This is a genomic window from Myxococcaceae bacterium JPH2, assembly GCA_016458225.1.
Lineage (GTDB): Bacteria > Myxococcota > Myxococcia > Myxococcales > Myxococcaceae > Citreicoccus.
This window is the reverse complement of the sequence record JAEMGR010000028.1, coordinates 114529-171375: the sequence shown is the minus strand read 5'-3', so window position 1 is coordinate 171375 and position 56847 is coordinate 114529. Positions and strand designations below refer to the sequence as shown.

Annotated in this window: 50 protein-coding genes and 2 pseudogenes (2 of these 52 cut by a window edge); 22 read left to right on the top strand and 30 right to left on the bottom strand. The window is 69.8% G+C overall.

The window, feature by feature from the left end; genetic code table 11:
- Positions 1–186, bottom strand: partial view of a hypothetical protein gene (locus tag JGU66_30060; GenBank protein MBJ6765029.1) — the beginning only. It extends 1383 nt beyond the left edge of the window; 186 of the gene's 1569 nt are visible here — the first part of the coding sequence; the start codon lies at positions 184–186; the stop codon falls past the left edge of the window.
- Positions 187–317: 131 nt separating this feature from the next.
- On the bottom strand, positions 318–1898 hold the full coding sequence (locus JGU66_30055) for a hypothetical protein (GenBank protein ID MBJ6765028.1): 1581 nt from the start codon (positions 1896–1898) through the stop codon (positions 318–320).
- A gap of 120 nt (positions 1899–2018) precedes the next feature.
- Here JGU66_30055 and JGU66_30050 point away from each other — a divergent pair, with 120 nt between their 5' ends.
- From JGU66_30050 to JGU66_30040, 3 genes are all read left to right on the top strand, one after another.
- Positions 2019–3590 carry an AMP-binding protein gene (locus JGU66_30050; GenBank protein ID MBJ6765027.1) on the top strand — a complete coding sequence of 524 codons (1572 nt, stop codon included), beginning with the start codon at positions 2019–2021 and terminating at the stop codon, positions 3588–3590.
- Between the two features lie 105 nt (positions 3591–3695).
- A complete protein-coding gene (locus JGU66_30045) occupies positions 3696–5174 on the top strand; it encodes a Circadian clock protein KaiC (protein ID MBJ6765026.1) in 1479 nt (492 codons plus the stop codon).
- Positions 5171–5542 (top strand): response regulator, encoded by a 372-nt coding sequence (locus JGU66_30040; protein MBJ6765025.1) that lies wholly within the window; start codon positions 5171–5173, stop codon positions 5540–5542. The genes JGU66_30045 and JGU66_30040 overlap by 4 nt, the downstream gene beginning before the upstream one ends.
- 1 nt (position 5543) lies before the next feature.
- Here the strand turns inward: JGU66_30040 and orn are convergent, their stop codons facing one another.
- Genes orn through JGU66_30020 form a run of 4 tightly spaced genes read right to left on the bottom strand, consistent with a single transcriptional unit; the run spans position 5544 to position 8557 of the window.
- Positions 5544–6095: an oligoribonuclease gene (orn, locus tag JGU66_30035; GenBank protein ID MBJ6765024.1), complete on the bottom strand. Its 552-nt coding sequence runs from the start codon at positions 6093–6095 to the stop codon at positions 5544–5546.
- A gap of 59 nt (positions 6096–6154) precedes the next feature.
- On the bottom strand, positions 6155–7360 hold the full coding sequence (locus tag JGU66_30030; protein MBJ6765023.1) for an OsmC family protein: 1206 nt from the start codon (positions 7358–7360) through the stop codon (positions 6155–6157).
- Between the two features lie 54 nt (positions 7361–7414).
- Positions 7415–7864 (bottom strand): archease, encoded by a 450-nt coding sequence (locus tag JGU66_30025; GenBank protein MBJ6765022.1) that lies wholly within the window; start codon positions 7862–7864, stop codon positions 7415–7417.
- 9 nt (positions 7865–7873) lie between these two features.
- Positions 7874–8557 carry a phosphoribosyl transferase gene (locus JGU66_30020; GenBank protein ID MBJ6765021.1) on the bottom strand — a complete coding sequence of 228 codons (684 nt, stop codon included), beginning with the start codon at positions 8555–8557 and terminating at the stop codon, positions 7874–7876.
- Positions 8558–8707: 150 nt separating this feature from the next.
- On the opposite strand from JGU66_30020, the gene JGU66_30015 reads away from it, so the two are divergent.
- A complete protein-coding gene (locus JGU66_30015; GenBank protein MBJ6765020.1) occupies positions 8708–9607 on the top strand; it encodes a ribose-phosphate pyrophosphokinase in 900 nt (299 codons plus the stop codon).
- A gap of 7 nt (positions 9608–9614) precedes the next feature.
- Here the strand turns inward: JGU66_30015 and JGU66_30010 are convergent, their stop codons facing one another.
- Entirely contained in the window at positions 9615–10646 is a 1032-nt protein-coding gene (locus tag JGU66_30010; GenBank protein ID MBJ6765019.1) for a PD40 domain-containing protein, read from the bottom strand.
- A gap of 296 nt (positions 10647–10942) precedes the next feature.
- Here JGU66_30010 and JGU66_30005 point away from each other — a divergent pair, with 296 nt between their 5' ends.
- Complete coding sequence (locus JGU66_30005; protein MBJ6765018.1) at positions 10943–12229, top strand: AHH domain-containing protein; 1287 nt, start codon at positions 10943–10945, stop codon at positions 12227–12229.
- 15 nt (positions 12230–12244) lie between these two features.
- Positions 12245–12814, top strand: coding sequence for a hypothetical protein (locus tag JGU66_30000; protein ID MBJ6765017.1), 570 nt, complete (start codon positions 12245–12247; stop codon positions 12812–12814).
- 442 nt (positions 12815–13256) lie between these two features.
- Here JGU66_30000 and JGU66_29995 read toward each other — a convergent pair whose 3' ends face one another.
- Positions 13257–13928, bottom strand: coding sequence for a pentapeptide repeat-containing protein (locus tag JGU66_29995; GenBank protein ID MBJ6765016.1), 672 nt, complete (start codon positions 13926–13928; stop codon positions 13257–13259).
- Positions 13929–14048: 120 nt separating this feature from the next.
- Here JGU66_29995 and JGU66_29990 point away from each other — a divergent pair, with 120 nt between their 5' ends.
- Entirely contained in the window at positions 14049–14801 is a 753-nt protein-coding gene (locus JGU66_29990) for an enoyl-CoA hydratase (protein MBJ6765015.1), read from the top strand.
- A 66-nt stretch (positions 14802–14867) separates the two neighbouring features.
- On the opposite strand, the gene JGU66_29985 is transcribed toward JGU66_29990, so the two are convergent.
- Positions 14868–17621 (bottom strand): M1 family metallopeptidase, encoded by a 2754-nt coding sequence (locus JGU66_29985; GenBank protein MBJ6765014.1) that lies wholly within the window; start codon positions 17619–17621, stop codon positions 14868–14870.
- Between the two features lie 54 nt (positions 17622–17675).
- Here JGU66_29985 and JGU66_29980 point away from each other — a divergent pair, with 54 nt between their 5' ends.
- Positions 17676–18731 carry a lysophospholipid acyltransferase family protein gene (locus JGU66_29980; protein ID MBJ6765013.1) on the top strand — a complete coding sequence of 352 codons (1056 nt, stop codon included), beginning with the start codon at positions 17676–17678 and terminating at the stop codon, positions 18729–18731.
- Positions 18732–18738: 7 nt separating this feature from the next.
- On the opposite strand, the gene alr is transcribed toward JGU66_29980, so the two are convergent.
- Complete coding sequence (gene alr / locus JGU66_29975) at positions 18739–19959, bottom strand: alanine racemase (GenBank protein ID MBJ6765012.1); 1221 nt, start codon at positions 19957–19959, stop codon at positions 18739–18741.
- Positions 19960–20125: 166 nt separating this feature from the next.
- On the opposite strand from alr, the gene JGU66_29970 reads away from it, so the two are divergent.
- From JGU66_29970 to JGU66_29955, 4 genes are all read left to right on the top strand, one after another.
- The gene (locus JGU66_29970; protein MBJ6765011.1) at positions 20126–21040 is read left to right on the top strand and encodes a transcriptional regulator; all 915 of its coding nucleotides are present in this window, start codon (positions 20126–20128) and stop codon (positions 21038–21040) included.
- 15 nt (positions 21041–21055) lie between these two features.
- Entirely contained in the window at positions 21056–24046 is a 2991-nt protein-coding gene (locus JGU66_29965) for a tetratricopeptide repeat protein (protein MBJ6765010.1), read from the top strand.
- A gap of 71 nt (positions 24047–24117) precedes the next feature.
- The gene (locus JGU66_29960; GenBank protein MBJ6765009.1) at positions 24118–24780 is read left to right on the top strand and encodes a metallophosphoesterase; all 663 of its coding nucleotides are present in this window, start codon (positions 24118–24120) and stop codon (positions 24778–24780) included.
- Positions 24781–24782: 2 nt separating this feature from the next.
- Positions 24783–25430, top strand: coding sequence for a hypothetical protein (locus JGU66_29955; protein MBJ6765008.1), 648 nt, complete (start codon positions 24783–24785; stop codon positions 25428–25430).
- Between the two features lie 2 nt (positions 25431–25432).
- Here JGU66_29955 and JGU66_29950 read toward each other — a convergent pair whose 3' ends face one another.
- Together JGU66_29950 and JGU66_29945 are read right to left on the bottom strand one after the other, a co-directional pair.
- Entirely contained in the window at positions 25433–26731 is a 1299-nt protein-coding gene (locus JGU66_29950; GenBank protein MBJ6765007.1) for a universal stress protein, read from the bottom strand.
- A 56-nt stretch (positions 26732–26787) separates the two neighbouring features.
- Positions 26788–27816: a 2-hydroxyacid dehydrogenase gene (locus JGU66_29945; protein MBJ6765006.1), complete on the bottom strand. Its 1029-nt coding sequence runs from the start codon at positions 27814–27816 to the stop codon at positions 26788–26790.
- A gap of 245 nt (positions 27817–28061) precedes the next feature.
- On the opposite strand from JGU66_29945, the gene JGU66_29940 reads away from it, so the two are divergent.
- From JGU66_29940 to JGU66_29930, 3 genes are read left to right on the top strand one after another with little or no spacing between them, the layout of a single operon-like run.
- Positions 28062–28511 (top strand): thiol reductase thioredoxin, encoded by a 450-nt coding sequence (locus tag JGU66_29940; protein ID MBJ6765005.1) that lies wholly within the window; start codon positions 28062–28064, stop codon positions 28509–28511.
- Between the two features lie 9 nt (positions 28512–28520).
- Positions 28521–29861: a nicotinate phosphoribosyltransferase gene (locus JGU66_29935; GenBank protein ID MBJ6765004.1), complete on the top strand. Its 1341-nt coding sequence runs from the start codon at positions 28521–28523 to the stop codon at positions 29859–29861.
- 51 nt (positions 29862–29912) lie between these two features.
- Complete coding sequence (locus JGU66_29930; GenBank protein MBJ6765003.1) at positions 29913–30578, top strand: phosphoribosyltransferase; 666 nt, start codon at positions 29913–29915, stop codon at positions 30576–30578.
- A 13-nt stretch (positions 30579–30591) separates the two neighbouring features.
- Here the strand turns inward: JGU66_29930 and JGU66_29925 are convergent, their stop codons facing one another.
- Entirely contained in the window at positions 30592–31038 is a 447-nt protein-coding gene (locus JGU66_29925) for a DoxX family protein (GenBank protein ID MBJ6765002.1), read from the bottom strand.
- A 128-nt stretch (positions 31039–31166) separates the two neighbouring features.
- Entirely contained in the window at positions 31167–32069 is a 903-nt protein-coding gene (locus JGU66_29920) for a LysR family transcriptional regulator (protein MBJ6765001.1), read from the bottom strand.
- Between the two features lie 183 nt (positions 32070–32252).
- Here JGU66_29920 and JGU66_29915 point away from each other — a divergent pair.
- Together JGU66_29915 and JGU66_29910 are read left to right on the top strand one after the other, a co-directional pair.
- Positions 32253–32825, top strand: a pseudogene (locus JGU66_29915) (hypothetical protein).
- 193 nt (positions 32826–33018) lie between these two features.
- A complete protein-coding gene (locus JGU66_29910; protein ID MBJ6765000.1) occupies positions 33019–33249 on the top strand; it encodes a hypothetical protein in 231 nt (76 codons plus the stop codon).
- Between the two features lie 35 nt (positions 33250–33284).
- On the opposite strand, the gene JGU66_29905 is transcribed toward JGU66_29910, so the two are convergent.
- From JGU66_29905 to JGU66_29875, 7 genes and pseudogenes are all read right to left on the bottom strand, one after another.
- Positions 33285–33533 (bottom strand): hypothetical protein, encoded by a 249-nt coding sequence (locus JGU66_29905; protein MBJ6764999.1) that lies wholly within the window; start codon positions 33531–33533, stop codon positions 33285–33287.
- Positions 33534–33564: 31 nt separating this feature from the next.
- Positions 33565–33912, bottom strand: coding sequence for a hypothetical protein (locus JGU66_29900; GenBank protein MBJ6764998.1), 348 nt, complete (start codon positions 33910–33912; stop codon positions 33565–33567).
- A 119-nt stretch (positions 33913–34031) separates the two neighbouring features.
- Positions 34032–34853 (bottom strand): hypothetical protein, encoded by an 822-nt coding sequence (locus JGU66_29895; GenBank protein MBJ6764997.1) that lies wholly within the window; start codon positions 34851–34853, stop codon positions 34032–34034.
- A gap of 114 nt (positions 34854–34967) precedes the next feature.
- A pseudogene (locus JGU66_29890) lies at positions 34968–35399 on the bottom strand (hypothetical protein).
- Positions 35400–35532: 133 nt separating this feature from the next.
- The gene (locus tag JGU66_29885) at positions 35533–36294 is read right to left on the bottom strand and encodes a PH domain-containing protein (GenBank protein MBJ6764996.1); all 762 of its coding nucleotides are present in this window, start codon (positions 36292–36294) and stop codon (positions 35533–35535) included.
- Complete coding sequence (locus JGU66_29880; protein MBJ6764995.1) at positions 36287–36856, bottom strand: PH domain-containing protein; 570 nt, start codon at positions 36854–36856, stop codon at positions 36287–36289. The genes JGU66_29885 and JGU66_29880 overlap by 8 nt, the downstream gene beginning before the upstream one ends.
- 96 nt (positions 36857–36952) lie before the next feature.
- On the bottom strand, positions 36953–37963 hold the full coding sequence (locus tag JGU66_29875; protein ID MBJ6764994.1) for an NAD(P)-dependent alcohol dehydrogenase: 1011 nt from the start codon (positions 37961–37963) through the stop codon (positions 36953–36955).
- A 75-nt stretch (positions 37964–38038) separates the two neighbouring features.
- Between JGU66_29875 and JGU66_29870 the strand changes: the two genes are divergently transcribed.
- The gene (locus JGU66_29870; GenBank protein ID MBJ6764993.1) at positions 38039–38917 is read left to right on the top strand and encodes a LysR family transcriptional regulator; all 879 of its coding nucleotides are present in this window, start codon (positions 38039–38041) and stop codon (positions 38915–38917) included.
- A 12-nt stretch (positions 38918–38929) separates the two neighbouring features.
- Here JGU66_29870 and JGU66_29865 read toward each other — a convergent pair whose 3' ends face one another.
- A complete protein-coding gene (locus JGU66_29865; GenBank protein MBJ6764992.1) occupies positions 38930–39808 on the bottom strand; it encodes a YIP1 family protein in 879 nt (292 codons plus the stop codon).
- A gap of 214 nt (positions 39809–40022) precedes the next feature.
- On the opposite strand from JGU66_29865, the gene JGU66_29860 reads away from it, so the two are divergent.
- Together JGU66_29860 and JGU66_29855 are read left to right on the top strand one after the other, a co-directional pair.
- The gene (locus tag JGU66_29860) at positions 40023–41312 is read left to right on the top strand and encodes a hypothetical protein (protein MBJ6764991.1); all 1290 of its coding nucleotides are present in this window, start codon (positions 40023–40025) and stop codon (positions 41310–41312) included.
- 275 nt (positions 41313–41587) lie between these two features.
- Positions 41588–43825, top strand: coding sequence for a peptidase S41 (locus tag JGU66_29855; protein ID MBJ6764990.1), 2238 nt, complete (start codon positions 41588–41590; stop codon positions 43823–43825).
- A 96-nt stretch (positions 43826–43921) separates the two neighbouring features.
- Here the strand turns inward: JGU66_29855 and JGU66_29850 are convergent, their stop codons facing one another.
- Positions 43922–46099, bottom strand: coding sequence for a beta-lactamase family protein (locus JGU66_29850; protein MBJ6764989.1), 2178 nt, complete (start codon positions 46097–46099; stop codon positions 43922–43924).
- Positions 46096–47808, bottom strand: a complete 1713-nt coding sequence (locus tag JGU66_29845; protein MBJ6764988.1) for a hypothetical protein — start codon at positions 47806–47808, stop codon at positions 46096–46098. The genes JGU66_29850 and JGU66_29845 overlap by 4 nt, the downstream gene beginning before the upstream one ends.
- Positions 47809–48281: 473 nt before the next feature.
- Between JGU66_29845 and JGU66_29840 the strand changes: the two genes are divergently transcribed.
- A complete protein-coding gene (locus JGU66_29840) occupies positions 48282–51362 on the top strand; it encodes a hypothetical protein (GenBank protein MBJ6764987.1) in 3081 nt (1026 codons plus the stop codon).
- Between the two features lie 24 nt (positions 51363–51386).
- On the opposite strand, the gene JGU66_29835 is transcribed toward JGU66_29840, so the two are convergent.
- Together JGU66_29835 and JGU66_29830 are read right to left on the bottom strand one after the other, a co-directional pair.
- On the bottom strand, positions 51387–51980 hold the full coding sequence (locus JGU66_29835) for a hypothetical protein (GenBank protein ID MBJ6764986.1): 594 nt from the start codon (positions 51978–51980) through the stop codon (positions 51387–51389).
- A gap of 103 nt (positions 51981–52083) precedes the next feature.
- Positions 52084–53553 carry a HAMP domain-containing histidine kinase gene (locus JGU66_29830; protein ID MBJ6764985.1) on the bottom strand — a complete coding sequence of 490 codons (1470 nt, stop codon included), beginning with the start codon at positions 53551–53553 and terminating at the stop codon, positions 52084–52086.
- Between the two features lie 260 nt (positions 53554–53813).
- On the opposite strand from JGU66_29830, the gene JGU66_29825 reads away from it, so the two are divergent.
- A complete protein-coding gene (locus JGU66_29825; GenBank protein ID MBJ6764984.1) occupies positions 53814–54197 on the top strand; it encodes a serine/threonine protein kinase in 384 nt (127 codons plus the stop codon).
- Here the strand turns inward: JGU66_29825 and JGU66_29820 are convergent.
- The 4 genes in view from JGU66_29820 to JGU66_29805 are tightly spaced (at most 8 nt apart) and all read right to left on the bottom strand, a layout consistent with a single transcriptional unit that may run on beyond the window.
- Positions 54187–55203 carry a hypothetical protein gene (locus JGU66_29820; protein ID MBJ6764983.1) on the bottom strand — a complete coding sequence of 339 codons (1017 nt, stop codon included), beginning with the start codon at positions 55201–55203 and terminating at the stop codon, positions 54187–54189. The two genes, JGU66_29825 and JGU66_29820, sit on opposite strands and share 11 nt — an antisense overlap.
- Positions 55204–55206: 3 nt before the next feature.
- A complete protein-coding gene (locus JGU66_29815; protein MBJ6764982.1) occupies positions 55207–55572 on the bottom strand; it encodes a hypothetical protein in 366 nt (121 codons plus the stop codon).
- An 8-nt stretch (positions 55573–55580) separates the two neighbouring features.
- Entirely contained in the window at positions 55581–56225 is a 645-nt protein-coding gene (locus JGU66_29810; GenBank protein ID MBJ6764981.1) for a hypothetical protein, read from the bottom strand.
- Positions 56222–56847, bottom strand: the 3' portion of a protein-coding gene (locus JGU66_29805) for a hypothetical protein (GenBank protein ID MBJ6764980.1). It continues 268 nt past the right edge of the window; only the last 626 of its 894 coding nucleotides appear in the window; its start codon lies beyond the right edge, outside the window; it ends in the stop codon at positions 56222–56224. The genes JGU66_29810 and JGU66_29805 overlap by 4 nt, the downstream gene beginning before the upstream one ends.

The window sequence follows — 56847 nt, the reverse complement described above, 5'->3', positions numbered from 1 at the left end:
CGCGTTGCATGCGCTCGGGGTGCCCGCGTCAATCACATCGCCCAGCTCCTCCAGCGGCACCGCGGTGCCATCCCACTCGGGCGTGGGTGTCTCGGGGTCTGGAGGTGTCGTGGGCTTGGAGGAGCACCCCCAGCTCAGAAGGGAAACAGCCAACAGATGAAGCCATGGACGGCGACGCAGATGCATCGGACACCTCTCGCAATGGCCGGCCCCTTCAAGACGAGATTTCGACCACAGCCGCGCGCTTCCCGCAAGCCCTCGTGAGACATCTCAGCGATGTCTCACGGGGCATCGCCCCTCTGGCCTACAGCGTCAGTTCACAACTCATTGAGGATGAGCAGGCCGCGCGAGGTATCCACCAGGTAGACAAAGCCATCACCCGGGATGCGGATGCCGATGGAGCCCTCGAAGATGTCGCCCCACCTGTAGGGGTCCGTATCCCGGTACGTGGCGTAGTGGGCGACTTCCCGTGGACGGGTGGGATTGGAGACATCCAACACCCGCAGGCCCATCTGGTAGTAGGCGATGTAGAGCCGTTTGCCGCGCAGCAGCATGTTGTGGATGGAGTACGTGCCCAGGCCGTACTCGCCAATCTTCACGATGTTCGCCGGGTCCGTGACGTCCAGCACGCGCAGATGCGCGCCGTAGTTCTCGCCGCCCTCGAACGCGATGGTGCGGCCCGCGAAGGTGCCCACCGCGCTGGCGTGCGTGAACGTATCCGGGAATCGATACGCGCCCAGCTTGCGCGGTGCGCTGGGGTCCGTGACATCCACGACGACGTATCCTTCCCCCTGCTGATTGACGTAGAGGCGCCCCTGATAGGCGAACGCGTCATGTGTATAGGTGACGGGCCACGCATCCGGTCCCGTCGGCGTGACATAGCGCTGGAGGAGCACGGGCTCGGACGGCTTGGAGATGTCGAAGATGAGCGTGCTCGCCACGGGCCCCAACGCCATCGCGTAGAGGATGTCCCCATCCACGAACATCGTGTGGACGTTGATGGCCTCTCCATTGGGCAGGGCGCGCAGGAACTGCGGATCACCCGGCTGGTGGATGTCGAAGAGGAGCACGCCGCGGGCCTTGCTCGCGACGTACAGCGTGTCGCCCTTGGACCAGGCCGCGTTCCAGTAGCTGTCCCCCTCCATGTGGAGGACCTTCTTGAGCACGGGGTGGGCGCGGTCGCGCACGTCGAAGACGGTGAGGCCACCGCCTCCCCGGGGCGAATCAATGGACACGACGTAGGCATGGTCGTGGGTGACATAGACATCCACGGGCTCGCCCTGCGTGACGAAGGACTCGGAGGCGAGCTGGAGCCCACCGGAGGACTCGGGCTGCCCCCCGGGCGCGCCCACCTGGTTGAGGTCTCCAAAGTCCCAGCCCGAGAACTTCCCGTTGACGCAGATGGCCTTGCAGCTCTTCACCAGGTCCGGCGTCGGGGCCTCGCAGGCCGCGATGGCCATGCGGATCCGGCGGGTGCTGGTGGGCACGTTGTAATCCGCGGCCGCGTACAGGGTGGTGGCATCGCGCAGCGCCTTGTCCGCGGGGAACCCATCCACGAAGGCGCCCGCGTCGCCTTGAAAGGCCAAGGCGCCGACCGAGCCATAGAAGACGCCCGTCTCCGACACCCGCGAGAGCGTCGCGCGATTGCACCCCGACAAGTCGAAGGTGGCGAAGTCACCGCACGCGACACCCGCGCCCGCATCCTTGAGGACCCGGCACGCGCTCGGGGTGCCCGCATCCACCGGGTCTCCGATTTCCTCCAGAGGGACCGCCGTGCCATCCCACTCCGGCACGACCGTGCCCGAGTCGGGCGGAGACGCGGGACTGGAGGAAGAACACCCCCAGCACCACAACGAGACGACCCACACTCCAAGCCACGGGCGGCGACGCTGTCGCATTCCACACCTCGCGTAATGCCGGCCCCCAAAGGCGAGTTTCGTCTACAAACCAACCCTTCACGCAAGCCCCCTCGCGTGCGATGAGTCAGGCATCCCTCTCTGTCCCCGAGGCGCCGCGACATGTCCTCCTCCCTGCTCGAAGTCTTCCTCGACCTCGCTCGCGCCGAGCCGCAGCGCCCGCTGCTGACCTTCGAGCAGGAATCCTTCACACGCGGCGAGCTGGCGCAGAGCGTCACGCGGTTCGCGCGCGGACTGAAGCATCGCGGCCTCCAGCCCGGCGAGCGCGTGGCCCTCTTCCTGGAGAACAGCGCCGCGTTCGTCATCGCCTACCTGGGCGTGCAGGCCGCGAGCGGAGTCGTGGTGCTCGTCAACACCGCGTACCGTCAGGTGGAGCTGGCCCACATCCTCGCGGACGCGGAGGTGCGCGCGTGCGTCACGGGCACCTCGGGCGCCGCGGAGCTCGTGCCGCTGCGCGAGCAACTCCCCGCCCTGCAATGGCTCATCACCGTGGAGCCGCCCGCCATCGCGCTGCCCGCATCGCTGACAGAGCTGCCCTTCACCCTGCTGCTCCAGGAAGGCGAAGCGTCCCAGGCCGCGCTGTCATTACCGCGCGCGGAGGACCTCGCGGTGCTGGGCTACACGTCTGGCACCACGGGCCGCTCCAAGGGCGCGATGCTGCTGCACCGCAACCTGCTGGCCAACGTGCGCGCCGTCTCCGAGGCCTGGCGCTGGACGGACGCGGACCGGCTGCTGCTCACCCTCCCGCTCTTCCACACCCATGGGCTCATGGTGGGTCTGCACGGCACACTCTTCACCGGCGCCACGGTGGACCTGCGCCGCCGCTTCGTCGCGTCCGAGGCGCTCACCGCGCTGCGTGACGACGCGCGCCTGACGCTCTTCTTCGGCGTGCCCACCATGTACGGACGGCTGCTGGAGGAGACGCGGCGCACGGGTGTGAAGCCTCGGCGGCTGCGCTTGTGGGTGTCCGGCTCCGCTCCGCTGAGCCCGCAGCTCTGCCATGACATCGAAGCGGAGTTCGGTCAGCGCATCCTGGAGCGCTACGGGATGACGGAGACCCTCATGAACACCACGCACCCGTATGACGGCGAGCGCCGCCCCGGCACGGTGGGCTTCGCCTTCCCGGGCCAGGAGGCGCGCGTGGTGGACGTGCGCACCCGCCAGCCCGTGGCCATCGATGCGCCGGGCGAAATCGAAGTGCGAGGGCCCCACGTCTTCGCGGGCTACTGGCGACGTCCGGACGCCACCACCGAGTCCTTCGACCCGGCGGGTTGGTTCCGCACGGGCGACCTGGGCGCGTTCGACGCGGACGGCTACCTGCGCATCACCGGCCGCGCGCGCGAGCTCATCATCAGCGGCGGCTTCAACATCTACCCCCGAGAGGTGGAGGAGGTCCTCGCCTCGCACCCTTCCGTCGCGGAGGTGGCCGTGCTCGGAATGCCGGACGCGGACTTCGGCGAGCAGGTGGTGGCCGTCGTCGTCCCCGCGGCGGGCGCCACGCCGGATGCGGCGGTGCTGGTGGAGTGGTGCCGCGAGCGGCTGGCCAGCTTCAAGAAGCCGCGCCGCGTCGTGTTCGCGCAAGCCCTGCCCCGCAACGCGCTGGGCAAGGTGCAGAAGCACGTGCTGCGCGAGCGCCTGGACGCCGCCGCGCGCGGCGATGTGCTCGCAAGCTGAAAGAGAGGTCCGCGCCAGCGCTGGATTCCGGACACACCGCGACTGAAGACGTGGCCGCTCGCGCGGCATGGCCTACCTTGCGCACAGAAGGCGGAAGGAGCACGCGTGACGGAATCCCCTGACCTTCCGACCGGGCCAGCGCCCCGGGTCCCCACCGGAGTGGACGGGCTGGACACGTTGCTGCGCGGCGGCTGGCTGCGCGGCGGCACGTACATCCTCACGGGCATGCCGGGCACGGGCAAGACGCTGCTCGGCAACCAGTTCTGCTTCGCCACGGTCGCCCTGGGTGGGCGCGCGGTCTACGTCACCGTGCTGACCGAGTCCCACTCGCGCATGGTGCTGCACCTGTCCTCGCTGGGCTTCTTCCAACCGGAGGCCGTGGGGCGCTCGCTGCACTACGTCAGCGGCTCCGCGGCCTTGAAGGGCGAGGGGCTCACGGGCCTCAATCGCCTCATCTTCCGCGCGGTGCGCGAGCACGACGCCACCACGCTGGTGCTCGACGGGCTCTCCGCCGCGGAGGAGTACGCCGAGTCCCGGCTCGCCTTCCGCGAGTTCCTCCATGCGCTGTGCGTGCAGAGCGCGCTCGCCGGCTGCACCACGCTGCTGCTCACCGGGCGGCCTCCGGACGGAGAGGACTCGCAGTTCGCGCTGGTGGATGGCGTGGTGGCCCTGTCGCTGGACGTGCTCGGGCTCAAGGCCGTGCGCGGCGTGGAGGTGCCCAAGTTCCGCGGCGGCGCGCAGCTCCCGGGTCGCCACGCCTTCGACATCAGCGACGCGGGCGTGCGTGTCTTTCCGCGCGCCGAAGCGCTCTACTTCCATCCTCCCGCCGAGGTCGCCGACCCGCGACAGCGCCTTCGCTTCGGCCTGCCCTGGCTGGACACCATGCTGACGGGCGGGCTGGTGCGCGACACGTCCACCCTGCTGTTCGGCGCTCCTGGCACGGGCAAGACGCTGCTGGGGCTGCACTTCCTGGATGAGGGCGCGCGGCGCGAGGAGCCCGGGATGTACCTCGGGTTCCAGGAGATGCCCTCGCGGCTCCTCCAGGCCGCGGGCGGCGTGGGGTTGGACCTGCGCGCGCACGTGGCCGAGGGACGGGTGCACCTGGAGACCCAGGTGGACGTGGAAGCTCCGCCGGACGCGCTGGTGCAGCGGCTGCTCGCGCACGTGGAGCAGCACCGCGTGCGGCGGCTGTTCCTGGACGGGCTGGTGACCTTCGCGCAGGAGTCCATGCCTCCGGAGCGACTGCCGCGCTTCCTCGTGGCGGTGATGAACATGCTGCGCGAGCGCCATGTCACCGTGCTCATCGCCCAGGAGACGCACACGCTCGTCGGCCCGGAGCCGAGCACGCCCCAGGCGGGCCTGGAGGCGGTGGTCGACAACATCATCCTGCTGCGCTTCGTGGAGCTGCGCGCGCGGCGCCACCGCCTGCTCTCCGTGCTGAAGATGCGCGAGAGCGACAATGACTCGTCCTTGCGCCTGTATGCCATTGGGACCGAGGGCATCACCGCCCACGACGACGCGTCACGAAGACGCAAGCGCCCCACCCGCCCACGGGCGACGGGGAAGCGGGGGGGCCGCGCATGAAGCGGCTGCTCATCGTGGATGACGAGGTGGCCATCGTCGAGGCGCTCCAGGACATCCTCTCCGTGGAGGGCTACGACGTGGCCACCGCCTTCAACGGCGCCGAGGGCCTGGAGCGGCTGTCCCAGGTGAAGCCAGACCTGGTGCTCCTGGACCTGATGATGCCGGTGATGGATGGGCGCGAGATGCTGCGCCGCATGCGCGAGGACGCCACCACGCGCGACCTGCCCGTGGTGGTGATGAGCGCCGGCCGCATCTCCGAGGAGGAGCGCAAGGCCAGCGCCCGCTTCCTGGCCAAGCCCTTCGAGCTGGACACGCTGCTGGACACCATCGCCGGACTGCTCGACAGCGCGCCGCGCCCCAGCCCGTGACTCAGCCCGGGGTCGCGCGGAAGAGGATCTCGCGGTAGTAGCGCAGCTCGTTGATGCTCGCGCGCAGGTCCGCCAGGGCGGTGTGGGCGCTGGGCGGCTTCCGCGGCTCGACGAGGTTGGGGTACCACGCGCGCGCCAGCACCTTGAGGCTCGTCACGTCCACCATGCGGTAGTGCAGGTAGCGGTCGAGCATGGGCATGTACTCCGCGAGGAAGCGCCGGTCCGTGTGGATGGAGTTGCCGGCGAGGATGCCCTCGTGGACGCCGCAGTGGCCCGCCACCAGCGCCGTCATCTCCCGCTCGGCCACGCGCAGGGACGTGGTGGAGGAGCGGACCTTCTCCAAGAGGCCGTTGCGCGTGTGCATCTCGCGCACGACGGGCTCCATGCGCGCGAGCATCTCCTCGGGCTGCCAGATGACCCAGCCCTGCTCCTCTCGGATGTCCAGGTCCGGTCCGGTGATGATGACGCCGGCCTCGATGATGCCGCAGGACTCAGGGTCGAGTCCGGTCATCTCCAGGTCCAGCCACACCAGGTTCGTGTCACGGGAATGCATGTGCGGACATCCAATCCAGGAAGGGGGCGGTCCCTATAGCAGTCCCCAGGCCCAAGGGCTCACGATGATTCAGCCATCCGGGTGCGCACGTCGACCTCCATCGAAGCGAGCGAGCGGTGCACCGGGCACAGGTCCGCGATGTGCAGCAGCCGCTCGCGCTGTGCGTCCGTCAACGGCCCCTCCAACCGGATGACGCGCTCCAGGCGGTCCACCTTTCCGTCGCGCTGCTCGCACTCCGCGCAGTCCTTGGCGTGAACCTTGTCGTGGCTCAGCCGCACGCTGACGCGCTCCAGGGGCCAGCCCTTGCGCTCGGCGTACAGCCGCAGCGTCATGGACGTGCACGCGCCCAGCGCCGCCGCGAGCAGGCCGTACGGCGTGGGCCCGGTGTCCAATCCCCCGAGGGACAGAGGCTCATCCGCGCGCAGCCGGTGCAATCCCGCGCGGATGTCCTGCGCGAACCGGCCCTGCCCCGCCTCGCGCACCTCCACCTCGCCCGAGGGCAACGGCGCCTCGCGCTCGGCCACGGGCGCGACCTCGCGCATGGCCCAGGGCCCCAGCACGTCCGCCGCAAAGGAGGCATCCCGCTCGCGCGAGAGGAAGTGGTCCGCGCCGTCCAGCATCACCAGGCTGGCGGGGCGCCGGGCGCTCGCTACCAGCTTGCGCGCGCTCTCCAGGCCCACGTATCGGTCCGCGGGCGCGTGCAGCACGAGCACGGCGCCGGGAAAGCCGCTCAGCGCCTCGGACACGCGCGCCTCCGCGATGGCCTCCAGGAAGCCGTGCCCCAGTCGCAATCGCCCGGGCCCCAGGTGCAGCTCCCCCTCCCCCGCGGCCTGCTCCGAGGGCGTGAGTCGCGCGAGCAAGCCGCTGCCGCCCGCGGGTGCGTTCACCAGGGCCAGCGCCGCCACCTCGGGCAGCCGCGCCACCGCGACCGCCGCCGCCGTGCCTCCCAGGCTGTGGCCCACCAGCAGACGCGGCGGTGGGAATCCCTCCGCGCTCAGCCACGCCGCCGCGTCCACCACCGCGTCCACGCTGGGCACGGTGTCGGGATGGCCCGCTCCATCCCGAGCCGTGAAGTCCAGGCGGAGCACCGCGAAGCCTCGGGACACCAGCGCGTGCGCCAACCGAGCCGGGCCCGGCGACTCACCCAGACACGCGAAGCACGAGACGAGCACCGCGCTGGCCGCGGGCCGCCCGAGCGGCAGCTCCAACGCGCCCTGCGTCCGCGCGCCGCTCCGCGCCGAAAAGGACACCGTCCGCGTCGCCATGTCCGTCGCCTCCTCGCACGTCCGAGCGTGCCGGCCTCGCCTCCGCGCTCCGATTCAAAGCTCGACCAGACACTCGGCCGTCCACAGTCCATCCGCGCCCTGGCGCACCGACACCTCCGCCAGCGTGGCGCCCGTTACCGGCGGCGCTCGAGGCTCGCGCGTCGGTTTCACTCGCTCGCCGTAGCCATGGCCGAACAGCCGAGGCCCGTCGATGCGCACCACGAAGCAGTGGAAGCGCACGTGCCCCGAGGCCATGGCGCCCACCACGTGGCGCAGCCAGTCCGCGAGCAACCGGTCCGTGGCGCGGGCCTCGCACTCCATCTCAATCTCTTCCTGGGCCTGCACCCGGCGCGGATCCTCCACGAGCGAGCTGAGCGCGAGCGCGGCCATCTCGAAGGCCTGCTCCACCGAGCGCCCGATGCCTCGGATCCCCACGTCGGAGCCGCGCGTGAAGCGCTCCCAGCGCGCTGGCGCCTCCGCTCGTCCCTCGGCTTCCACCTGCATGGGTCCTCCTCACATCCACCGACCGCCCAGGTCCGTCGAGTCCAGCACCGCATGCGACGGCGCCGGTAGCCGCGCGACCTCCAGCAGTTGCTCCATCTCCACGTCCGTCACCGGGCGGAAGTCGTCATAGGCCTCGGCCACCGAGCCCAGGCCCGGAGAGACCTCCACGCACAGCACCGCGTCCGCCTCGGCCCGCATGACCTCCAGCGCGTGCGCCGTCCCCACGCCCACGCCCGCGACAATCCGGCGCGGCCCCAGCTGCCGCAGCGCGCGGATGGAGGCAGCGAGGGTGGAGCCCGTCACCATGCCGTCGTCCACGAGCAGCACCGTGCAGCCGCGCACCTCGGGCGGTGGGCGGTCTCGGAGCTGCCGCGCATGGCGCTCGACGTCGGAGAGCTCCTCGGTGGCCAGGGCTCGCAGCTCGACCTCGGGGACGAGCGAGAGCCGCGCGGCCTCCGGGTCCAGGTAGAGCCCACCTCCCTCGGACACCGCGCCCACGTTGGGCGCTCGGGAGGTACTGCCCAGGTGGCGCGCCACCCACATGTCCAGGGGTGCCTCCAGCGCGCGCGCCACCTCGAAGGCCACTCGCACTCCGCCACGCGCCAGCCCCAGCACGCGGACGTCCGCGCCCCGGTACGGCAACAGCAACCCCGCGAGTCGCCTGCCCGCGTCCGCTCGGTCCCGAAAGCGCATCGGTTCCCACCTCCATCGCTTCCCCAAGGAAAAGCACGGTGGCGGCGACTGGCGGCGGAGGCGCGAGCGGGGCCTCTCCCGTCGGGGTGCTCGCGAGGAGGGCGGGACCGGTGGAAGCAACGGGGGAAAGGCGCGCTAGGGTACGGGCCCATGGACCCCGTCCTCGTCATTGGCAGCGCCAGTCCCCACCTCGGTCGAGCGCTCGCCCAAGCGCTCGGCGTCGCGCCAGCCGCGTGCAAGTTGGAGCGATTCCCCGACGGAGAGATGCACGTGGAGGTGCCCGCCGACACGGTGCGCGGGCGCGCGGTGGTGCTGGTGCAGTCCGCCTCTGCGCCGGTGGGAGAGCACCTGCTGGAGCTGCTGCTGCTCGCCGATGCGTGCTGGCGCGCGGGGGCCGCACGCATGGAGGCCGTGGTGCCCTACGTGGGCTATGCGCGACAGGACCGGCGCGGCAGACCCGGCGAGGCCCTGGGAGGACGACTCGTGGCCGACCTGATGGCGCGCGGGCGCTTCGAGCGACTGCTCGCGGTGGACCTGCACAACCCCGCGCTGGAGGGCTGCTTCGGCGCGCCGCTGGAGAACCTCTCCGCGCTGCCCGTGCTCGCCGAGGCGCTGCGCCCGCACGTCACTGGCACGTCCGTGGTGGTGGCACCGGACCTGGGCGCGGTGAAGCGCGCCGAGGCGCTGGCCAAGCTGCTCGGGACGCCTTGGGCGGTGGTGCACAAGGCCCGCTTGAGCGACAGCGAGGTGGAGACGCACGGCCTCCTCGGAGACGTGCGAGGCAAGCGCCCCATCCTCGTGGACGACATGGTGTCCACGGGAGGCACGCTCGCAGCCGCCGCGAGCGAGCTGCGCACGGCGGGCTGCGCGGACGACTTCACCGTGGTGACGACCCACGCGCTCCTGGTGGGCGCCGCGCGCGAGCGCTTGAGTGCAATGCCTATCCAGCGGCTGGTGAGCAGCGACAGCGTGGAGCCGCCGCAGGGGCTGCCCTTTCCGCACCAGGTGGTGACGCTGGCCCCGCTGGTGGCCCGAGCCCTGCGACCGTAGCGCGCGACTACTTGCAGCCGTCCACGCGAAGGGCCTCGGCCGAGTACCCCTCGATGCCGAGCGCCCGCGCGTCCACGACGTACAGGTCACCCAGTCCGTTCTGCGGCGCGTGCAGACGCTTGAGCAGGTCCGAGTACCCGACGCGAAGCGGAGCAGTCGTCGGAGCCGGGCGCTGACGCACGCTGGAGAAGAAGAACAGGCGCCCGTCGGGAGAGAACTTCGCGCCAATGTCCGTGGCGCGCGTGTTGAAGCGAGGCCCCAGGCCCTTGGGCTCGGACCAGTGGCCCTCCTTGTCCTGGTAGCTCAGGTAGAGGTCCAGCGAGCCCATCCCGCCCTCACGCGCTGCCGCGAGCACCATGAAGCGCCCATCCGGAGAGACGAGCGGTTCGTACTCGAAGCCCGGCGTGTTCACCGGACGGCCGAGGTTCTCCGGGGCAAGGAAGGCGCCATTACTGCCGCGAGCAGCGCGATAGATGTCTGAACCGCCCTGCCCACCGGGACGCTCCGAGCCGAAGTACAGCGTGCCGTCGCGCGTGACAGTGGGGAACCACTCATCCTGGTCACTGTTGATGGGCGCGGGAAGGTGACGCGGCTCGCTCCAGCCGGAACCCTGGCGCTCCATCATCCAGATATCCAGGTCCGGGCGAGGAGGACCTTTGCCATCCAGCGCGCGGTTGGAGATGAAGAAGAACCGCTGTCCGTCTGAGGTGATGAAGGGGTCGGCGTCCGCATAGGCGCCAGAGAACGGAGCGACCTCGGGAGTGGACCACTTTCCGTCCCGGTAACTGGATTGCAGGATCGTCCACGAGGTGTACGCGATGTTGCCCTTGAGGAAGTAGAGCGTCTTGCCGTCCGGAGTGAGCTGGGTATGCGACTCCATGTCCCCCGTGGAGATGACGCCCTCGCCGAACAGCACGGGCTCGGAGGGAGGAGTGACACCTCCGCCCGGGAGAGGCACCGCGCACTGGGCACGGGCAGAAGCAGCGGACAGCGATGCGGCGATGACAACGGCACTCAAGGACGCGGCACGCAAGGACATGCCAAGGTCATATCGCCCGAACGGCCGGAACGCATCCGTGGAAGAATCCAAGTCACCTTCACGAGCAGGAGTAGGTGCCATCCCGTCATTGCGAACACTCCAACAAGCTGCGCGAACGATTCGCGGCTCGAAGGATTGAGCATCCATCACGATGAAAATCATCGTCGCGATACGCGTCAACATATTCAAATCCGAGTACTTTTGTTCGAGTGACTCAGGGGGGCATCATGACGTCTCGTTGTCTGCTCATTGCGCTCGTTCTCGTAGTCCTATCCGCAGGATGCAGCACGGTGCGCGTGGTTCGCCTCGACACGGGGCAGGGCCGGTCCACTCTCCACGTCCCCCGCTCGGATGACGTCAATCCGGTGGAACTGGGGGAGGAGGAGTTCACCCAGGCAATCGCGAAGGAAGTCCGGCAGCAGAGGCCATCACTCAACCCCGAGAAAACCGCGCGGGCTCTGTTCGAGAGCACCCCGCGCAGCGGCTGGTACCGGTACACCCAGGCCGAAGGTGTCGTTCCCTTGGAGGAACCGCCCTCGACTTCGCAATGGGCTGAGCTGGCTGCGCGGGTCACGCAGGAATACCTCCAGTTCTGCCGGGCCATCGGGAAACCAGGGGACTGCCGCAAAGCGCTGCTGAACAGCCCCGTCCTTACCGGCGATGGCCGCTACGCCGTCGGAATGTCCTTCGCCATCGAAGAGATCGTTCCCGAGATGATGCAGTCATTCAAAGACATGGCCGACCCTGAGGCAATCAAGGCTTCGCTCTACTGGACGATGGCGATCTATGCCGCGATGTGGCTTGCCCCCGAGCCGGTATTCTCCAAAGGAATTGCGACCATCGTCACGGCCAGCTTCGTCTGTTACATCGGCGTGGACACCTTCTGGACGCTCATTCAAGGTTGGCGGCGATTGGTCGAGGAACTGGATCACGCCACCTCATTCGCTGCGATTCACGAGGCAGGGAAGAAGTACGGCGCAGTCATGGGGAAGAATGCGGCGAGGGCGTTCGCCCTGCTGCTCACGGCCGCCATCAGCCAGACCGCCACCAGTTTCTCAGCCAAGGTGCCGACGCTGCCTGGCTCGGCGCAGGCGGCGTCAATGGGCGCGGCACAGGTGGGAATCCAACTGGCAGCAGTAGCGCAGGTGGAAGCCGTAGCAGTGACGGCCCATGCGGTCACCATCACACTGGCCCCTACTGCAGTAGCCGCAACGGCCCAGAGCGTGAGCGGAGCGGCATCCAGTCCGGTGGATGTTGAGGGACCCGAGCACCATATCGCCTCGGACAAATTCAGCACGTCGTCCAACAACGGCGGACCCTGGACGCCCCGATATCAGGAACTCTTCGACAAGGCGGGCATGTCGCTGGACGATGCAGCCAACAAGGTTCGTGTTCCAGGCCACAAGGGGCCCCACCCACAGGAGTACCACGAAGAAGTCTTCCGACGACTGCGGGATGCCACACTGGAGTGCCGTAGCATTCAGGAATGCCGAGCGGCACTGACGAGCGAACTCCAACGGCTTGCACGACAGATCTCCACCCCAGGGACCCGACTCAACAAGCTGGTAACCCGGAGCCCATGACTCAAGGAGTCGACGATGGCGAAGCGATACTTCGACCTATCCGATGACGTTCATATTGCCGACCGCTGGTATCTGGGCACGCCCACGGATGCAGAGGGGCACGATCAGGGTTCGTGGCTGTTCATGCGAGGGGAACCTGTTGAGGTCAAGAGTCGGCTGAGAGTCCCCTTCTATCGCGCAGGCAAACCGCTCGACTTTTCGCTCGCGGATGCTGGAGCCATCCCTATCGTCCACGTCCAAGTCGCCTCACTGCTGAAAGAAATGGCTCCTGACGGCGTTCAACTGTTCCCTGTCGACATTGACCAACAGCCTGAACAGTTCTGCCTCGTGAACGTCACCCGTCTGGTGAAGTGCATCGACGATCAAGCTTCCGAGGAGGTGGAATACTGGATGCCGGAGGATGGGCGTCCTGAGAAAACGGGCAAGTACCGCGCCGTCGCAGGGATGCGCATTGATCCCTCGAAGGTGGGGGACGCCAAGATCTTCCGCCCTTGGGGATGGACCATCGCACTCATCGTTTCGGAGGAAATCAAGACGGCGCTGGAGCGAATCGGAACCACGGGGATGAAGTTCCGAGAGGTATAGCGCCCACAGGACTTGACTGCTTCCCTTTGGGAAAAGCTCTCATCACAAATCATCACGTCCCTTCAACATCTCAACAAGAAAGTCGGGCCGTGAGTTTCCGGTCAGCATCCAGCGATAGTCTGCACGCATCTGCGCCAGAAGCCGACTGACACTCAATAGGAAGCCAATGCCGAGCTGGAATTGTACATGTGGTCGGCAGATTCCCTACGGCCAGATTCCCTGTCCTGACGAGTGGCTCTTTATCTCGGACTCCGACTTCGACCGGTTCTCGGGGCAGGTGGATGCGGAGGCTGTCTATTCGTCGATGAGCAGCTTCCTCAAATGCCCTCAGTGCCGCCGGCTCTGGGTGTTCTGGAACGGGTTCTCGGCTCCGCCCGAAGAGTTCGTCCCCGAGAAGGCCTCGATGCCCCACGCGGTCTTGGCATAACTCGCGCGCGCCACCTCAGCGCCGCCGCTTGCGCTCCCCGCCTGCTCCCAGCTTCGGTCCCTCTCCGTAGCCCGGTACCACCAGGCCCAGGGACTTCGCCAGTTGCACCGCGGCCTCCACGGGCACTCGGGTCTCTTTCACGCGGTTCCTCGCGGGGTCGATGAACACACCCATCGCGTTCTGGAAGTCCGCGCGCGTCAGGTTGCAGTTGTGGAACGTGCAGCCCGAGAGGTCCGTCCCCTCGAAGTCCGTCTCCGACAGGTCCATGTCCGTGAAGCTCGTCTCCAGCGCGATGCACTGGACGATGCGCGTCTTGCGCAAGATGAGCCCCAGGAACGAGCCGTAGCGCAGGTTGCACCCCTCGAAGGACATCTCGTGGAAGGGCGCCACCACCGACCAATCAATGCCCATCAACTTCGAGTTCTCGAAGCGCACCCCCCGCATCGCCGTCTGAGAGAACTGCGCGCGCGTCAGGTCGCAGCTCGAATAGACACACTCCTCCAGCTTCGCCTTCGACCACACACTCCCCTGGAAGCGCGAGTCCTGGAACGTGCACCGGAAGAACTCCTTGCCCCGCAGGTCCGCCCCCTCCAGGTCCAGGTTCGTGAAGGTCTCCCCCTCGAAGGTCTCTTCCGCGAGGAGGCGCTGAGGGTCCGAAGGAGGCCGAGCCGGAGGAGTCGTCGCCATTCCCCGGTGCATAGCGCCCAGGCGCCGGCCGGCCAACCCCTCTCCCGCCCTGTCGGATAGGTGCGGCCGGTGTCATCCCAGACGCGTGCCCCGCGCCGGACTCGGCTAGGCTGCGCCGCCATGTCCGACACCATCTTGACGCAGCGGGCCGAGGGGATTCTCACCCTCACCCTGAACCGCCCCGAGAAGAAGAACGCCTTCACGCATGACATGTACGAGGCGGCCACCCAGGCGCTCCAGCAGGCCGATGCCGACGGCGACGTGCGCGTGGTGCTGCTCAAGGGCGCGGGCGGCATCTTCACCGCTGGCAATGACATCGGCGACTTCCTGGAGCACCCGCCCACGGGCGAGGACAGCGCCGTGTTCAAGTTCCTGCGCGCCCTCGTGCGCTTCAGCAAGCCCGTCGTCGCCGCCGTCGAGGGCCCCGCGGTGGGCATCGGCACGACGATGCTGCTGCACTGTGACTACGTGCTTGCTGGCGAGAAGACGCGCTTCCACATGCCCTTCGTCAACCTGGGGCTGTGCGCGGAGGGCGCCAGCAGCCTGCTCCTGCCGCGCGTCGCGGGGCTCGCGCTCGCGTCCGAGCTGCTGATGCTGGGCGAGCCGTTCGACGCCGCCACCGCGCTGCGCGCCGGGCTCATCAACAAGGTGCTCCACGAGGCCACCCTCCACGAGACCGCCCTGGAGCGCGCCCGCGCCTTCGCCGCGCGGCCCGCCGAGGCCCTGCGCGTCACCAAGCGCCTGGTGCGCGGCCCCATCCGCGACGAGGTCGAGGAAGCCCTCAAGCGCGAGGGCGCCGAGTTCGTCCAGCGCCTCCAGTCCGACGAGGCCCGCGAGGCCTTCATGTCGTTCATGTCCCGCGCCCGGAAGTAGGCCCGCGCGAAAACCCCACGCCCCCGGGCCCTCGATTGGCCCGGGGACACGCGGCCCTGACCGCGACTAGCGCGCGACCGGGGCCTTGGGCGCCTTCGCGGCGCGACCGGCGAAGAAGGACTCCAGGCTCGCGCCCTGGGCCTGCTTCAGCGCGATGCACTGGTCCACCGACTCCAGCACCTTCGCCAGCTCGCGCGAGCCGCCCGAGACCTTCGCGTTGCGCTCGGTGAAGAACTGGGCGAACTGCGCGCGCTTGCCCGCGTCGCAGTACGACGAGCCGATGTAGACGAGGTGCGGGATGAAGTCCTCGGGCAGCAGCGCCTCTTTCCCATTGGCGCCCGCCAGCTCGTCGTAGTGCGCCTTCACGAAGTCGAACGCCAGGTCCTGCGTGCGCGAGTCGCGCGAGGCGCCCATGAGCAACCACAGCGTCTCGCGCGGGTCCTGACCCTTGTCCACGATGAGCGACAGGTTCGTGCGCACGCGCTCCGGGTCGATGGCGTGCCCCAGCGCCCCCAGCATGACCTGCCGGTCCCGGCGGTCCTTCTCCTGACGAAGCGCCGCCAGGAGCTGGGCGTGGAAGGCCGCGGTCCCGCGCTTCACCGCGATGCCGAGCGCGGGCTCCACCATCTCGGGCGCCATGGCCCGGCGGTCCGTCAGCCACTTCGTGGCCAGGGCGCTCGCCTCGGCCACGAGCTGCGCATCCGCGCCCGAGGAGCCCGCCAGCCGCACCACCATGGGGCGCAGCAGCCGCGTGTCCTCGCTCTCGCCCGCGCGCGGCGTGAAGCCGAGCTTGCGCGCCCGCGCGCTGAAGAGGTCTCGCATGTAGCGCTGCACGTCCTCGCGCCGCCCCTCGGCCAGCAGGTTCGGCTCCACCAGGGACAGCAGCTCCAGGCCCGCTTCGAAAATCTGGCGGTCCGGATCCTTCGCGGCCTGCTCCAACAGCGGCAACGCCTCGGCGGCCGGCAGCGCACCCGCCTCCACCAGCGCGAGCGAGTCACCGAAGAGCGCCACCCGCTCCAGGCGGGACAGCTTCGCGTAGCCGGTCTTCATCAGCTTCGCGCGCAGGTCCTGCGAGAGCTGCATGCGGAAGTAGCCCGCGCCCTCGGAGTTCGGGAACACCCACGCGGGGCAGCCCTTGGACTCGGGCAGCGCCAGCTCGGCGTGCTCCTGCTCCAGCACCGTGCACGCGCGCGCCACCTTGTCCCCCGCCGCGTACTTCACGCACACCGGCACCTTCCACGTCTGCGGCGCCGGTCGCATCGAGCCCAGCGGCAGGTAGCGGCTCTGCGAGAGGACCACCCGAGGCTGGCCACCGTCGCACGCCAGCTCGACGGACACCATGGGCGCGCCGCCCTGGTCCAGGAAGGTGGCCATCACCGCGCCCACGTCCTTGCCCGCCTCGGCGGCCATCGCATCCAGGAAGTCCTTCGCGGTGGCGTTGCCGCCCGCGTGCGCGCGCAGGTGCCGCTGGATCCCGCGCCGGAAGACGTCCTCGCCCAGCCACGCCTCCGTCATCGCCAGCACCGCCGAGCCCTTGCCGTAGGTGATGCCGTCGAAAGCGTTGACCACGTCGTCATTGCTCTCGATGGGCTGGCGGATGCGGCGCGCGGACAGCAAGCCGTCCTCCTTGAGCGCGTAGCTGCGCTCCCCCACCCGATACACCGTCTCGTCCCACGTCGGCTGCCAGGTGCCGAGGATGCGCGCCTCCATCCACGACGCGAACGACTCGTTGAGCCACAGGTCGTCCCACCACGCCATGGTGACGAGGTCGCCGAACCACTGGTGCGCCAGCTCGTGCACCTGCACCGCGACGAAGCTGCGCTGACGGCGCGTCGTGTCCTCCTCGGGCTTGGACAGGATGAGCCGCGAGTTGAACGTGACGAGCCCCGGGTTCTCCATCGCGCCGCCCAGCAGCGGCACCGCCATCACGTCCAGCTTCTCGTAGGCGTAGGGCGAGCCGAAGTACGTCTCCAGCTGCTCGATGATTCGCGGCGTCATCTCGGCGGCGTAGACGGCCTCGCCCGCGCGGCCCTTGGGCGTGATGATGCGCGTCTTCACCTTCTTCTGCCCCGAGTCCGCCGCGGGCATGAACTCGAAGGGCCCCACGCCGAACGCGACGAGGTAGCTGGGCAACGGCTGCGTGCGCGCGAAGTGGAAGGTGACGGTGTGGTCCGCGCCCGGCTCACGAGAAACCTCGGGCGTGTTGGCGACGGCCACGGTGCCCTCGGGCACGCGCAGGCTCAGCTCCCACGGCACCTTGAAGCCCGGCTCGTCGAAGGAGGGGAACGCGCGCCGCGCGCCCAGCGGCTCGAACTGCGTGTAGACGTACCAGTCGCCGCCCTCGTTCACGCGGAAGGCGCCGCTCACCTCGCGCTCGGACGCGGTGCCCGTGTACTCGACGCGCAGGTGCGCCGAGCCCACCGTGAGCGGCGCATCCAGCACGAAGCCCAGGAAGTCCTTGCCGCCCACCACCGGCGTCACGCCCACGGGCTTGCCGCCCTGCACCAGCGTGGCGTGCTTCACCTCCAGCGCCGTGCCGTTGAGCCACACGACCGAGGTGGGCTTGAGCACCGCGAGGTCGATGTCCACGGAGCCCGTGAACGTGGGCGCCTTCGGATCCACCGTGAGGTCCACGCGATAGCCCGTGGGCTTCACGTCCTCGGGCAGGCGCAGCGTGGGCGCGGTGGGCGTGGGCTTCGGCGCGGAGGCCGAGGCTTCAAGAGACGACGTTGGCGCGCCGGGTGCGAGCGTCCGCGAGCCACTGCACGCAGCGAGCAGGGTGACGGCGGCGAGCGCCGTGCGACGGAAGAGGTTGGGCATGGCGCGGCAGTGTGGCGCAGACCGGGCGAGCAGGGTAGCGCCGCACGGAGGAGGGTGGCCTTGCCGTCACGCCCGCTTCGCGATGGAGTGCGCGCCGTGCCCGCTCTCGCGAAAATCTCTCCATCCGTCCCAGAAACGAACGGCGTCGATCGACACAAGGCTCCGCCCGAGCACCTGCGCCGCATCATCGGGACGCCGCCCGGCGCGATTGTCGCCTTCCTGACAAAGGGCATCTGGGCGCTGCTCACCGCCATGTCGCCGGGCGCGCGCGATGCGCTCGCTCGCTTCCTTGGTTCGCTGGCGTTCCACCTGCGCATCCGTCGGCGCGTGGCGCTGGAGAACCTGGCCATGGCGATGCCCGAGAAGAGCGAGGCGGAGCGGCTCGCCATCGCGCACGGCGCGTACATCAACATGGCGCGCGTGGTGGTGGAGTCGCTGCCCAGCGGAGACCGGCTGACGCCGGACTGGGACCAGCAGGGCATCGTGGGTGAGGAGGCCTTCGCGGCGCTCCAGGCGCGCGCAGCCACGGGCAAGGGCGCGATGCTGGTGACGGCGCACTTCGGCAACTGGGAGCTGGCGGGGCAGATGCTCATCCGCTGGGGCGTGCCGCTCAACGCGCTGGTGCGTCCGCTGAAGGGCGCGCTCAACACGCGCATCGCCGAGAACCGGCTGACGGCGGGCGCGGGCCTCATCTACCCGCGCGGCGCCATCCAGGAGATTGTCGACGCGGTGGACCGAGGCGAGTCCGCGTACATGCTGTTGGACCAGGCGCTGCCCGCGAAGGCCGCGGTGTTCGTGCCCTTCTTCGGGAAGCTGGCCTCCACCACGCCCGCCATGGCCGTGGCGGCCGAGCGCACCGGCGCGCCCGTGTTCGTGGTGATGGGCGTGCGCCCGGGTGGCCCTGGCGCGAAGTTCCGCCTGGAGGTGGAGGGCCCCATCCTCCCTCCGCGCCCCGGCGAGGTGGCCGACCCCATCACCGAGCACACCGCGCGCGTGACGGCCGCGCTGGAGCGCTGCATCCGCAAGTACCCCGAGCAGTGGCTGTGGCTGCACCGGCGATGGAAGGTGCAGCCGCCGGTCGCCGCTGTTACGCCGCCCGCGACGCCGTAGCGCGGGACTACTCCACCACCACCCGCCGCAGGTGCGCGCCCAGGCGGGTGACCAGCTCGTAGTGGATGGTCTGCGCCCAGCCCGCGAGCGACTCGGCGGACACGGACTCCTCGCCATCCCGTCCGAGGAGCGTGGCCGTCACCGGCCGCTCATCCGAGGTGGCGCGCGTCACGTCCACGATGAGGTGGTTCATCATCACGCGCCCCAGCACCGGGCAGCGGCGGCCATTCACCAGCACGTGCGCCTTGCCCGAGGCGATCCGGGGATAGCCGTCGTAGTAGCCCACCGGAAGCACCGCGATGCGCGTGGGCTCGGGGCAGCGGTAGGTGCAGCCGTAGCCCACGTAGCTGCCCGCGGGCAGCCACTTCACCACCTGACTGCGGCAGCGCCAGGACAGCACGGGCTTGAGCACCGGCAGCTCGCCCAACACCAGCCGCGCCGACAGCCGCGTCTCCGGCGAGGGCCAGAACCCATACAGCGCGATGCCCACGCGCAGCGCCTCGTAGCGAGCCTGGGGCAGCACCAACGTCGCGGCGCTCGCGGCGATGTGCCGCTGCAACGGCGCATCGCTGGCGTGCTGCGCGGCGAGGAAGGCCAGCCCCGTCTCGAACGCGTCGAGCTGCGCCAGCGCGTAGCCCTGCTCCGTCACGTCCTCCGTGTTGGCGAAGTGGCTGAGCGCGCCCACCACCTGGAGGACATCGCGCGACTCGGTCAGGAAGTGCGCCTCGCGCGGGAGCTGCTCCAGCGTGAAGCCCTCGCGACCCAGGCCCGTGTCGATGTGCACGTGCACGCGCAGCGGACGCTCCAGCCCGGCGGCGCGCAGCAGGGGCACCGCCTCCACCCAGCCGTGGTCCGCCACCACCGCGTCCACGCCCGCGCGAGCGAGCGCCACCGACTCCTCGGCGCCCACCGCGCCCAGCACCAGCATCTGACGGGGCGCAAGCCCGTTCGCCTGCTCGTACGCTCGGGCGAAGAGCGCGTCCTGCGGCGCGATGAAGTAGAGGACGTCCACCGCGCCGTGCACCACCGGCAGCACCTGCGCGAGCCCGTGCCCGTAGGCGTTGCCCTTGAGGACCACACCCACGGCGCGCGGCGTGGCGCCCGCGCCCTCCAGGCCGCGAAACACCGACACGTTGTGCCGCAGATTGGACGCGCTCAGCTCCAGCCACGAGGCATGCGTCGCGGCGCCCGGACCACCACCCACTTGCTCCACGTTGACCTCCACCACGGTGATGCGACCCTTACCAGCAATGCGCGGGCCATGGGGGAGCGTGGCCGCACGCCCGCACGTGCCCGCCCGGGTCCCGAGCACGCGCCCCCTCGCACCCTCAGGGAGAGGTGGGACGCCACCGACGGTGTGACGCGAGGCGGTGTGGGCGCCGAGTGAAGCGCCGGTGCTATCGTCCGCCGCCGTGTCCCCATCGGACGTGCATCTGGCCCAGGCCTTCCTCGCCGCGCGAGGAGGCACCGCCTCTCCCCATGCCCTGTCCGCGCTCCAGGCCGCGCTCGCCCGCGCCTGGGACGCTGCGCGTTCGCCATGGCCAGAGGTGGAGCAGGACGCACTCCGCTTCGTCGCGCACCTCGCGCGCCTGTCGCCCGGCGATGCCGCGGAGCCGGAGCTGGAGACGCTGCACCTGTCGGACCTGTACCTCGCTCGCGCCGCCGCGGATGGCGTGCCCTCGGCGCTGGCCGCCTTCGAGAAGCACCTGCTCCCCGAGGTGGACCTCGCGGTGGCGCGACTGCGTCTGCCCGCCCCGGGTCTGGACGAGGTGCGCCAGTCACTGCGGCAGCGCATGTTGCTGGGAAGCGCGGACGTCCCGGCACGGCTGGCCGCGTACCCTGGCACCGGACCGCTGGGGGGATGGGTCCGCGCCGCGGCGCTGTGGCTCGCGCTGGATTGGCAGCGGCAGCACACCAGCTCGCCTCCGCCCGAAGAGGGCGACCTGTCCATGCTGGTGTCACCGGGCGATGACCCGGAGCTGCTCTATCTCAAGACGACGTATCGCGCGGAGTTCGGTGCCTCGTTCAGCGCCGCGCTCGGCGCGCTCGCCCCACGGCAGCGCAACTTCCTGCGGCTGAAGTACCTGGATGGGCTGAGCATCGACCAGCTCGGCGCGCTGTACGACGTGCATCGCTCCACGGCGGCGCGGTGGGTGGTGAGCGCGCAGGAGGAGCTGCTCGCGCGCACGCGCCAGCTGCTCACCGAGCGACTGAACCTCTCACGCTCGCAGCTCGACAGCGTGCTGCGGCTCATCTCCAGCCAGCTCGACATCAACCTGAGTCGGCTGCTGCGCTCGCGGCTCGACTGAGGGCGGACGCGCGCGATGGGTTGCCTGGACGAGACCACCTTCATGGCGCTGCTGCTCGGCGAGCTTCCGCCGGAGCGACGCCCCGAGGTGGATGAGCACCTGGACACCTGCGCCGCGTGTCGTCGCCTCGTCGCCGAGGCCCTGCGCGCGCAGCACCCAGAGCCCGAGACTCCACCGCCCCCGGAGGAGTTGCCCCGCCCGCGCAGCGCGGATGCCACGCTCGACAAGGGCACCGCGGTGGGGCGCTACCTGGTGCTGGAGCCGCTCGGCGCGGGGGCCATGGGCGTCATCTACAGCGCCTATGACCCGGAGTTGGATCGCCGCGTGGCGCTGAAGCTCCTGCGCGTCAGCGCGCTGGGCCTGGAGGAAGAGAAGGGCCGCGCGCTGCTCTTGCGTGAAGCGCAGAGCATGGCCCGCGTCTCCCATCCCAACGTGATGCCCATCTACGACGTGGGCACCTTCGGCGACCGCATCTTCCTGGCCATGGAGCGCGTGGAGGAGGCGCGCACGCTTCGGGCGTGGCTGGCCGCCTCGCCGCGCTCGTGGCGGCAGGTGCTCTCCGTCTTCCTGGACGCGGGCCGAGGCCTCGCGGCGGCGCACGCGGCGGGCCTGGTGCACGGAGACTTCAAGCCCGAGAACCTGCTGGTGGGCGCGGATGGTCGCGTGCGCGTGACGGACTTCGGCCTCGCGCGCTCGCTCTCCACCCGCGCGAAGGACGCGACGCCTTTCTCGGGAGGCACGCCCGCGTACATGGCCCCGGAGCAGCAGTCGCCCACCGGGCCCGCGGATGCGCGCACGGACGAGTTCGCCTTCTGCGTGGCGCTCTACGAAGCCCTCCATGGTGAGCGCCCCTTCGCGGGCAGCGACGCGCGCGAGCTGGCCGCCGAGGCGCTCGCGGGTCGCCTGCGTCCACCCCCCAAGGGGACACACGTGCCCCTGTGGGTGAGGCGCGTGCTGGCGCGCGGGCTGTCCGCGAGCCCCACCGACCGCTACGCCCACATGGAGTCCCTGCTGTCCGCGCTCCAGCAATCTCCAGGCGCGCGCTGGCATCGGCCGCTGCAAGCGCTGGGCGGCGTGGCGCTCGTGGTCATCGCGGTGGGCATCACCCACTCCGTGCATGCATGGCGGGCACGAGCCTGCGCGGGAGCCGCCGAGGAGCTGGCCAGCGTCTGGGGCCCCTCCCAGCAGCGCGCCATCGAGCAGGCCTTCCTCGCGACGGACAAGCCCTTCGCGGCGGCGGCGTGGCGACGCGTGCAACGCGAGCTGGACGCGTACACCGCCGCGTGGGTGACGATGCGCACCACCGCGTGCGAGGCCACGCGGCTGCGCGGCGACCAGTCCGAAGCGGTGATGGCGCGACGCATGCGCTGCTTGGACAACCGCCTGGCCGAGGTGGCGGCGCTCACGCAACTCTTCGCTCGCGCGGACGCGGACATGGTGGAGCTGTCCGCGCGCGCGTCGCAGGAGCTGCCGCCCATCTCGGGCTGCTCGGACCTGACCGCGCTGCTCGCCCGTGAGCCCTTGTCCGAGGATGCCCAGGCTCGCGCGCGCGAAGAGGAGCTGCGCCACAAGCTCATCCACGTCCGAGCACTGAAGGCCGCGGGCAAGTATTCCCAGGCGCTGACCTTGTTGGAGCCCGTCGCGAAGGAAGCGCGAGACGCCGGAGACAAGTACGGCGGCGCGGACGCGCTGCTCCTCCTGGGCGAGCTGCGCGCGGAGGCGGGAGACGCGCACGGCGCGGAGGCCACGCTCTTCGAGGCCCTGGGCGCCGCGGAGGCCAGTCGCAACGACGCCGCGGCGGCGCGCGCGTGGACGCGGTTGGTGCGAGTGACGGGCGAGTCGTTGGAGCAGTACGCCCTGGCGCATCGCTGGAAGGCCCGCGCCGAAGCCGCCATCGAGCGCCTGGGCGGCGACGACGTGCTGCGCGCGCACCTGCAAGCCAACGTCGGGCTGCTGCTCTTCGCCCAAGGGCAGTACACCGAAGCGGCCGAGCAACAAGAGGCGGCCCTCGCGCGGCTGGAGCGCGCCTTTGGGCCCGAGAGCCTGGAGGTCGCGGACGTGCGCTTGGACCTGGGCTCCACGCGCATCGCGCAGCTTCGCATGGACGAAGCGCTGCAACTCTTTCATCAGGTGCTCGCGACACGAGAGAAGGCGCTCGGTCCGGACCATCCCGATGTGGCGCGCGCGCAGCTCGAGGTGGCGGAGGTGCACTGGCGGCGGCGCGAGTTCCCGCAGACAGAACAGCTCGCGAAGAGCGCGCTGGAGATGCTGGAGCGGGCGCTGGGTCCTCAGCATGTGGAAGTAGCGTTCGCGATGAACTCCGTCGCGGCGGCGTGGCAGGGATTGGGGCGCCACGAAGAGGCGGTGCGCATGACGGAGCGCGCGCTGGCCATCGCGCTGAAGTCCGAGGGGCCGGACAACTCCACCACCCTGCTGCTCGTCAACAACCTGGCGAGCCTGCTCGCCCAGGGCGGCCAGCCGGCGGCGGCCCTGGCGCGACTCCAGGCCATCCTGGAGCCGATGGAGCGGCGGCTCGGACCGCACCATCCGTATGTCGCGCTGGCGACCCGGAGCATCGCGCAGCTCCAGCTCCGCCTGAAGCATCCGCAGGAAGCGCTGCGCGAGTTCCAACGCGCTCGGAGCATCCTGGAGGCGCGCGAGGATGACCCCTACGGTTACTGGACGGCGACCATGCTGGACCTCGGGCTCGCGTACATGGAGCACCTGGGTCGCCCTCGCGAGGCGGTGCCCCTGTTCGAGCTGGCGCTGGCGGGCCGCCCCCACTCCACGCAGACGCCGCTGCAGCGGGCCTGGGCGGGCTTCTTCCTGGGACAAGCCTTGTGGGTCACCGACCTGGACCGCGAGCGTGCGATGCGGCTGGTCACCGAGGCGCACGAGGTCTTCGCGCAGTCCGGCTCGCGAGGACAGGAAGGGCTGAAGCTCGCGGACGCCTGGCTGGCGAAGCAGCCTCGGCCGACGCGAGTGGTCGCGCCCACCGCGCGTTGAGTAGGGAATGTGTCACAGCGAGAGGAAGTCCTCCCTCCTCGGGCTCGGAGCGAACTAAAGGGAGGGACGCAATGCGAACGCTCTTCATCGGAGATGTCCACGGCTGTGCTCGGGAGCTGGACGCCCTGTTGGCCGAGTGCAACTGGCAGCCCAGCGACCGCGTGGTGCTGGTGGGCGACCTCGTGGCCAAGGGCCCGGACTCCGCGGGGGTGATTCGGCGGGCGCGCGAGAGTGGATTCCTCGCGGTGAGGGGCAACCACGACGCGCATGTGCTGCGCTGGCACTCGGGCCGCGTGATACCGGGCAAGAAGCTCAAGCCCGAGCACCAGCAAGTGGTGGACACGCTGTGCGCCGAGGACTGGGCCTATCTGGAGTCCCTGCCCGCCTACCGGCGCTTCCCCGACCTGAACGTCATCGCGGTGCACGGCGGCGTGGTGCCGGGCATCCCGCTGGAGAAGCAGCCCGAGGACAGCCTGTTGAACCTGCGCAGCATCGCGAAGGACGGGACGCCCTCGAAGCGCGTGGACGACGGCGAGCCCTGGGCGAGCTGGTGGCCGGGACCGGAGCTGATCATCTTCGGCCACGATGCGATGCGCGGACTCCAGAAGCACCCCTATGCCTTGGGGCTGGACTCGGGGTGCGTCTACGGGGGGAAACTCACGGCCTACGTGCTGCCCGAGGGCCGCTTCTATTCCGTGCGCGCGAAGCACTCCTACGTGGACGTAGACTCCTGAGCATGAGCGATGACGACGTCCCCGTTCTCCAACTCACCGACGTGACCTACCTGGGCGAGCCCGTCCAGGACGACGCGGAGATCCTCAACGAGCTGCCCGAGGACCTCCGCAACGGGCTCACGCAGGTGAACGGCTTCATCGCGTTCCATGGCGCGTTCCACCTTCGCGGCGTGGGGAATGTGCCCGAGTGGCACTCGCTGGAAGCAGCGTGGAAGGGTGAGCACTCGCTCGCGAAGCTGTTCCCCGCCGTCGACGCGCGAGACATCCCCTTCGGGCAAGACAGCGTGGGCAATCAGTACCTCTTGCGTGACGGACAGGTCCTTCAACTGTCGGCCCACTGGGGCAAGGTCGAACCGCTGGGGATCGGACTCCTCGCGTTCCTCGCGCAAACCTCACAGGCCCCGGAGGGACTCCTCGACGCGTGGGTGCTGACCCGCTTCCGCAAGGACGGCCACACGCTTGAGCCGGGGAAGCTCTTGAACTGCTCCCCGCCACTCTGGGCCAAGGCCGACCCTGCAGCGATCAGCATCCGCGCCATCAGCGCACTGGAGCACGTGAGCTTCCTTGCGCACGTTGCCCGGCAGATCTCCCATCTCCCGGATGGCGCGAAGGTCCAGTTCGAGTTCCTGAACCTCCCCGTGAACCGCTGACCTCATCCCCCCGTGGGTGGATTCACGACGAGCACGGGACGCGTCGCGTGCAGCATCACCTGCTGCGTCACCGAGCCGAGCACCGCGCGCTTCAGCCCCGAGCGCCCTCGTGAGCCCAGCACCACCGCGTCCACTCCGAACCGCTCGGCGGCCTGAAGCACCGTGGCCGCCACATCGCGGCCGGTGAGCACTTCCAGCACGACGCGCCGGCCGCTGCTCTCGGTGGTGCTCGGCACCAGGGCCTGCAATTGCTGGCGCAGCGCGGCCTCCTGCTCGGGCGATGGCGCCTTGTCCGCGACGTGCAGCAGGCGCACCGTGCCGCCCGGCTTCGCCAGCCCACAGGCATAGGCGACCGCGCGATTGCCCGTCACGGAGAAGTCCGTCGACACCAACACCTCTTGGAACTCAGGCAGCGCCGCATCCACCGCACCCGTGGCGGCCAGCGTGGGCACGCACGCCACCGACATGGGCGCCAGCCGCACTGCGTGGAACGACACGCTCCACAACCTCCCGAACGCTCGGCGGTGATGCGCGCCCACCACGAGCAGGTCCACCTTCTCCCGCTCCGCCAGCGCCACCAGGTGGTCCGCGATGCGCCCAAGCCCCTCCTCCAACATGAAGGACGGCGGCGCCCCACCCTCCCCCAACGGCGCGAGCAGCGCGACCGTCTCGCGCTCCAGCGCGCGCCGCAGCTCGGGCGTCAGCTCGCCGAACACAGGCGAGCGCGGCAGCCCCAGGCGTTGGTACTCCTCATCCGCCCACGCCACACGCCCGCCCACCACCTCCACCGCGCCCCACCGCCGCAGCGCGCGCACCCAGTCTCGCGCGGCCTCGAAGGGGAGCGAGCGGTCCACGCCCAACATCACGCGCAGCGGACGCTCACCACGCACCCACGCCTCGAACGGCGCGGCGTCGCGCACCACGAGCAAGGGCACGCTGAGCGTCTGCGCCAACCTGTCCACCGTCCCACCCACGCCCAGGAACGGTGCCTCCTTGCTGGGCCCCGAGGTCACCACCAACGACGCCTGCTGCTCGCGCGCGTGGGCATCCAGCACCGCGGCCGGCTCTCCCGTGAGCAGCTGTCCCTCCACGGTCGCGCCCAGCGCGCGCAAGCGCTTCACCTCGCCCGCCAGCGCGCCCTCCGCCGCCTCGAAGAAGGGGCGACCAAAGGCGCGGGCCGAGTCCGGGTTGAGCACATGCACGAGCTGCATCGGCTCGCCCATCCGTCGGGCCAGCTCCGCCGCGGCAGTGGACGCACGCACGGCGGTATCGGAGAAGTTGGTGGCACAGACCAGCGACATGACGCCTCCAGTTCGAGACAGCGAGGCAGCAGGCCACCTCGCGAGAAGTCAGCCCCTCAGCGCGCGGGGGATGCGGCGCGCAGCACCTCCTCGGCGCGGACCTCGTTGTCGAGCGGCTCACCCCGCTCGAAGGCCCGCACGTTGCCGAGCGTCGTGGCCGCGATGTTGTTCAACGCCTCGCGGGTGAGGAAGGCCTGATGCGCGGTGACGAGGACGTTGGGGAAGGTGAGCAGCCGCGCCAGCACGTCGTCCTGGAGCACCTGCCCAGAGAGGTCCTCGAAGAAGATGCCCTCTTCTTCTTCATACACATCCAGTCCCGCGGCGCCGACGTGGCCGGACTTCAGCGCATTGAGCAGCGCGCGACTGTCGATGAGCGCCCCGCGCCCCGTGTTGACGAGCACCACCCCGCGCTTCATCCGAGCCAGCGCGTCGGCATTCACCATGTGATGGGTGCTCGGCGTCAGCGGCACATGCAGGCTGAGGATGTCCGACTCCGCGAAGACGGTATCCAGCGGAGCGAAGCGCACCCCCAGCTCGCGCTCCCACTCCGGATCCGGCTTCACGTCGTAGCAGAGCACTCGGCAGCCGAAGCCGCGGAAGATGCGCGCCGCCACGCGGCCGATGCGGCCCGTCCCTACGATGCCCACCGTCCGCGCATGGAGGTCGACCCCCACCAACCCATCGAGCGAGAAGTTCCAATCGCGCACGCGCACGGACGCGCGGGGGATGTGGCGCACCAGCGACAGCACCAGGGCCACTGCGTACTCCGCCACCGCGTTGGGCGAATACGCCGGCACGCGCGCCACGCGGATGCCCAGGCGCTCCGCCGCCACCAGGTCGATGTGGTTGTAGCCCGCGGAGCGCGTCGCGATGAGCCGCACGCCGCCCTGCTTCAAGACCTCGAGCGCTTCCGCGCTCACCTTGTCGTTGACGAAGGAGCACACCGCGGGGAAGCCCTCGGCCAGCCGCGCGGTCTGCGGCTCCAGCCGGGGAGCGAAGAACGTGAGCTCATGGCCGAAGCCCGCGTTGGCCTCTTCCAGCGCGGCGCGGTCGAAGCGGTGGGTATCGAAGACAGCCAATCGCATACACGCTCTCCTGTCTGGCGACCTCCGCGACCGTGCGGCGAGAGGCCCGTGGGCCGACCCCATCAGGCCGGGCGCGGAAAACCTGCACACCCTAGCGCGGTCACGCCAAGCGAGACACCGAGCGGGGCCCCGAGCCACCGCGCCGTCCCGCTCCAAGGACGCGGGAACAGGCCATTCGGCCGAGCACGCCCTATCTTCAATTACAAGGGCCCCTCCCCCCGTGGAGGGCCCTGTCGGAGGTGACCATGTTCCGCTGCGCCGCCTGTGGTGCGTTCAACCGCGTCCCCGAGCCTCCCCCGCCAGGCGCTCCCACGTGTGGTCGCTGTCAGCGACCGCTCGACCTGTCCGGAGCGCCGCAAGAGGTGGACGGCGACGGACTGCACCGAGCCATCGCGTCCTCACCGGTGCCGGTGCTGCTCGACCTGTGGGCCCCCTGGTGTGGCCCCTGTCGCGTGGCGGGCCCCATCCTCGACGAGGTCGGCCGAGCGAATCCCGGCAAGCTGCTCGTGCTCAAGCTCAACACGGAGGCCCACCCCGCCGCGGGCTCGGAGCTGAACGTGCGCGGCATCCCCACGTTCATCGTGTACGCGGGAGGTCGCGAGGTGGCGCGCCGCAGTGGCGTGCTGCCCCGCCCGGACCTGGAGCGCTGGGTGGCCTCCGCGACGCAAGGGGGCGCGGCTGGAGCCACCGCATGAAGGAGTCCCATGGAGGAAGACACCGCGCTGCTGCTGGACCTGTATGAACTGACGATGGCGGACGCCTACCTCGCCGAGGGAATGGAAGCCTCCGCCACCTTCAGCCTCTTCGTCCGAGTGCTGCCCCCGCGCCGCAACTACCTGCTGGCGGCGGGACTCGAGGACGCGCTCGACTATCTGGAGCACCTGCGCTTCGGGAGCGCGGCGCTGGAGTGGTTGGACGCGCGCGGCCTGTTCTCGCGGCGCCTCCTCGACTGGCTGGAGCACTTCCGCTTCACCGGAGACGTGGACGCGGTGCCCGAGGGCACGCCCGTCTTCGCGGAGGAGCCCCTGCTGGAAGTCACCGCGCCGCTGCCCGTGGCCCAGCTCGTGGAGACGGTGCTCATCAATCAGCTTCATCTCCAGACGATGGCGGCCTCGAAGGCCTCGCGCGTGGTGCAGGCCGCAGCGGGACGGCCCGTGGTGGACTTTGGCCTGAGGCGCATGCACGGCATCGACGCGGGCATGAAGGTGGCGCGCGCGGCCTTCATCGCGGGCGTGGTGGCGACCTCCAACGTCGCGGCGGGCTGGCGCTATGGCCTCCCGCTCTCCGGCACCTTGGCGCACAGCTACGTGCAGGCCCACGAGGATGAGCGCGAGGCCTTCCGAGCCTTCACGCGGCGCTACCCCGAGGCCACGTTGCTCGTGGACACCTACGACACCCTGCGCGGCGTGCGGCACGTGGTGCGCCTCGCGCAGGAGCAGGGCGAGTCCTTCCACGTTCGAGCTGTCCGCCTGGACTCGGGCGATCTGCTCACGCTGTCTCGAGACGCGCGGTGCATCCTCGACGACGCCGGACTCACGCGCATCCAGGTGGTGGCGAGCGGTGGGTTGGATGAGGACAGCGTGGCGCTGCTGGTGGAGAACGGCGCGCCCATCGATGCCTTCGGCGTAGGAACAGCGATGGGTGTGTCGAAGGACGCGCCCACGCTCGACATGGCCTACAAGCTGGTGACCTACGCGGGCAGAGATCGCACCAAGCTGTCCACCGCGAAGGTGCTCTATCCCGGCCGCAAGCAGGTGTTCCGGCTGGAAGAGGACGGGCACGCGAGGCTCGACACCCTCACCCGTCGCGACCACGAGGCCGCCGGACGACCGCTGCTGCGGCCCATGATGCGCGCGGGGAAGCGACTGCCCGGAGCGTCACCGCCGCTCATCGACATCCAGGCGCATGCGCACCATGAGGTCGCCACGCTGCCCCCTCGACTCCTGGAACTGACACCCGCGCGACCGCCCTATCCGGTGCACGTGGCACCGGCGCTGTCTCAAGCCCTCGCGCAACTGGAGGCGGCCTGGGCCACCGCGCCATGAATGGAGAGACGCCTCACGTCCGACGTGGCGCGAGGGCCGAGGAGAGCGCAGATGCACTTCCAAGACCGACATGAAGCGGGCCAGCTCCTGGCGCGGAGACTGGGGGCGTTCGCGGACGCGGACACGGTGGTGTTGGCCCTGCCGCGCGGCGGCGTGGTGGTGGGCTACGAGGTGGCAACGGCTCTGGGGCTCCCGCTGGATGTGCTCGGCGTGCGCAAGCTGGGCGTCCCGTGGCAGCCCGAGCTGGCGATGGGCGCCATCTCGGAGGGCGGTTCCGTCTACCTCAACCGCGAGGTCCTCCAGATGAATGACGTGCAACCGGACGAAGCGCGAGCGGTGTTGGAGAGCGAGAAGCGCGAGTTGGAGCGCCGGGTCCAGCGCTACCGCGATGGACGTTCCCTCCCCCAGGTGCGCGGGCGTACGGTGCTGCTCGTCGATGACGGGCTCGCCACGGGGAGCACGGCGAGGGCCGCCATCCTGGCCCTGAGCCGACTGGGTCCCCGAGTGCTCGTGCTGGCGGCGCCCGTAGCCTCCGCGGAGACCGCAGCGGCCCTGCGCGCGGAGGTGGACGCCGTCGTCAGCGTGCGAGAACCCACGAACCTGTGGGCCATCGGCGCCTGGTACAACGACTTCCGCCCCGTGAGCGACGGGGAGGTGACCCTGCTGCTCGACCGAGCCCATCAGGCCCAGCCGACCGCCGGGCCCTCCGCGACCTGAGCCACGCGGACACTCACGCCGTGCGAGGCGCAGCGGAAGTCTTGCCGGCCATCGCATCGAGCGAGTACAGGCCGCTCCCCAGCAGCGCCTGCGCCGCGAGCGCGACGATGAGGAAAGCGACGTACTCCCAGCCTCCGCCCGCGCTGGAGAACATCCAGCCATTGCCCAGGTGAGGCTTCAGGGCGCCCAGCATCACCGGAATCAGGCCGAGCGCGACCCACCGCGTGCGAAAGCCCGCGAGCAGCGCGAGTCCTCCGAGCAACTCCACGATGAACACGGGGTAGGCGGTCCAGCCCGGGAAGCCATGCGCCTCGAAGAACTGCGCGGTACCCGGCAAGGTGAACAGGAACAGCTTGGCGTAGGCATGCGCGAGGAACACGGCGCCCAGCGCCCCTCGCAGCAACGCGGCGGCGGCGGCAGGGGCGACGGTGGGGGCAAGGAAGGAATCGGTGCGGCTCATGGCATGGGCTCCTGAAGAGGGTGGGAGAGAAGGCCTCTCCCTCACGACAGGAAATGCGCCGGACACCGCGACTTCGGAAGGCATGCGTGGCGAACGAATTGTTCTGGGGAAAGAACAATGAGCGTCGCTCAGGCCCAAGGCGCGACGCGGAACTCCGCCGCGAGGACATCCAGGAGCGCGCGAACCCGCGGCGCCGGAGCACGGCCAGAGGCGTGCACGGCATAGATGCTCACGGGGCGAGGCGCGAAGTCATCGAGCACCGTGACGAGCCGACCGCTGCGCAAGTCCTCAGCGACCATGAAGCGAGGAAGCACGGCAAGGCCCACGCCGTGCGCGACCGCTTCCCGGAGCATCGAGCCATTGCCCGCGGCGAGCGGCCCAGACACCGGGATGGGGATGCGACCTTCGGGGCCATAGAAGCGCCACTCGTCCTGCATGCGCAGGTGGGAGTAGCGAAGGCAGTCATGGTGGAGCAGGTCCTCGGGGCGCTCGGGAGTTCCCCGGCGCTTCAGGTACGCGGGGGAGGCGCAGACGTGCAGCGCGGTACTCGCGAGCCGGCGCGCCACGAGGCTGGAGTCTCGAAGTCGAGAGATGCGCAGCGCCACATCCACCCGCTCCTCGACGAGGTCCACGAGTCGGTCGCTCAGCGAGACCTCGACGGTGGTGTGCGGATGGGCGGCCAGGAAGCGAGCCAGCGGAGCGGCCAGATACATCTGCGCGAAGCTGACGGGAGCATTGAGCCGAAGCGTGCCCCGCTCGGCATCTGAAGCGCCGCGAGTGGCCGCGCCCGCCTCCTGAAGCATGCGCGAGACATGGGAATACACCTTCAGGCCCGCATCGGTGACGCTCAGCTTGCGGGTGGTGCGGATGAGCAAGCGTTCACCCACGCGAGTCTCCAGGCGAGACACGCGACTGCTGACCACGGACTTGGACACGCCCAGCACCGTGGCCGCGCGAGAGAACGAGCGATGCTCGACGACGCGCGCGAAGCAGGCCAATCCCAGGAGATCATCGAAGAGGGGCTCACTCACGCCGCGCACGCTGCCACGTCCCGAGCAACCTGCCCACGCCTCCCTCAAGCTCCGACGACGCTTCCTGACCCGAACCGTTGTGTCCAGTTTGGTGCAGTCTCGCCAGGCATGGGTCCTTGCCCCCTGTGCGAGCACCCTACGCTTTCAAAACGGGGCTTCATCGAGCCCTCTCTCGGAGAGCCGATGCACATTCTGAGGTGGGCGCTCCCATTCTCGCTCGTCATCGCATGCGCTGGGAGTAACGAGCGATTCTGGCGAGATGAGCAAAGCCGCATCGTTGTCGCGGGTCCCATGATTGGCCCCTTTGACAGCCTCTCGGAACTCTCACCGAGGCTGTGTGAAACAGTCCGAGAGATGAATGGAGCCACCGCAGGCAATCGCAGAGAAGGCCAGGAGTACTGCGGAGCCATCTATCAGCGCGACGGCGGCGCCGCCTTCTACGCCAGCTTTCCCTCGACGTCTGGCCCTGACCTGCCGCTCCCCAACGGGCGCAAGGGCTGCTATCCCCCCAATCTCGTCAGCGACCCCAACGCCAGAATCGCCGCGATCTATGCGGACTAACACAGCCACCCATCCATCACTCGCTTCTCGCCCGAAGACCTGCAAGCCCGCCGGCAGCGGTTCTACTTTCGCTTGATGTTCAATCCCATCTGCGCGGTGTATCTGTACGACTTCCAAGAACGAACCGTCTATCAACTCCGAGATGGGAAGTTCATCCAACTCCGGCGTGTCACGAATGACTTGCTGGGCGAGTAGAGAGGTCTCCATGGCGAGGCGCACATCCCTGGTCTCTCTCGCAGGCATCTGGCTCGCATCGGGTTGCGGTCACTTCCATCGAGCGGCTCCCATAGCTCCGCCCGAAGTCACAGCGAGAATCGAGTTCCCGCAATGGTCGCCTGAGCCGGCGCTCACGGTCGAGGGCCCTGCCCTGGCTGCACTCCGCATCGCCATGGATGACTTTCGCCCTCCCGGAAGCAAGCCTCCGAAGTCCGCGGACGCAGTCACGCAGTGCCTCTATCGCATCGAGAGCTTCGACGCCTGGGTCCAGCGGGGCGAAGCGATGACGTTCATCCACTTCACCCCGAAGGAGGACACGCGCTGCGGGCTCGAACCGGTCGCCCTGGACGTCGGCGCCAGCTACGCCATCGGAGACGATGGCGTCATCCTGAAGCGCGAGTAGCACGACACATTCCGTGCCCCGCCTTGAGACTCACCTCAGTACGGCAGCGACTCACCGCGAGCCGAGAGCAGGGAGCCCAGCTCCTGGCGCGCGGCCACGTAGACGCCGGCCTCCATCGAGGCGATGCCCGTGTCCAGGAGCCACGCCTCCAATGAGCCCAAGCCACTGGGCACCGCGGCGGCTCCCGCCACGCTCGCGCCCAGCCCGACCGGCAGCAACGAGGAGGCGGCGGTGAGGCCCATCGCCTTCAGGAACGTACGGCGGTTCGACGAGTCTCCAACCATGGGTTCCTCCTGCAGATGAACGCTTGCGTTGCTACGGCGACTGAACCTGTGACTCCAAGGCCACGAACAACTCCGGCGCCAGATGCGACCTCGCGCCGGACAGCAGCCACTGCTCCATCTTCCGCCCCGCGTCCTGGTACAGCACCGTGCGCTCGCCCTGCGAGAGCACCACCACGTCGCGGTACACCTTCGCGTGCGCGCCATCCGCCCACGCCACGTCGAAGCCTCGGTACCCCAGCCCCACGTCGGGCATCCGCTGGGTCCCCACCGGCAACGACGTCACCAACTCCCGCGCGGCCTGGGCCTCGTCCGCCGTCAGCGCCCAGGCGGGTGGCTCCCGGCCGCTGAACATGTCCACGCTCACGCGCCCTGGCGACATGACCTCGCTCCGTTCCGACCGCGCCGGCGCGGGCCCATCCTGCGTGCCCCCCGCCGCACAGCCCCAGATTCCCGCTCCGCAGAGCACCACCCACAGCGCGCGCGCCACGAGTCCCCTCCTCACGACACCGTGAGATTGAAGCCGCGGTAGTAGCCACAGAACGTCGTGTAGCCACCGCGGTCGCACGTCTCGACGTTGGTGATCAACTTCAGGCTGTTGTCGTAGTTGCGCGCGGCCGTCTGCCCCGGCTTGTGACACCAGTGCCCGTTCGCGGCCAGCCGATACCAGTGGTAGTCCGTGTTCGGCCAGATGACCAGACAGACATTGAGGTTGTTGTCCGCGCGACACGCCGTCTGCCAACCATCTCGCTGCGCCGCCGCCCCGACGTTCGCGCACGTCAATGAACTGTAGATCGAGCCCGACGCGCGCCCCGGCTGCGCGAAGGTGTTGGTGCGGCTGTTGCTCGCGTAGTTGTAGCAATTGTTGTACGTCAGGTAGGACGACGCGTTCCAGAACGTGAAGTCCGTATCGGTGGTGTAATAGGACGTCGCGCAGGCCGTGTAGAGGCCCTGCACCTCCGACGACATCGTGATGCCCTCCTCGGCCACGCCCAGCACCTCGCCCGGGTCCCGCAGGTCCAGCCGCGAGTTCTCGGACGTGTGCAGGAGGAACGCGGAACTCTCGATGGCCCCCGGCTGGAAGCGCCCACCCAGCCGCACCCGAGACGGCAGCCCCGCGCGCATCCACCCTTCCGCGTCAGGCGTGTCCTGCACCGTCAGGATGAAGCCGCGATAACCCAATCCCCCCGTGTCCGCGTCCATCGGCAACAGCAGCGACGGGTCCGCACGCACACGCTCGGCCAGCGCGTTGGCTTCCTTCCGAGACAGCGTCCAGCGGGGATTGGGACGTCCCGAGAAGATATCCAGCTCGACAGTCACCATGAGGCACCTCTGTCGTGGGCTCGCACCGCGGGCCGAGCTCCGGCAACGGGTTGGAGAGGGCCATGGACATACTTGAACTGGAAATATCTTAAAAATCAGATAAAGCCGAACTTTTCACTGCTCAACATTTGGGCGTCGGAAACCATACACCCACGCACCCGCCGCGAGGAGTGACGGCAGCACCACGCTGACGGTGAGCCCCAGGAAGATGGCGTCGTTGGCGGGCTGGCCGAGCAGGTCGACTCCAGACACGCGGAGCCACGCCTTCACACACGTGACCGCCCAGTTGGAGAAGTTGGCCACGATGAGCGCCCAGGCAAGGCGGTGCTGGCCTTGGGCGCCATAGCGCAGCATGGGCAGCGTCCATGCCACGCCCAACAGGAAGAAGGTGCCCATCAGCGCATTGAGGTGCGCGGCCAGGGCCATGTGCGGGTCCGCGGGCACCTTGCCTGTCATGGCGGAGGACACATAGCCGCCGGTGAGCAACCCCAGCAGCATGAGCCACGCGGCGGCGTGCGCCATGAGGCGCGCGGCGGGCAGCGGCGCGCTCACGGCGGAGGGAGAGACAGGCGCGGCGGGAGACTCGGTCGGGACGGGGCGCGGGGCGGTCATCATGGCGGAAGGTCCGCCAGCATCGCACTTCTCGCGCGGGAGACACGAGCCGCCCTCGCGCCGACGCTCAGCCTCGGGGCGGTGTGAGGGATTGGCGGAGCCCTCGCACCTCGGTCAGCAGCGCGTGGGCGGCCTCCAGTGGGCTGGCGACCGCTTCCACCCGCGGCGCGAGCGCGACGGGCGCCGGGGCATCGAGGTCTCCGAGTCCCGTGTCTCGGTATTGGCGCACCCGGTCGCGGATGACATCGCGAATGGCGGCCGCGTCGGAGACACCTCGGAAGTAGGCCTCGTGCGCGCTCTCCGTGGTGGCCCCGGCTTCGTGCGAGGGGCCTCGGGAACCGCCGCCCGCGGACCGCACCCGCACGTCCGCGATGCCGAGCAGGCGCTGGAGCGGCCCTTGCGAGATGGAGACCTCCTGGACGTTGGCGAACGTCATCGTCTTCTCACGCAGGTGCAGGATTCCCTCTCGCACGCGGAGGCTGCGGTCGGTCACCATGTACCAGCGCAGCTCGAAGTCGAGCCGCAGCACCGCGAGGGTGACGGGGACCTGGGCGAAGTAGGCCACCCACACGGCGCCCTCCACCAGCCGCAGCCCCCAGGCCGCCGGCGCATACGTGAGGCGCGGCAACACCCTCTCCACGAAGATGAAGCCCACGCACAGGCCCACCAGCGCGCCGAGCTGACGCGCGGCCCAGAGGAAGCATTTGTAGAAGTAGAAGGGGCGCGCCGCGCGGAAGATGCGCAGCGAGCCCGACGCGCCGCCCGGAGGCTGCGGCGTGGGCGGGACCTTCAACGTCCGCATGAGCCAGGAGCGTGGCGCCTCAGACATCGCGGCCTCCCCGAGCCCGAGCATCGAGTTCCGCGCGCAAGGCCCGCACCTCGGCGGCCACCTCGCGCAGCGCCTCCGCGAGGCGTGCGCTGTCCGTCAGCGCCACGGGCGCCGAGGCGGGGGGCACATGCTCCTTCGCGCCGCGCATGCGTCCATAGAGAAAGTCGCGCATCGCCTCGAACTCGCGCAGCCCCTCGATGGTCACCTCCGCCTCGGAGCTGCCGCTCGCCGTCTGGAGTTGCACGCGCCCCAGCCCCAGCCAGCGCTCCACCACGTTGCTCGTCAGGTGGATGTCTTGGAGGCGCGCGTAGGTGAGGGACACCTCGCGCCGGAAGAGGATGCCCCACCGCATGGTGAGCCCCTCTTCATCGAGTTCGTAGCGGAGGGTGTGGAAGCGGAAGTACAGGTACACCAGGACCAGGGGCAACGCCGGCCCCGAGAGCAACGCCGAGAGCACGTAGTACGTGAACAGGCTGGAGTGGGGCCGAAGCACCGCCGGAAGTCTGAGACCGGCGGGCGCGGGGGCGGGAGTCGAAGCAACAGGAACGGGATGCAAGGGCATGAGCGGAGCGCGTCCTCCCCGCCAGCCTACGCCACCGGACGCCTCCCATTGCGTCCCGCGCGTGGGTGGGCGGGGTTCACTGTCGTGCCATTCCCTTCAGGGGATGCGAACGACCACCTTGCCAAACTGCGCCCCGCTCTCCAGGTGACGGAGCGCCGCGACCACCTCCGCGAATGGAAACACGCGGTCCACCACGGGGTGCACGCGGTGCTCGGCGAGCGCCCGCGCGAGCGCCTCCAGGTCCTCGCGACTCCCAGTCGACACGGCCTGGAGCCGCACGACCTTGCGCAGGGCCAGCGCCAGGTCGAACTGCACCGCCCTGCTGGCGAGGAAGCCGACCAGGGACACCGTGCCGCCCATCCGAGCCGCCCGGATGGAGCGCTCGACGCTCTCTCCGCCCACCACATCCACCACGTGGTCCGCGCCCTGGCCTCCGGTGAGCTCCAGCACACGGGCCTCCCAGTCCGGAGCGCCGCGCGTGAGGACGCCGTGCGTCGCCCCCAGCGCGACGGCCCGCTCCAACTTCTCCGGGCTGCGCGACGTCACCACGACGCTCGCGCCCGCCATCCTCGCGAGCTGCAAGGCATACAGCGACACGCCGCCCGTGCCCTGCACCACCACCACGTCTCCGGGAGCCACGCGGCCTTCGGTGAACAGGGCATGCCACGCCGTCACGCCCGCGATGGGCAGCGTCGCCGCCTCTTCATCCGACAGGTGGGCCGGCGCGGCGACCGCCTCGTCCTCGTGGACGCAGGCGTACTCACGCAGCAGGCCATCCTGCGGGCCGCCCAGCTTGCGGCGCATCCCTTCCTCCGTCGGGCGTCCGCGCAGCCAGCCGGGCACGTACAGGGGAATCACCCGGTCCCCCCGCTTGAAGCGGCGCACCTGGGCCCCCACCGCCTCGACCTCACCCACGCCATCCGAGACAGGCACCAACGGGCGCGCGAAGTTTCCGTAGGTGCCCTGGAGGATGGCCAGGTCCCGGTAGTTCAGCGACACCGCTCGCATCCGCAGCCGGACTTCATGAGGGCCCGGCTCCGGCAGGGGCCGCTCGGTCAACGTCAACGCATCCCACGACACTCCGGCGTTCAGCTCGTACGTTTTCATGGGCCTCAATCTGCCGACTTCCTGCCCCTGCGAGAACGAACGATTCCGCAGCTTCACCGTGCAAGAATGCACGGCATGTTGGAATGGGATGACCTTCGGTACTTCCTCGCCGTGCACCGACACGGCAGCCACGCGGCGGCCGGGAGAGCGCTGCGCGTGGCCGCCACCACCATGGGGCGGCGCCTCACCGCGCTGGAGTCCGCGCTCGGGGTCAAGCTGCTGCGGCGCACGCCGAGTGGGCTCGTGCTCACCGAGGCCGGCCAGCGGCTCCGCGGGCACGCCGAGCGCGTGGAGGCGGAGGTGCTCGCGTCCGAGCGCGAGCTGACGGGCGAGGACCAGCGCGTGGCCGGACAGGTGCGCCTCACCGCGGGCGATGGCCTCGCGACCTGCGTGCTGGCCCCTCGGCTGACGTCCCTGCGCGCGCGACACCCGGACCTGGAGGTGGAGCTGCACGCGACCACCCAGGTGCTGGACCTCTCCCGGCGCGAGGCGGACGTGGCCGTGCGCGTCGTCCGCCCCCGGGAGCCCTCGCTCATCGTCCGGAAGCTCACGCCGCTCTCCTTCGGCGTCTATGGCAGCGAGGCGTACTTCGCGCGACGAGGCCGCCCCACCTCCGTGCGAGCGCTGGCGCAGCACGAGTGGGTGACCCCCGACGCCACGCTGGCGGGCACGCCGCACGAGACCTGGCGGCGGCAACACGCGCCACACGGTCGCGTCGCCGTGCGAGCCAGCAACACCATGGTGATCATGGCGGCCTGCGCGGCGGGCCATGGGCTCGCCATGCTCTCGGACCTGTTGGCGAGCAGCGACTCGCGGCTGGTGAACGTGCTGCCTCGCGCGCCGGGCCTGCCCGTCCGTGAGATGTGGGCCGTCACGCACCAGGACCTGCGCCACAACGCCCGCGTGGGCGCGGTCCTCGAGTGGCTGGCCGAGGTGCTCGCGCCGCCCCGCTGACTTACACGAGGCTCAGTGCCGGTTCGCCATGAACCCCACCGCGAACAGCGCGGCCGCATAGCTGCCACCACAGAGGCAGCACGACAGCACAGGGACGGCCAGCGCGCCCACTGCGGCCGAGCCCCAGCTCACCCCATGCAACTTGCGGTACGTCACCACGCGCAGCCCGATGGCCCAGACAGGCGCCGAGTACGAGCCAATGAAGGGAATCACGCCCACGATGTAGGGCGCCTGGGAGAGCGCGCTCGCCCGTATCGTCACCGCCAGGGGATGCGTCGTCCCCGCGAGCTTCAAGATCAAGTGGTCCAGGCACGCATTGACGACATGAAGCATCAGGGTGAACAGCGGCACGCCCACCAGCATGAACACCGAGACGATCGTCCACACGCTGCGCGCCGCGTTCGCGTTGACGGAGGGGTCCAAGGGGATTGACGGCAAGACCGCCATGAACGCGACCATGACCACTCCCGTGGAGAGCGTGCCCAAGAGCACGCTGAACACCATGAACAGGAGCGAGTCCAAGATGGGGCCGGTGGGCCGCGCGTTCTCGAGCGTCGCCACGGGCCGCATCAGCATGGCCAGGCACGTCTGCCCATAGGCCTTCAGCGTCCCCAGCTCGGCGCGGCGGTCCCACGGCAGCAGCCCCGAGGGCACGCGCTCATGACACCGCACGCACAACACCGCACCTGACGGATTCGCGCGCAGACACTGGGCACACGCGAAGGAGCCACAGCGCGAGCACGCCCCCAGTCCCCGCAGCTCCGGGTGGATGGCACAGACAGGCGCCTCGGACTCGGGCGAGGCGGGCAGCACCAGCGACACGCCACACGCGGAACAGGACAAGGCCCCCGGTTTGAACGGGGACTGACACTGGGGACAGGAGAGGACCATCGGGGCGCCCAGCATCTCACACCTGTGAAGGAGGGCGTGCGCTCGAACCTATCCAACCTTTGACACCCGCCCTCACGTCGCTGGCGCTCCAACACGACTCACGGCAAGTCCCGCGCCTTCCCGCACTGAAGCGGGATGTCGCACGGGGGAGCGGTTGATGACCCACGCTGGGTTCAGGTCGTTGGCGACGAGGCTCACGCTGGGCCCCTTGCTGATGTCAGTCGCATGCAACGTCCCACTCACCTCCGAACCCGAGGACGTCACGCGAGAGTCCAACACGGCCGCCAGTGGTCCGTGTGCCGATGGCACCACCGAGCAGACCTTCTCCAACGGCATGGTCGGGTGCGCGGGCAAGGTGACGTGGGACCAGCGCGCCTCGCTCTGTGGCGCGGGCTACTTGCCAGCGACTGCGATGGAATGGAACGCGCGCGCCAACGGGGCGGCGCCCACTCACGACTACTGGACCCACGACGACCTGCGCTACAGCGGCAACGCCACGTCATGCACCGTGTCGCCGACGGCCGGCACGAGCTGCGGCCTGAACACCCCCATGCGGGTGTGCACTGCTACCGGGAGCGATCCGGAAGGCAACACCTGCAACTGGAGAAACTGTGGCTACGGCACCGCTGCGCCCAACCGGTACTACGGTGGCTGCGTGGGCAACACGACCGCCGGCACACTGTGTATCTCCAAAGGCTGCGCGGACGGCTCCGTCGAGCAGACCTTCTCCGGTGGAATGGTCGGCTGTGCGGGCAAGGCCACCTGGGCGAATCGGGCCTTCCTGTGCGCCCAGGGATATCGACTGGTGACGGCCGCGGAGTGGGTCCATCTGCGAGGCGCCACGACTCCCACGCACCACTACTGGACACAGGACAACCTCAAGTACTCCGGCACGGAGTCCGCATGCTCCGTAAGCACCACCACCGGCACGAGCTGCCGCACGGGGCAATCCATGCACGTCTGCAAGGCCGCAGGCGCAGACCCCGAAGGCAACACCTGCAGCTGGGGCAACTGCGGCTTCAATTCCCTTCCGCCGCCGAATCAATACTTCGGCGGCTGTGCTGGAAGCACCACCGCTGGCGCGCTCTGCATTCCCGACTCTGGCTGCGCCGATGGAACCAACGAGCAAGTCTTCGGCGACAACCTCGTGGGCTGCGCGGGCACGGTGACCTGGGACAATCGCAACACCCTCTGCGCCTCAGGCTGGACGGCGAGCACCGCGAGCCAATGGACCAACCGCCCTGGAATCACAGCCCCCACGCACAACTACTGGACCCAGGACAACCTGCGCTACAGCGGCAACGCCTACGCATGCTCCGCGTCTCCCACCACCGGAACGGACTGCGGGGCGAACTCACCCATGCGTGTCTGCACATCTGTCGGGGGCGACGCCGAAGGCAATGCCTGCAACTGGAAGAACTGCGGCTACTTGACCACCACGCCCAATCAATACTTCGGTGGCTGCATCGGAAACATGACGGCGGGGACACTCTGCAGTCGGTGACGTGAGCCTCGTCTCGCATCAGTGAGATTCCGCGAGCTTCGCCTCCTCGGGTCGACGCTCGCGTGCCTGAACTCGACAGAAATGGCTGCAAAAAAATGGCACTTCAGGACCTGTACGGATTGGCGGGCGATTTCTGGCTGTTTTGCCCGGCCCCCGTTTGAACATCGTTGCGGTCTGAGCAACAAATCCAGCCATGTGGCGATATGGCCGCGCAGGGCTTTCATTGCGCAGCCGGCCTGAGGCACCCTTCCATCAATCCCTGGAGGCCCCCACTTATGTCGAGCATCCGTCGCCACGCTTTTCGCGGCGCCGCCTTGGCGCGTCGCGGCCAGCGGCAGTATCGACTCACCACCGTGCTGCTCACCCTGATAGGTGGAGGCGCCTGGGGACAATCCCAGCCATCCCCCAAAGACTGGTGCGACTTCGGACGTGCCGGTCCCACCACCACGCTGCCGGCTCCCGTCGCGATGTCCGCCGCACATGGCCAGGTGCGTTTCTTTGGCATGGGGCGCAGCTACACCGACGTGGACCTGGCCCTGGTCAGCGCGCTGGAGGGAGGTCCCGTCAACTGGGACGCCGCCACGAGTCGCTACGCCGACGCCGTGGATGGGGCCTGCGCGCTGGACGCGTCATCCAAGACACTGCGCCCCGCCCAGGTCCTCTCCGTGGGCGCCCTCGCGGTCATCCGCCCCGGCACGGGTGAGCTGCATCTGCCTCGGCACGCCCGCGCCGCCCTCATCGACCTGAGCGACTTGCCGGCGGCCCCCGGCCTCGAGGATGCACTGGCCCGAGCCATCGGCGCGGTCAGCACCGCGCCCGTCGCGCGACTCTCCGAGCGCGTCCGCGTCAACGTCGGGATGACGGACGAACTGACCCCCGAGTACGACTACCGCGCCTACACCAACTCCGTGGACCTGCACCCCCGCGAACCTTACGCCGCGACAGGACAGGCGGAGCTTCCAGTCGTGCTGCTCACGGGCCCCAAGCTGGCCCCCGCCGCGGCCCATTTCGCCGTGGACCTGCGAATGGCTCGGCGTGCCTGGCTCGTGGGCTCACCTGTCCATACGGCGGTCGCCGAGTCGAAGTGGATGCCTGTGGCAACGAAGGGCATGCTCGTGCGCACCTCGCGCTTGGAGGACTCGGCGGGGGCGGCCCCTGACATCATTCCGGCCGACCTACCTCTCTCTTTCTTTGGCCCCGGCGCGGCCAGTCCCGAATCCCTCGCATCCGCGCCAGCGCTCCAGGCCGTCGCGTTTCTGGGTTCGCCCACGCCTGTGGACCGCACCGCCGCCGTCGCGCGCAGCGCTCCACTTGAGCGGATACCTCTCGAAGTCATGCCGCCGCCGGGGGCCTCGCCGGGCATCGCTCGGGCGGATCTCGTCATCATGCACGGCGCCACGCGGTTGTTCTTTCCCTACTTCAGCGTTGTGGGAGATGGCATTGATGGACGCCTGATGGAGACGCTCGCCACGGTGGATGCCGTGCCCGTCACGCAGCTCAGCCAGATTGTCCGACTGCTCCAGCGATTCTCGGAGGTCCTCAACGACGGCCACGCATTCGTCTTCCCATTGGAGCGGCCGGTTCCGGCCGGCTACTTCGGTGTCATGCTGGAGCATGTGGCCGGAGAGCTGGTCATCCGCCGCTCCGTCCAGGCGGACCTCCACCCGGGAGACACTTTGACGAGCATGGATGGTCAACCCATGTCCGAGTGGTTGGCCACGGAGATGGCGACCGTCTCGGCTGCGACGCCGGGCTGGAAGCGAGAAGCCGCCTCGCGACGGCTGCTGAGCATGAACGGCCCCAAGACCTTCGGGGTGCGCGATGTCGAAGGAAACACCCGCTTCGTGCGGATCCAGCCTCAACCACAGCAGGTGCTGGGCCCTCCATTTTGGAGAGCCGCGGGCAGCCTCGCGGACCTCGGCGCGCCGGAATTGCACTACATCAATCTGTCCAACAAGATTATCACTACCATCGCGGAGTTCCGGACGGCCCTCACCGCAGCGCAAGGCGCCAGTGGTCTGGTGATAGACATGCGCGGCTACCCGGGCATCAATGGTTACGAGGTGGCCAGTCGACTCATCCAGACGGAGTTCTTCACGCCCATCTTCCGGACCCCGGTATGGAATGGTCCCGGGGAGTTCGGGTGGCAAGACGAAGTGTATCCGCTGGATCTGCTGTCGAACCCTTCCTATACGGGCCCCATCGTCCTCATGGTGGGCCCCAATACGATTTCCTCAGCGGAGAACTTCTCGATGATGCTGACCGCCGCCCATCGAGTGAAGGTCGTTGGCCGCCGCAGCGCGGGGACGAATGGGAACATCACCGAGCTGCTCCTGCCCGGACGCGTGACCCCGTTGTTCACGGGCATGGAGATACTCTTCCCGGACCGCTCGCGCTTCCACGGCGTGGGCATCGTCCCGGACTTCGAGGTGTTCCCCACGGCCGCGGACCTCGCCGCCGGGACGGATGTGGAGTTGCTGCGCGCCATCGAGGTCCTGCGCACCGGCCACTGAGTGCCGCTGCGCCAGGGGAAGATTGTCTTTGAATCCTCGCGGCAAGGACCCCGCGTCAAACGATGACGCGGGTGTCTTTGCGTGAGGCCCGGCCACTCAGGGCGACGGAACGGTCCCGAGTTCCATGGGGTCGCCGCTCGCCGCGCCTGTCACCCCGAGTGCCTTCTGCGTGGCACGCGCGGCCCTCGCTTGCTGGAGCGCTGCCTTCGCCGCGCTGGCGTCTCCGAGCGCTCGCTCCTTCTTCGCGAGCGCCTCCCACAGCTCCGGCGAGCTGGGATGCAGACGGACGCCCACGCGCAGGAGGCCTCGGGCGATCCGCGTGCCCTTCGCCATCTTGGCTTTCTTGATGAAACCCGAGGGCGTCAGCATCAGCGTCCCCTCGGGCGTGGTCGCGGCCTCGCGCACGTGGGCCATGCCCTCTTCTTCCTCTCGCGCGTTCAGCAGCTCCTGGCCCAGTGTCAGCCGCGCCTCCATGGAGCGCGGATGCAGCTCCACGGCTCGCGACATCCAGCGCAGGCGCGTCTCGGCGTCCTTGGCGGGAGCCCGCTCGGCCACGTGCACCATCTCCTCCGCGTAGTCCGCGTGGACCTCCGGGCCCTTGGCCACGGCTTCCTTCAGCACCGTCCAGTAGGGCTCGGGGTTCTTCATCTCATCCAGGCGCGTGCGCCGCAGCGCCGGCACGTCCGCGCGCTTCCAGCTCGCGAGGAAGCGCTGGATGTCCGCGCGCAGGGGGGTTCCGAAACGCTGGGACTCGGGGCAGGACACCTTCTCGCACGCGGCCAGATAGTCCGCGAAGAAGGCCAGGGCGCCCTGGGCGCGATAGTCATTCAGGCGCTCGGGGCCAAAGGCTTGCACCACCGTGCGCGCCATGCGCGCGCCCACTCGGATGAAGACCGAGTCCCCGCGTGGCTCATGAGCAGCTTGGATTCGCGACAGCGCCGCGACGGGCTCGCGTGCAATCGCAGTGCGGTCCAGCAACGCGGAGACGCGCGCGAAGGCGCTCGCGAGGTCTGGATCCGCTGGCAGGGTGCCCGGGCCGCGCGTCACCCACGCGTCATACGCCAGCCCGTAGCTGGCGAGGCGACCCATGCCTGAATAGACCACCCCATCCACGGGGTCGTTGAAGTGCACGTCGCGGCGCGCCTCGCCCCCATCCACCACCTGCTCCATCAAGCGGATGGAGAGCCGGCGCAGGCGCTTCGCCTCGTTCTCCACGTTGGTGGCGAGCGCGATGGCCGTGTCCTCGGCAGGGAGCATGATGAGCAGCGTGGTCGTCTCCGGCTGGCCTCCCGCGTGCGCGACGACGTAGTGGCCTCGGAATGGATACGTGGCCAGCCCCATGCCGTAGTCGGTGAGGTGCCCGTCTTTCGTCGACATGGACGTCTGCATCTGTCCCATCGTCGCGCGCGACACCAACCGGTCATCCAGCACCGCTCGCGCGAAGCCGAGCAAGTCATCCACCGTGGCGCGCGTGCCGCCGCCGCCGAAGCGGCTCGTCACGTCGAGGAAGTGCGAGGGCTTCAGCGTCGAGCCCACCACGCGGTAGCCCACGGCCTGGTGCTCGTCGCGCGTGCGCATCTCGTCCAGGTCCGCGTGCACCATGCCCGCGGGACCAAAGACATGCGCGCGCAGGTAGTCGCGATACGACTGCCCGGAAGCCGTCTCCACCGCCGCGCCGAGCAGGTTGAAGCCCCACGTCGAGTACAGGTAGCGCGTGCCCGGCTCGAACATGAGCGGCTTCTGCGAGAACATCGCGATGGCCTCGCGCGTGGTGACCGGCCGCGTGTTCTCTCCCGCCTTCGGACTGTCGTAGGACGGCACGCCGCTCAGGTGTCCCAGGAGCTGCCGCACCGTGACGGGCCACTGCTTCACGGAGTAGTCCGGCACCAGCGTGCGGATGTCCGCGTCCAGGTCCAGCTTGCCCTGCTCCACGAGCTGGAGCACGGCCACCGCCGTGAACGACTTGGTGATGGAGGCCATCCGATACGTGGTGCGCGCGGTGGCGGGCAGCTTGCGGCCCAGGTCTCGGTAGCCGAAGCCGCGGGACCAGCGCCGCGTCCCCTGCATCACGCCCACGGAGAGCCCCGCCACGGGGCCCTCCTCCATGTCCGTGCGGACGATGGCCTCGAAGATCCGCTGCGTCTCGGGCGGGAACTCGCTCACCGCAGGGACAGGCGGCGCGGCCGGGGCCTCCGTACGTGGGGCCGCCGGCTCCTGCGCCGAGCCCGCCACGCTCCCCACGAGGAGCAACACCGCGATGAGGCATCGCCTCATGGAACGGTCTCCGAGACTTGAGCCGATGACGTGGGGGGCGGCTCGGGGGCGGCATCTCGCTCTGAGGTCAGCGCAGGCACCATCGCGTCTCCTTCCACCCATGCGCGCAAGAGCGCGTCCGTGACGAGCTGGCCCAACACATCCAATCCCTTGCCACGCGGATGGACGAGGTCGTCATGAACGAAGCCCGCCGCGTGAAAGCGCATCAACGAGCCCGTTCCACCCATGGCCGAGAACAGGTCGAAGAAGGCACAGCCCTCGCGGGTGGCCACCTCTCGCTCCGCGGCGATGACGGCGTCGAGGAAGGGCCGAGGGTCCTTGCCCGGCCCCGTGGGCGAGTCCGTCCGCACCGCGTCGATGGGGCCCACCACCATGCACGCGCTGTTCGGTGACACGGCGCGCACGCGGCGCAGCAGGGCGAACAGGTCCGAGCGCACGACCTCGGGCGTGGTGCGCTTCCACTCCAGCCGCTTGCGCTCATTGCCGCCGAGGAAGAAGAGGAGCAGGCGCGGCGAACGCTCGGTGAGCTGCGTGCGCAGGAGGTCGTCGCCGAAGCGGCCGAACAGCCGCGCATCCGAGGACGGCACGCCGAGCATGTCCAACACGATGCCGGGCCTGTCGTGCTCCAGCACCACGCCCTGGACCACCGCGTCCTTTCCCTCGACGGAGACGTCCAACCACTTCGCGTCCGCGGGGATGTCGAAGCGCGTGGACTGTCCCTGGTTGTTGCCCGTGGGCGTCGTGCGCGCGAGCACCTGGCCCTGGCTCGTCACCGTGAGCGCGCCGCCACCGGGGACGTCCTGCCACCACAGCGTGCCGTGCGGCTCTCCTTCCAGCTTGAAGCGACCCCGCGCGCCTGACTCGGTGGCCACGTGGTAGACGCCGGTGATGCCGAAGGGGAGCGGAGGCGCGCGCAGCTCGCCCAGCGTGCGTGGCTCCCAGCCCGTGCTCGTGGAAGCCGTGCGCTCGCGGCCTCCGTAGGGGGCCATGCGGTCCACCAGCAGGACGCCTCGGCCCGCCGCGCCGAGCATGTCGCCCAGCTCCATGCGCAGGATGTCCACGATGCGATCGCCGGCGATCAACGAGTTGCCGAACGCCGTGATGACCGTGGGCCGGGTGGTCGTGCCTCGCGCCAGCGAATCCATGGACGCGAAGAAGGGCGACAGCGCCGTGCGAGCACAGCCCTGACCCGCGGGGAGCAGGCATGGGTCTTCAATCGCCCCACCCGGTGCGCGCAGCCGCGCCGCGAGTTCATGGAGCGACTTCGTCCGCGACGAGAGCGGAGGCAGCGCTCGGCGAGGCGCGCCCGACTCAGCACCCGCGTGCGCATCGCTCAACGCAACCAGCGGCTCGCCGTGAGCTGGAACGGGCGCGACGACCGGCGACTCCGCGGTCGTCCCGCTGGCGGGTGCGAGGTCGCGCGACGAGGGGCCCGTGGTGGGCGCAGCAAACACCGCGAGCGAAGGCTTCGATGCTCCGTCTGCCTCGGACACGCGTGCCGAAACATCCTTCTTCGTTTCGGCGGAGCGCGTGGGTTGCGGCGCCCCATCCGTCCCCGATGCGAGGTCACGCGCTGGAGCTTCCGTCTTCGGCGCGGTCCCGGCGACGAGCGGAGAGGCCGGCGCCCCCTCGGGTACGGGCGACGGCGCGGCCGCGCTGGCCTCTTCATGGGTGGCTCGCGCGGCTGGGTCTCCCTCGACGGGGCGCATCGCGGGCCCGGTCGCTCGCGGGGGAACCTCGGGGGGAGGGATGCGATGAAGGGGCGCTCCGGCGTCGCACCCCGACAACAAGCCACTCACGAGGAGCAGGAGCCGAGCATGTCGCCCACCCCATGAGACATCCGGAACCGTCATGCGGCCGGTGAGCCTAGACGAAAGGTCCTGACCGCGCATGTTCCCGGACCGCCGCCTGCATCCTCACCCCAAAGGAACGTTCTTCCTCCCTCGGATTCACTGCCCCTCGGCACGGTCCGGGCACATCCCAGGCCTCTCGGGGTACACGGGCAATCATCACCTGGCGGACATCGTGTCCGGCCCGTGGACTAGCGTGCCCCGCCATGCCCCAAGAGCCCTCTGTCGCCCTCCGTCCAACTGGAGCGCACGCATACGCCGAGCGGAGCGTCGCCGCGGGAACGTCCCTCCACCTGCGCGTCAGCAGCGATCAACCCCATCAAGTGTCCATCGTGAGGCTGGGGAACGACCTCGACAGCAACGCGCTCGATGTGCGGCTGTATGACTTTCCCGTCTCGCCCGCCAACGTCCAGCCCATCACTCCGGGCTCCTACGTCCACGTGGAGAACGGACTGGCCGCGGCGCAGGCCCTGAGCGCCTTCTCCATCGAGTGCTGGGTGCGCCCGCGCAACGGGGCCGCGTGGCAGGGACTCATCACCCAGCACACCTACCCCAGCGCGTGCGGCTTCGGGCTGTTCCTCGCGAATGGGCGCGTGTGCGCCTATCTCGGAAACGGCGGCGCGTTCCAGGCAGCGGGCCTCTTCACCGGGCCCACCGTTCCGGACCAGGAGTGGTCTCATCTGGTGCTCACCTGGAATGGCCAGCAGGTCGCGTTCTATCTCAATGGCCAGTACGCCTCGGGCGAGGCATTCACGGGCCCGCTGGTCCCTGGCTCCGCGCCGATGCGGCTCGGGGCTTACGGCGCCCTGGACGACGCGGGCGCGGGCCGCACGGGCCACTTCCTGGAGGGCGACCTCGCAATGCCCGTCCTCTACGCGCGAGCCCTCACCGCGCAGGAGGTCCAGGCGCGCCACGCCGTCACGCCGCCCACCCCGCCGGCCATGAGCGGAGTGCTCGCCTGCTGGCCCCTCACCGAGGAGCGCGGGAGCACCGTCGCGGACCTCGGCCCTTCGGGTCGCACGGGGACGATCGTCAATCAGGCCGGGTGGATGATTGGTGGCCCCGGGTTCGATGCCTCGGCGGTGCCTCGCCATGGCACCTATGTGCCGGCCCAGGACCCCACGCGCGGTCACGCGCTGCGCTTCGCGTCGGATGATCTCTACGACTGCGGCTGGAGCGTCACGCACACGTACGCCGTCCCCGAGTCCACCCCGCCGGGCCTGCATGTCGCCCGCGTGTTCGTCGGCGGCGCTCCCGTCTATGACGTGCCCTTCGTCGTGAAGCGGGCCGCCTCGCGCCCTCCAGCGCAGGTGCTGGTGCTGTGCGCCATCAACACGTGGCTGGCGTACAGCTCGCCCTTCGAGGGACAGGCCGCCGGCTTCCCGCAGTACTCCTGCTACACGTCCCACGGGGCGGGACAGCCCACGTTCCAAGTGGGCCTGCGCATGCCCCTGCGCGCCGCGGGCGCGACCTCGCTCTACAGCGCGCCCTCGGTGGGCTACAGCCACCTGGTGCGCGCCGAGCGCTTCCTGCACCAATGGTTGGAGCGCAACGGCTATGCCTTCGACCTGGTGACGGACCTGGACCTGCACCAGAACCCAGGCCTGCTGTCCGGCTACAAGGTCCTCTGCATCAACGGGCACAGCGAGTACTGGTCCGCGCCCGCATGGGACGGAGTGGATGCCTTCCTGACCTCGGGAGGCAGCGTCGTCGCGCTCTCGGGGAACTCCCTGTTCTGGCGCGTGAGCTTCGACGCGTCGGGCACGGTGATGGAGTGCCGCAAGTACGACGCGGGCCAGGGCTTCGGCGGACTCGTCGACAGCGTGGGCGAGCTGTGGCACAGCCAGGACTTCCAGCGCGGCGGACTCCTGCGCGAGTGCGGTCGCCCCGGTTGGAAGCTGCTGGGACTGGAGGCCTCGGGCTTCGTTGGCACCGACGCCGCGCAGTTCACCGCGCTCACGGTGCAGCAACCGCAGCACACCTTCTTCACCACGCCGCAGGCCACCGGAGTCGTCTCCGGAAGTCCGCTCGGACAAGGGCCAGGAGGAGCGCTGCCCCGCGCGGTGGGCCATGAGTGGGACGCGCGCGTCGGACGCCTGCTCCTGTCTCCGCCGCCTCCAGGCGCCTCCGTGCCCGTGGAGCCCTCGGGCATCACGACGCTCGCCACCGCGAGCAAGAGTGAGGGCGTGCTCGACTACTACGGCACGTGGCACAGCGGGACCTCCACCATCGTCAGCGAGGTCATCCAGTGGGACCGTCCACAGGGCGGCCACGTGTTCTACGTGGGGACCATCGGCGCGGGCTGGGCCCTGTCCGCGGATGTCGCGCTGCAACGGCTGATGCACAACGTGCTGTACCACTTCCACGTCACGCTCGAGCCCGCCGTGCCCGCCGCCGTGGTGTCCGCACAAGGCCCCACGCTGCTCCTCAACCGCGGCGTGCACGGGGCGATGCGGGACACGTCGCGCAGTGGCGCACAGTGGCCATCCTCCCCGCCCGCGTGGCACGACGTGGGGACCACCGTGGTGTCCGCGCCGGCCACGGTGGCCTTCGGCCCGTACACCTCGCTGGTCGCGGTGGGCTCCGAGGGCTCGCTGCTGAGCCGCTGGTGGGATGGCACGAACTGGGGCCCGTCCGCCACGGGCTGGCAGGACCAGGGAGGACAGCTCACGGGCGCGCCGTGCTCGGTGTCGCGCGCGCCGTGGGGAATGCCCGGGGCCTTCGACATCTTCGCCCTGGGCAAAGATGGCTCCGTGCATCACAAGTGGTGGAGCGGCACGAGCTGGGGCCCGTCCGCCACGGGGCTCGCGGACCTGGGCGGCGCGCTCATCGGCGCTCCCGTGGCGGTCAACTGGGGCACCTACCTGACGCTCATGGCGGTGGGCACGGACGGAGCGCTCCGCCTGCGGTACTGGGATGGGGCGCAGTGGTATCCGCTCACTGGCGAATGGCAGTCCCTGGGCGGACAGCTCGCGGGGCCGCTGGCCGTCGTCTCGCGCGCGCCGGCTCAGCCCCACGCCTTCGAGGTCTTCGCGCTCGGACGCGACGGCACGATTCAACACAAGGCCTGGGACGGCACGCAGTGGCAGCCCTCGCTCACGGGCTGGACCTCGCTGGGCGGCACGTTCGCGAGTCCTCCGACGGCCGTCGCGTGGGGCAACGGCGCGAAGGTGTCCGTCATCGCGGTGGGCACGGACGGCGTGCCGCGACTGAAGACCTGGGACGGCGCGCAGTGGAGCCCCTCGCTCTCGGGGTGGACGCTCCTGGGCGGGAGCTTCCTGGGGCCCGTCAGCGCCCTGCTCACCGGCACGAACCGCGTCGATGTCTACGCGGTGGGGACGGACCGCGCGGTGTGGATCCGCGAGCTGGACTCGGGCAGCGCGGCCACGAACTGGCTCAGCCTCGGCGTGTGAGGGTGCGCGTGGGGGGCGCGCGGCTCACGAGCCGCGATTGCGGGACAGCTCGGCGGCGACGCGCGGGTCGAGCTTGAACGACTCGAAGAAGCTGTCCGCATCCGAGGGCGGTCGTCCCTCGGGGTGCAGCAGGAGCTGCTGATACAGGCGCGTGCCCACCATGAAGAAGCGACCGCGCAGCCGGCGCGCGCCCGCGCGACCTCCCACTTCCTGGCCGGGGAAGCCTCCCTCCATGGTGAGCGGGTGCGCGGAGATGTCCTGCGCCCCCAGCGCCTCCAGCGCGCCGTGGCTGGCTCGCGACACCACGTCACGCGGATCCGCCTGCGACACCGCGCCAGGCGGGAAGTCCGTGTACGAGACGTAGTAGGCCGAGTCCGCGTCGGGCCGCGAGGCGATGAACGTGTGCAGCGTCACCTCGCCCACCTCGGTGCTCTGCGTGCGCCGCTCCTCGGCGGGAGGCGCCGGAAAGGCCACGGAGAAGCCGCCCTCGTGCGACTGGATGACGGAGGCGGCGGGCGGGGCGTGCACCTCGGCGGAGGGCGCGGACTTCGAGGCTCCAGCACAGCCGCCCAGGGCCAGCACGGCGGCCAGCGGCATGACTCGGCGCAGGGTCATCATCATCCAGGCGGCTCTCCAGTCGGTGTGGCCGCAAGGTATGCCGGCGGACGCCCGGACGCACCCCTCCCGAGGCCCCTCCGCGCGACACGCAACGATTCCCCCGTCAGTGCACGGGAACAGGGGGCGCGTCCGTCCTCGGCGAACAGGCCTCGGTAGAGGACAGGAGCGCCAGGTGGACACGGAACGTGGAGCCCTGGCCGGGCTCGCTCTGCACTTCGATGCGCCCGCCGTGCGCCTCGACGATGCGACGGGCCACGGACAGCCCCAACCCCACGCCCGGAGCGCGCTGGCGGGCATTGCCGGTGCGCTGGAAGGGCGTGAAGAGCTGGCGCATCTCTTCGGCGGAGATGCCGATGCCCTGGTCCGCCACCGCGAGGATGGCCTCCTCGCCCTGCCCCAGCACGGAGACCTCCACCCGGCTTCCCGAGGGCGAATACTTCAGCGCGTTACTCACCAGGTTGTGCAGCACCTGCTCCAGTCGGGAGGGATCCGCGCGCACGAGCACGGGGGCGTCCGACACCGACAGGCGCAGCACATGGCCTGGGTCTCCGGACTGGTACAGCTCCACCACGGCCCGCGCCAGCTCGCGCGCGTCGCGCACTTCGGGTTGAAGCTCCAGCCGGCCCGCCTCGATGCGCGTGGCGTCCAGCAGGTCCCCCACCATCCGGTCCAACCGCGCCACCTGTCGGCGCACCAGGGCCAGCGTGCGCTGCATCCGCTCGGGCGTCAGCGAGGCACGGCCTGGATCCGCGATGGCGGTGGACAACTTGAGCGCGGACAACGGATTGCGCAGCTCATGGGCCACGCCCGCGAGGAACGCGAGCTGCTGCTCCTGCTGGTGCGTCAGGTGGTTGGCCATCTCGTTGAACGTGCGCGCCATCTCGCGCAGCTCGGTGGGGCCGGACTCCGGCGCGCGGGTGTTCTTGCGGTCGGAGCTGAAGCGCCGGATGGCGTGGCTGATGTCCGCCACGGGGCGCAGCGCGAAGCGACGCAGCCAGAAGATGACGCCCACCAGCGACGCCAGCATCAGCGCGCTCAGGCCCAGGCCCGCGACGTTGGCCGTTTCGTCCCATCGCGCGGCGCGCTCACGCGCGGCCTGCGCCTCGTTCACGTTGAGTTGGATCAACCGCTCCAGCGACTCCAGCGCGGAGTCCAGCGAGGGCTCCACGCGAGGGTCTCCCTTGGGCGATTGCAGGTGCGGCGCGCGCTGGGCGGCCAGGTACGCGTCGATGTGCACGCCCACTTCGTCCAGGAGGTGCCGCTCCGCCTGGGTGGTCGCGGTCGCGGCCAGGCCAGCGAGCTGCCGCGGGAACCCTGCCTCCAGCTCTTGCAGCGAGCGGCCGCGCTCCGCTCCCTCGCTCGGGTCCCGCGCGGCGGGCGTGCTGCTCATCCGCGCGTGGGAGAGCAGGTCCACCTCCAGCTCCTCGGCCAGCCGCACGCCCTCCAGAGAGTCGCCGAGCGTGCCGGCCGTGCGCGCCAGCACCGTCGTCAACCCGACGAGCGAGGCGGCGGCCAGCAGCGTGATGACCGCCAGCGCGCCGAGCGTCACGGAGAAGAAGGCACGCAGGCTCATGCAACCTCCTGGGGTGATGTAACCGTCCTCGCGGGTCCTTCGCGCGTCCTCGGGTCCACCCTGGAATCCTCCCGAGGGGGGTGCCCTCGTCCCGCATCGAGCAACACCCTCTGGGGGTGGGGGATTCACGGCGCCCGTCAGCCCGCGGGTCCGAGGGCGGGTGAGCAGGGAAGTGCCCGCCCCGCGAGTGCCCCGGCCGTGCTAGTCAGGGCGGACGTGGCCCGGAGAGCACAGTGCACTCGGGCGCGCGCGAGGTCACCATGGACACGCTTTCGCAACCCACCCGGACCCTGAACTTCGACGCCTTCTGGCGCTGGCTCCAGGAGCACACCAACTGCATCCTCCGGTGTGGCTCCGCGGACACCACGTTGTTCGACCACGATGACTTCCACTGGGTGCTGATGGAGGAGGATCGCCAGCACGTGGTGCAGGTCCTCAAGGGCAAGTCCTTGGTGGCGGAGATGGTGATGGCGGGGCGCGAGGTCACCGAGGTCACCCTCAGCACGGACCCGGAGACGGGCAGCGAGGGACACTTCCTCGTCGAGCTGTTCGGCGGCCCCAAGGAAGACCCGCAGGTCATCTACCACTTCATCATGGCCCACGGCATGGAGCCGGCCGCGGGACACCAGGGCTTCAAGCACTGAGCAGCGCGCGCTCGATGTGCTCCACGGCGGCGTGGGCGCCCCGGAAGGCGTCCGCTTCCGCCGGGAGATGCGGGCGAGGTGGCAGCAGCTCCTGGACCCGGGCCAACACCGCCTCGGCGTCCGCCACCCGCTCCTCCGGCCGCAGACGCATGGCCTGCCGGTCGTAGCGCCGAGGACGCGCGAGCGCGACCAACGGCGTCCCCGTGGCCCGCGCCTCCCGCACCGTGTTGTAGCCCCCCGCCCCCACCAGCACGTCCACGCCCGGCAGCCTCGCCAGCAGCGGCCACACCGGCAGGGCCGCGCCCGGCGACGTGAAGTCCGGCGACGTGAAGCCTGGTGGCACCACCCACCGCACCCGAGCCTGAGCGCCCAACCCCTCCTCGAGCCGCGTCGCGATCCGCCCCATCTCCTCCACCTCCTCCGCGCGACCGCAGCCCGCCACCACCACCAGGGGCCGTGAGTCATCACCCGCGCCCAGCTCGCGCCGAGCGTCCTCGCGCGACAGCAAGGCCTCGCGCTCCAGCAACAACCAGGGCGCGGTGCGCACCGCGCGCGGATGCGCGGCGAACGGCGCGGGCTCACCTGGGACGAGGAGCAGCGCGAACGCATCCACCGCCTGCGCCAACTGGAAGCGAGCGACGTACTCGGGATTCAGATCGCGATGCACCAGCACCGGGAGCGCTCGCGTCGCGGCGAGCAGCGGCGGCAACTCCCCCGCGAGTCCACGGGGAAAGGTGTCCACCACGAGCACATCCCACGGCGCGGAGGTCCACAGCCGCGCCACCTCCGCCACCACCGCGGGCTTGTCCCACGAGGCGTCCAGCCGATGCACCGCGACCCCGGGCCCGAGCAGAGGCTCCAAGGGCAGGCCCGGCGCGAAGGGGCTGTTGGTCACCAGCGACACGAGGTGCCCACGGCGCGCGGCCACGCGGGCGAGCGCGGAGGCTCGGGTCAGGTGCCCCAACCCACCGCCCAGCGCATAGATGAGCCAGCGCGACGCGCCCACGCGTCAGCTCCCGCCCATGTCCTCCTCGAAGGAGGCGTCGTCCTCTTGGCGAAGGCTCTCGCCATCCGCCTCGGTGAAGTCGTGCGGATCTCTCGACGAGCCGTGCCCCCAGGAGCTGGAGCCGTAGTAGCCGTAGCTGTCGTAGTAGTAGCTCGGGTCGTCCATGCTGCTCCCGTCGCCGGGAGACACGGGCATGAGCCGCGCGCAGGACGTGCACAGCGTCCCCGTCTCGCGCGGGCGCGCGTGCGCCATGCAGATGGCCTTCTGGCAGTACGTGCATTGCTCGACCGCATCGCGGGAGCAGGGCCGGGAGAAGAGGAACCCGGCGGTCTCCATGCACTGGCCAAGAAATTCGAAGGAAGAGGGCATGGGGCGGATCAGCGCGAGGACGCCGGGTCCTGAAGAAGGAAGAGAAGGGCTCCCCGCAGCGGGAGGTCCAGGGACTCGAAGCCGAGGCAGGCGACCGCCACGGGACGCACAGGAGACTTCGTCGCGAAGCGCGTGCGCCCCGACGGCTCGCGCAGGGACACCTTGCCTTCGCGCACGTGCACGCGGAGGCGCTCCTCACCGGAGGGCTCGCTCACGCGGAAGCCCGCGCCCTCAGCGACCACCGCGTAGCGCGGCGCACCCGCGCCATCCAGGAGCCGCCAGCCCGCGCCGTCTCGCACGAGGGAGAAGCGCACCGGACCGGAGCGCGCCTCGCGCACCGCGAACCCGTCGCCCTCGCGAGAGACGCGGGCGAGCACCGCGTCGTCGGGGCCAGACACTTCCAGGTCCGAGCCCTTCCACTTGTAGCGCGCGACCTCGCGGCCCTCGCCGTCGATGAGCTTGGCCCCGTCCGGCTTGGGCTTGAGCGAGAGCACCTCACGGTCGTCGCCGTCCTTGAACTTGAGCTTCTCTCCAAGCCCCGCTTCTTCCGAAGCGGCAGGCTGAGGAACCGGCGCGTCCGAGGCCGAGCCGCGCGAGCACGCCACCGCGCCCACGAGCACCAGCACACCGAGCCAGGTCATGCGAGGCGTCATCGGGCTGACCTCGTCTCGCCGCGCTTGCGCAGCGACGTGGAGTAGTTGAGCACCTGGTAGAGGCTCAGCATCATCATGGTCGCGATCTGCGGCACGTCTCCTGCCCACTCGCCATACCCCGTGCGCGCGCGCATCAGCAGGCGGTCCTCGGACACCTGAAGTCGAGCCAGCTCCACCCCGGGAGGCAGCCGCACGGACTCGCGCGCCTCGCGCTCCAGGCCCGCCAGCGCGGGGTGGCGCTCGGGCTTCACGCGCAGCTGGACCTCCGCCAGCGTCACGCCCGTCTCCCGCGTCTTCACCTTCGTGCGCCCGCTGGCGCTGCGGGACGTGCGCCGCGCCTTGCGCAGGCGGTCCGTCATCCCCAGCCGCCAGTACGTCCCGTCCGCCAGCCGCGCCTCCAGGTCGAGCCACGGGTCGAGGAACTCCTCGGTCTGCCAGCGACCGCGAGGCCCCTTGCCGCGCAGCTTGCTCGGGTCATCCACGGGCGCCAGGTCGAGCGTCAGCGTCACGGGCTCATCGGGGGCCAGGTCCGGCCGCAGCCGGTCGAGCATCGTGCGAATCAGCAGGTAGCGCCGGTCGCTCAAGTCGAAGCGCCGCGACGCCGAGCGCTCGGAGAAGAAGT

Excerpts from the sequence above, each read along its gene's own strand:
- JGU66_29830 (MBJ6764985.1), bottom strand. The coding sequence starts at position 53,553 with ATGAGCCTGCGTGCCTTCTTCTCCGTGACGCTCGGCGCGCTGGCGGTC.
- JGU66_29825 (MBJ6764984.1), top strand. The coding sequence starts at position 53,814 with ATGGACACGCTTTCGCAACCCACCCGGACCCTGAACTTCGACGCCTTC.
- JGU66_30055 (MBJ6765028.1), bottom strand. The coding sequence starts at position 1,898 with ATGCGACAGCGTCGCCGCCCGTGGCTTGGAGTGTGGGTCGTCTCGTTG.
- JGU66_29945 (MBJ6765006.1), bottom strand. The coding sequence starts at position 27,816 with ATGCGATTGGCTGTCTTCGATACCCACCGCTTCGACCGCGCCGCGCTG.
- JGU66_29930 (MBJ6765003.1), top strand. The coding sequence starts at position 29,913 with ATGCACTTCCAAGACCGACATGAAGCGGGCCAGCTCCTGGCGCGGAGA.
- JGU66_29875 (MBJ6764994.1), bottom strand. The coding sequence starts at position 37,963 with ATGAAAACGTACGAGCTGAACGCCGGAGTGTCGTGGGATGCGTTGACG.
- JGU66_30025 (MBJ6765022.1), bottom strand. The coding sequence starts at position 7,864 with ATGCAGGTGGAAGCCGAGGGACGAGCGGAGGCGCCAGCGCGCTGGGAG.
- JGU66_29950 (MBJ6765007.1), bottom strand. The coding sequence starts at position 26,731 with ATGTCGCTGGTCTGTGCCACCAACTTCTCCGATACCGCCGTGCGTGCG.
- JGU66_29905 (MBJ6764999.1), bottom strand. The coding sequence starts at position 33,533 with ATGGTTGGAGACTCGTCGAACCGCCGTACGTTCCTGAAGGCGATGGGC.
- JGU66_29815 (MBJ6764982.1), bottom strand. The coding sequence starts at position 55,572 with ATGCCCTCTTCCTTCGAATTTCTTGGCCAGTGCATGGAGACCGCCGGG.
- JGU66_29895 (MBJ6764997.1), bottom strand. The coding sequence starts at position 34,853 with ATGGTGACTGTCGAGCTGGATATCTTCTCGGGACGTCCCAATCCCCGC.
- JGU66_29995 (MBJ6765016.1), bottom strand. The coding sequence starts at position 13,928 with ATGGCGACGACTCCTCCGGCTCGGCCTCCTTCGGACCCTCAGCGCCTC.
- JGU66_30015 (MBJ6765020.1), top strand. The coding sequence starts at position 8,708 with ATGGACCCCGTCCTCGTCATTGGCAGCGCCAGTCCCCACCTCGGTCGA.
- JGU66_29870 (MBJ6764993.1), top strand. The coding sequence starts at position 38,039 with ATGTTGGAATGGGATGACCTTCGGTACTTCCTCGCCGTGCACCGACAC.
- JGU66_30020 (MBJ6765021.1), bottom strand. The coding sequence starts at position 8,557 with ATGCGCTTTCGGGACCGAGCGGACGCGGGCAGGCGACTCGCGGGGTTG.
- JGU66_29990 (MBJ6765015.1), top strand. The coding sequence starts at position 14,049 with ATGTCCGACACCATCTTGACGCAGCGGGCCGAGGGGATTCTCACCCTC.
- JGU66_29855 (MBJ6764990.1), top strand. The coding sequence starts at position 41,588 with ATGTCGAGCATCCGTCGCCACGCTTTTCGCGGCGCCGCCTTGGCGCGT.
- JGU66_29955 (MBJ6765008.1), top strand. The coding sequence starts at position 24,783 with ATGAGCGATGACGACGTCCCCGTTCTCCAACTCACCGACGTGACCTAC.
- JGU66_29885 (MBJ6764996.1), bottom strand. The coding sequence starts at position 36,294 with ATGTCTGAGGCGCCACGCTCCTGGCTCATGCGGACGTTGAAGGTCCCG.
- JGU66_29935 (MBJ6765004.1), top strand. The coding sequence starts at position 28,521 with ATGGAGGAAGACACCGCGCTGCTGCTGGACCTGTATGAACTGACGATG.
- orn (MBJ6765024.1), bottom strand. The coding sequence starts at position 6,095 with ATGCATTCCCGTGACACGAACCTGGTGTGGCTGGACCTGGAGATGACC.
- JGU66_30030 (MBJ6765023.1), bottom strand. The coding sequence starts at position 7,360 with ATGGCGACGCGGACGGTGTCCTTTTCGGCGCGGAGCGGCGCGCGGACG.
- JGU66_29960 (MBJ6765009.1), top strand. The coding sequence starts at position 24,118 with ATGCGAACGCTCTTCATCGGAGATGTCCACGGCTGTGCTCGGGAGCTG.
- JGU66_30050 (MBJ6765027.1), top strand. The coding sequence starts at position 2,019 with ATGTCCTCCTCCCTGCTCGAAGTCTTCCTCGACCTCGCTCGCGCCGAG.
- JGU66_29860 (MBJ6764991.1), top strand. The coding sequence starts at position 40,023 with ATGTCAGTCGCATGCAACGTCCCACTCACCTCCGAACCCGAGGACGTC.
- JGU66_29985 (MBJ6765014.1), bottom strand. The coding sequence starts at position 17,621 with ATGCCCAACCTCTTCCGTCGCACGGCGCTCGCCGCCGTCACCCTGCTC.
- JGU66_30000 (MBJ6765017.1), top strand. The coding sequence starts at position 12,245 with ATGGCGAAGCGATACTTCGACCTATCCGATGACGTTCATATTGCCGAC.
- JGU66_29910 (MBJ6765000.1), top strand. The coding sequence starts at position 33,019 with ATGGATGACTTTCGCCCTCCCGGAAGCAAGCCTCCGAAGTCCGCGGAC.
- JGU66_29810 (MBJ6764981.1), bottom strand. The coding sequence starts at position 56,225 with ATGACGCCTCGCATGACCTGGCTCGGTGTGCTGGTGCTCGTGGGCGCG.
- JGU66_29900 (MBJ6764998.1), bottom strand. The coding sequence starts at position 33,912 with ATGTCGCCAGGGCGCGTGAGCGTGGACATGTTCAGCGGCCGGGAGCCA.
- JGU66_29845 (MBJ6764988.1), bottom strand. The coding sequence starts at position 47,808 with ATGCGCCCCGTCGAGGGAGACCCAGCCGCGCGAGCCACCCATGAAGAG.
- JGU66_29835 (MBJ6764986.1), bottom strand. The coding sequence starts at position 51,980 with ATGATGACCCTGCGCCGAGTCATGCCGCTGGCCGCCGTGCTGGCCCTG.
- JGU66_29940 (MBJ6765005.1), top strand. The coding sequence starts at position 28,062 with ATGTTCCGCTGCGCCGCCTGTGGTGCGTTCAACCGCGTCCCCGAGCCT.
- JGU66_29965 (MBJ6765010.1), top strand. The coding sequence starts at position 21,056 with ATGGGTTGCCTGGACGAGACCACCTTCATGGCGCTGCTGCTCGGCGAG.
- JGU66_29850 (MBJ6764989.1), bottom strand. The coding sequence starts at position 46,099 with ATGAGGCGATGCCTCATCGCGGTGTTGCTCCTCGTGGGGAGCGTGGCG.
- JGU66_29865 (MBJ6764992.1), bottom strand. The coding sequence starts at position 39,808 with ATGGTCCTCTCCTGTCCCCAGTGTCAGTCCCCGTTCAAACCGGGGGCC.
- JGU66_30010 (MBJ6765019.1), bottom strand. The coding sequence starts at position 10,646 with ATGTCCTTGCGTGCCGCGTCCTTGAGTGCCGTTGTCATCGCCGCATCG.
- JGU66_30040 (MBJ6765025.1), top strand. The coding sequence starts at position 5,171 with ATGAAGCGGCTGCTCATCGTGGATGACGAGGTGGCCATCGTCGAGGCG.
- JGU66_29880 (MBJ6764995.1), bottom strand. The coding sequence starts at position 36,856 with ATGCCCTTGCATCCCGTTCCTGTTGCTTCGACTCCCGCCCCCGCGCCC.
- JGU66_29925 (MBJ6765002.1), bottom strand. The coding sequence starts at position 31,038 with ATGAGCCGCACCGATTCCTTCCTTGCCCCCACCGTCGCCCCTGCCGCC.